This window comes from Agathobaculum massiliense (assembly GCF_900291975.1).
GTDB lineage: Bacteria > Bacillota > Clostridia > Oscillospirales > Butyricicoccaceae > Agathobaculum > Agathobaculum ammoniilyticum.
Map to the genome: position 1 here is coordinate 2,742,501 of NZ_OMPN01000001.1, position 56,320 is coordinate 2,798,820.

The 56,320-nt window shown below is 54.1% G+C and carries 57 protein-coding genes, 2 rRNA genes and 1 pseudogene (2 of these 60 only partly in view); 45 read left to right on the plus strand and 15 right to left on the minus strand.

Going from position 1 to position 56,320, the window contains the following annotated elements:
• The 7 genes and pseudogenes from DBQ51_RS13940 to nrdG form a co-directional block, all read left to right on the plus strand.
• Positions 1 to 2,062: ribosomal RNA gene (locus tag DBQ51_RS13940) — 23S ribosomal RNA — on the plus strand; it begins 781 nt to the left of the window's first position.
• Positions 2,063 to 2,138: 76 nt separating this feature from the next.
• Positions 2,139 to 2,255 (plus strand): 5S ribosomal RNA (gene rrf, locus DBQ51_RS13945).
• Positions 2,256 to 2,385: 130 nt separating this feature from the next.
• Complete coding sequence (locus DBQ51_RS13950) at positions 2,386 to 3,918, plus strand: DUF1538 domain-containing protein (protein ID WP_107631858.1); 1,533 nt, start codon at positions 2,386 to 2,388, stop codon at positions 3,916 to 3,918.
• Complete coding sequence (locus DBQ51_RS13955; RefSeq protein WP_107631859.1) at positions 3,911 to 4,609, plus strand: P-II family nitrogen regulator; 699 nt, start codon at positions 3,911 to 3,913, stop codon at positions 4,607 to 4,609. The genes DBQ51_RS13950 and DBQ51_RS13955 overlap by 8 nt, the downstream gene beginning before the upstream one ends.
• A 348-nt stretch (positions 4,610 to 4,957) precedes the next feature.
• The gene (locus tag DBQ51_RS13960; RefSeq protein ID WP_107631860.1) at positions 4,958 to 7,291 is read left to right on the plus strand and encodes an anaerobic ribonucleoside triphosphate reductase; all 2,334 of its coding nucleotides are present in this window, start codon (positions 4,958 to 4,960) and stop codon (positions 7,289 to 7,291) included.
• Between the two features lie 60 nt (positions 7,292 to 7,351).
• Positions 7,352 to 7,495: pseudogene (nrdD, locus tag DBQ51_RS13965) on the plus strand (anaerobic ribonucleoside-triphosphate reductase); the annotation flags it as partial.
• Positions 7,495 to 8,004 (plus strand): anaerobic ribonucleoside-triphosphate reductase activating protein, encoded by a 510-nt coding sequence (gene nrdG / locus DBQ51_RS13970; RefSeq protein ID WP_054327061.1) that lies wholly within the window; start codon positions 7,495 to 7,497, stop codon positions 8,002 to 8,004. The pseudogene nrdD and the gene nrdG, both read left to right, overlap by 1 nt.
• 41 nt (positions 8,005 to 8,045) lie before the next feature.
• Here the strand turns inward: nrdG and DBQ51_RS13975 are convergent, their stop codons facing one another.
• The 4 genes from DBQ51_RS13975 to tsaE are packed head-to-tail and all read right to left on the minus strand — an operon-like array spanning position 8,046 to position 10,454.
• Positions 8,046 to 8,618: a GNAT family N-acetyltransferase gene (locus DBQ51_RS13975; protein ID WP_159068196.1), complete on the minus strand. Its 573-nt coding sequence runs from the start codon at positions 8,616 to 8,618 to the stop codon at positions 8,046 to 8,048.
• 56 nt (positions 8,619 to 8,674) lie between these two features.
• Positions 8,675 to 9,304, minus strand: coding sequence for a uracil phosphoribosyltransferase (gene upp, locus DBQ51_RS13980; protein ID WP_107631862.1), 630 nt, complete (start codon positions 9,302 to 9,304; stop codon positions 8,675 to 8,677).
• A 26-nt stretch (positions 9,305 to 9,330) separates the two neighbouring features.
• A complete protein-coding gene (gene tsaB / locus DBQ51_RS13985; protein ID WP_107631863.1) occupies positions 9,331 to 10,032 on the minus strand; it encodes a tRNA (adenosine(37)-N6)-threonylcarbamoyltransferase complex dimerization subunit type 1 TsaB in 702 nt (233 codons plus the stop codon).
• Positions 10,029 to 10,454 carry a tRNA (adenosine(37)-N6)-threonylcarbamoyltransferase complex ATPase subunit type 1 TsaE gene (tsaE, locus tag DBQ51_RS13990; RefSeq protein ID WP_107631864.1) on the minus strand — a complete coding sequence of 142 codons (426 nt, stop codon included), beginning with the start codon at positions 10,452 to 10,454 and terminating at the stop codon, positions 10,029 to 10,031. The genes tsaB and tsaE overlap by 4 nt, the downstream gene beginning before the upstream one ends.
• A 162-nt stretch (positions 10,455 to 10,616) precedes the next feature.
• On the opposite strand from tsaE, the gene DBQ51_RS13995 reads away from it, so the two are divergent.
• Positions 10,617 to 11,150: a zinc ribbon domain-containing protein gene (locus DBQ51_RS13995; protein ID WP_107631865.1), complete on the plus strand. Its 534-nt coding sequence runs from the start codon at positions 10,617 to 10,619 to the stop codon at positions 11,148 to 11,150.
• A gap of 4 nt (positions 11,151 to 11,154) precedes the next feature.
• Here the strand turns inward: DBQ51_RS13995 and abc-f are convergent, their stop codons facing one another.
• Entirely contained in the window at positions 11,155 to 12,630 is a 1,476-nt protein-coding gene (abc-f, locus tag DBQ51_RS14000; RefSeq protein WP_107631866.1) for a ribosomal protection-like ABC-F family protein, read from the minus strand.
• Between the two features lie 277 nt (positions 12,631 to 12,907).
• Positions 12,908 to 13,750, minus strand: coding sequence for an aldo/keto reductase (locus DBQ51_RS14005; RefSeq protein WP_307718894.1), 843 nt, complete (start codon positions 13,748 to 13,750; stop codon positions 12,908 to 12,910).
• Positions 13,751 to 13,919: 169 nt separating this feature from the next.
• Between DBQ51_RS14005 and DBQ51_RS14010 the strand changes: the two genes are divergently transcribed.
• On the plus strand, positions 13,920 to 14,438 hold the full coding sequence (locus DBQ51_RS14010) for a sigma-70 family RNA polymerase sigma factor (protein ID WP_242977945.1): 519 nt from the start codon (positions 13,920 to 13,922) through the stop codon (positions 14,436 to 14,438).
• Positions 14,422 to 15,402: a hypothetical protein gene (locus tag DBQ51_RS14015; RefSeq protein WP_107631868.1), complete on the plus strand. Its 981-nt coding sequence runs from the start codon at positions 14,422 to 14,424 to the stop codon at positions 15,400 to 15,402. Before DBQ51_RS14010 ends, DBQ51_RS14015 begins: the two co-directional genes overlap by 17 nt.
• Positions 15,403 to 15,445: 43 nt before the next feature.
• On the opposite strand, the gene DBQ51_RS14020 is transcribed toward DBQ51_RS14015, so the two are convergent.
• Together DBQ51_RS14020 and DBQ51_RS14025 are read right to left on the minus strand one after the other, a co-directional pair.
• Entirely contained in the window at positions 15,446 to 16,378 is a 933-nt protein-coding gene (locus tag DBQ51_RS14020; RefSeq protein WP_054327074.1) for an AEC family transporter, read from the minus strand.
• Positions 16,379 to 16,450: 72 nt separating this feature from the next.
• On the minus strand, positions 16,451 to 18,121 hold the full coding sequence (locus DBQ51_RS14025) for a formate--tetrahydrofolate ligase (protein WP_054327075.1): 1,671 nt from the start codon (positions 18,119 to 18,121) through the stop codon (positions 16,451 to 16,453).
• A 168-nt stretch (positions 18,122 to 18,289) separates the two neighbouring features.
• Between DBQ51_RS14025 and DBQ51_RS14030 the strand changes: the two genes are divergently transcribed.
• Complete coding sequence (locus tag DBQ51_RS14030) at positions 18,290 to 19,420, plus strand: FtsW/RodA/SpoVE family cell cycle protein (RefSeq protein WP_054327076.1); 1,131 nt, start codon at positions 18,290 to 18,292, stop codon at positions 19,418 to 19,420.
• Positions 19,421 to 19,473: 53 nt separating this feature from the next.
• A complete protein-coding gene (locus DBQ51_RS14035; protein ID WP_107631869.1) occupies positions 19,474 to 20,049 on the plus strand; it encodes an HDIG domain-containing metalloprotein in 576 nt (191 codons plus the stop codon).
• 145 nt (positions 20,050 to 20,194) lie between these two features.
• On the opposite strand, the gene DBQ51_RS14040 is transcribed toward DBQ51_RS14035, so the two are convergent.
• A complete protein-coding gene (locus DBQ51_RS14040; RefSeq protein WP_107631870.1) occupies positions 20,195 to 21,157 on the minus strand; it encodes a hypothetical protein in 963 nt (320 codons plus the stop codon).
• 258 nt (positions 21,158 to 21,415) lie between these two features.
• Between DBQ51_RS14040 and DBQ51_RS14045 the strand changes: the two genes are divergently transcribed.
• The 32 genes from DBQ51_RS14045 to DBQ51_RS14200 all read left to right on the plus strand — a co-directional run bounded on the left by DBQ51_RS14045 (position 21,416) and on the right by DBQ51_RS14200 (position 49,975).
• On the plus strand, positions 21,416 to 23,674 hold the full coding sequence (locus DBQ51_RS14045) for an S-layer homology domain-containing protein (protein WP_107631871.1): 2,259 nt from the start codon (positions 21,416 to 21,418) through the stop codon (positions 23,672 to 23,674).
• Positions 23,675 to 24,293: 619 nt separating this feature from the next.
• Entirely contained in the window at positions 24,294 to 24,674 is a 381-nt protein-coding gene (flgB, locus tag DBQ51_RS14050; RefSeq protein ID WP_054327080.1) for a flagellar basal body rod protein FlgB, read from the plus strand.
• Between the two features lie 15 nt (positions 24,675 to 24,689).
• Positions 24,690 to 25,157: a flagellar basal body rod protein FlgC gene (flgC, locus tag DBQ51_RS14055; RefSeq protein WP_054327081.1), complete on the plus strand. Its 468-nt coding sequence runs from the start codon at positions 24,690 to 24,692 to the stop codon at positions 25,155 to 25,157.
• Between the two features lie 18 nt (positions 25,158 to 25,175).
• Complete coding sequence (locus DBQ51_RS14060; RefSeq protein WP_082397025.1) at positions 25,176 to 25,487, plus strand: flagellar hook-basal body complex protein FliE; 312 nt, start codon at positions 25,176 to 25,178, stop codon at positions 25,485 to 25,487.
• Positions 25,488 to 25,541: 54 nt separating this feature from the next.
• Positions 25,542 to 27,152, plus strand: coding sequence for a flagellar basal-body MS-ring/collar protein FliF (gene fliF / locus DBQ51_RS14065; RefSeq protein WP_054327082.1), 1,611 nt, complete (start codon positions 25,542 to 25,544; stop codon positions 27,150 to 27,152).
• Positions 27,145 to 28,152, plus strand: coding sequence for a flagellar motor switch protein FliG (fliG, locus tag DBQ51_RS14070; protein WP_054327083.1), 1,008 nt, complete (start codon positions 27,145 to 27,147; stop codon positions 28,150 to 28,152). The genes fliF and fliG overlap by 8 nt, the downstream gene beginning before the upstream one ends.
• Positions 28,136 to 28,996 (plus strand): FliH/SctL family protein, encoded by an 861-nt coding sequence (locus DBQ51_RS14075; RefSeq protein WP_082397026.1) that lies wholly within the window; start codon positions 28,136 to 28,138, stop codon positions 28,994 to 28,996. The genes fliG and DBQ51_RS14075 overlap by 17 nt, the downstream gene beginning before the upstream one ends.
• Before the next feature lie 31 nt (positions 28,997 to 29,027).
• Positions 29,028 to 30,329: a flagellar protein export ATPase FliI gene (gene fliI, locus DBQ51_RS14080; RefSeq protein ID WP_107631872.1), complete on the plus strand. Its 1,302-nt coding sequence runs from the start codon at positions 29,028 to 29,030 to the stop codon at positions 30,327 to 30,329.
• A gap of 25 nt (positions 30,330 to 30,354) precedes the next feature.
• The gene (gene fliJ, locus DBQ51_RS14085; protein WP_054327085.1) at positions 30,355 to 30,807 is read left to right on the plus strand and encodes a flagellar export protein FliJ; all 453 of its coding nucleotides are present in this window, start codon (positions 30,355 to 30,357) and stop codon (positions 30,805 to 30,807) included.
• A gap of 30 nt (positions 30,808 to 30,837) precedes the next feature.
• Entirely contained in the window at positions 30,838 to 31,953 is a 1,116-nt protein-coding gene (locus DBQ51_RS14090; protein WP_107631873.1) for a flagellar hook-length control protein FliK, read from the plus strand.
• A 20-nt stretch (positions 31,954 to 31,973) separates the two neighbouring features.
• Positions 31,974 to 32,552, plus strand: a complete 579-nt coding sequence (locus tag DBQ51_RS14095; RefSeq protein WP_107631874.1) for a flagellar hook capping FlgD N-terminal domain-containing protein — start codon at positions 31,974 to 31,976, stop codon at positions 32,550 to 32,552.
• Positions 32,549 to 32,932: a TIGR02530 family flagellar biosynthesis protein gene (locus DBQ51_RS14100; protein ID WP_054327088.1), complete on the plus strand. Its 384-nt coding sequence runs from the start codon at positions 32,549 to 32,551 to the stop codon at positions 32,930 to 32,932. The genes DBQ51_RS14095 and DBQ51_RS14100 overlap by 4 nt, the downstream gene beginning before the upstream one ends.
• A gap of 100 nt (positions 32,933 to 33,032) precedes the next feature.
• Positions 33,033 to 34,190 (plus strand): flagellar hook-basal body complex protein, encoded by a 1,158-nt coding sequence (locus DBQ51_RS14105; protein ID WP_082397028.1) that lies wholly within the window; start codon positions 33,033 to 33,035, stop codon positions 34,188 to 34,190.
• Positions 34,191 to 34,275: 85 nt separating this feature from the next.
• Positions 34,276 to 34,506, plus strand: a complete 231-nt coding sequence (locus DBQ51_RS14110) for a flagellar FlbD family protein (RefSeq protein ID WP_054327090.1) — start codon at positions 34,276 to 34,278, stop codon at positions 34,504 to 34,506.
• A 57-nt stretch (positions 34,507 to 34,563) separates the two neighbouring features.
• The gene (locus tag DBQ51_RS14115) at positions 34,564 to 35,403 is read left to right on the plus strand and encodes a motility protein A (protein WP_107631875.1); all 840 of its coding nucleotides are present in this window, start codon (positions 34,564 to 34,566) and stop codon (positions 35,401 to 35,403) included.
• 34 nt (positions 35,404 to 35,437) lie between these two features.
• Entirely contained in the window at positions 35,438 to 36,187 is a 750-nt protein-coding gene (locus tag DBQ51_RS14120; RefSeq protein ID WP_107631876.1) for an OmpA/MotB family protein, read from the plus strand.
• A 33-nt stretch (positions 36,188 to 36,220) separates the two neighbouring features.
• A complete protein-coding gene (locus tag DBQ51_RS14125; RefSeq protein WP_054327093.1) occupies positions 36,221 to 37,252 on the plus strand; it encodes a flagellar motor switch protein FliM in 1,032 nt (343 codons plus the stop codon).
• Positions 37,253 to 37,254: 2 nt separating this feature from the next.
• A complete protein-coding gene (fliY, locus tag DBQ51_RS14130) occupies positions 37,255 to 38,496 on the plus strand; it encodes a flagellar motor switch phosphatase FliY (RefSeq protein ID WP_107631877.1) in 1,242 nt (413 codons plus the stop codon).
• Between the two features lie 24 nt (positions 38,497 to 38,520).
• Positions 38,521 to 38,886 (plus strand): response regulator, encoded by a 366-nt coding sequence (locus DBQ51_RS14135; protein WP_054327095.1) that lies wholly within the window; start codon positions 38,521 to 38,523, stop codon positions 38,884 to 38,886.
• A 1-nt stretch (position 38,887) separates the two neighbouring features.
• A complete protein-coding gene (gene fliO / locus DBQ51_RS14140; RefSeq protein ID WP_054327096.1) occupies positions 38,888 to 39,262 on the plus strand; it encodes a flagellar biosynthetic protein FliO in 375 nt (124 codons plus the stop codon).
• A gap of 5 nt (positions 39,263 to 39,267) precedes the next feature.
• A complete protein-coding gene (fliP, locus tag DBQ51_RS14145) occupies positions 39,268 to 39,933 on the plus strand; it encodes a flagellar type III secretion system pore protein FliP (RefSeq protein WP_107631878.1) in 666 nt (221 codons plus the stop codon).
• Between the two features lie 24 nt (positions 39,934 to 39,957).
• Positions 39,958 to 40,218 (plus strand): flagellar biosynthesis protein FliQ, encoded by a 261-nt coding sequence (fliQ, locus tag DBQ51_RS14150; protein WP_054327098.1) that lies wholly within the window; start codon positions 39,958 to 39,960, stop codon positions 40,216 to 40,218.
• A 19-nt stretch (positions 40,219 to 40,237) separates the two neighbouring features.
• Positions 40,238 to 41,008: a flagellar biosynthetic protein FliR gene (locus DBQ51_RS14155; RefSeq protein WP_107631879.1), complete on the plus strand. Its 771-nt coding sequence runs from the start codon at positions 40,238 to 40,240 to the stop codon at positions 41,006 to 41,008.
• Positions 41,009 to 41,036: 28 nt separating this feature from the next.
• On the plus strand, positions 41,037 to 42,107 hold the full coding sequence (gene flhB, locus DBQ51_RS14160) for a flagellar biosynthesis protein FlhB (protein WP_107631880.1): 1,071 nt from the start codon (positions 41,037 to 41,039) through the stop codon (positions 42,105 to 42,107).
• A gap of 26 nt (positions 42,108 to 42,133) precedes the next feature.
• On the plus strand, positions 42,134 to 44,206 hold the full coding sequence (gene flhA, locus DBQ51_RS14165; RefSeq protein WP_054327099.1) for a flagellar biosynthesis protein FlhA: 2,073 nt from the start codon (positions 42,134 to 42,136) through the stop codon (positions 44,204 to 44,206).
• 43 nt (positions 44,207 to 44,249) lie between these two features.
• Positions 44,250 to 45,032 (plus strand): sigma-70 family RNA polymerase sigma factor, encoded by a 783-nt coding sequence (locus DBQ51_RS14170; protein ID WP_054327100.1) that lies wholly within the window; start codon positions 44,250 to 44,252, stop codon positions 45,030 to 45,032.
• A 17-nt stretch (positions 45,033 to 45,049) separates the two neighbouring features.
• Complete coding sequence (locus tag DBQ51_RS14175; RefSeq protein ID WP_107631881.1) at positions 45,050 to 45,805, plus strand: flagellar hook-basal body protein; 756 nt, start codon at positions 45,050 to 45,052, stop codon at positions 45,803 to 45,805.
• A 24-nt stretch (positions 45,806 to 45,829) separates the two neighbouring features.
• Positions 45,830 to 46,546 (plus strand): flagellar hook-basal body complex protein, encoded by a 717-nt coding sequence (locus tag DBQ51_RS14180; protein WP_107631882.1) that lies wholly within the window; start codon positions 45,830 to 45,832, stop codon positions 46,544 to 46,546.
• Positions 46,547 to 46,561: 15 nt separating this feature from the next.
• Positions 46,562 to 47,185 carry a chemotaxis protein CheC gene (locus DBQ51_RS14185; RefSeq protein WP_174887850.1) on the plus strand — a complete coding sequence of 208 codons (624 nt, stop codon included), beginning with the start codon at positions 46,562 to 46,564 and terminating at the stop codon, positions 47,183 to 47,185.
• Positions 47,182 to 47,661, plus strand: a complete 480-nt coding sequence (locus tag DBQ51_RS14190) for a chemotaxis protein CheD (RefSeq protein WP_054327103.1) — start codon at positions 47,182 to 47,184, stop codon at positions 47,659 to 47,661. The genes DBQ51_RS14185 and DBQ51_RS14190 overlap by 4 nt, the downstream gene beginning before the upstream one ends.
• A gap of 28 nt (positions 47,662 to 47,689) precedes the next feature.
• A complete protein-coding gene (locus tag DBQ51_RS14195) occupies positions 47,690 to 48,622 on the plus strand; it encodes a chemotaxis protein (RefSeq protein WP_107631883.1) in 933 nt (310 codons plus the stop codon).
• A 24-nt stretch (positions 48,623 to 48,646) separates the two neighbouring features.
• Entirely contained in the window at positions 48,647 to 49,975 is a 1,329-nt protein-coding gene (locus DBQ51_RS14200) for an EAL and HDOD domain-containing protein (protein ID WP_082397030.1), read from the plus strand.
• 71 nt (positions 49,976 to 50,046) lie between these two features.
• On the opposite strand, the gene DBQ51_RS14205 is transcribed toward DBQ51_RS14200, so the two are convergent.
• From DBQ51_RS14205 to DBQ51_RS14225, 5 genes are all read right to left on the minus strand, one after another.
• Positions 50,047 to 50,229, minus strand: a complete 183-nt coding sequence (locus tag DBQ51_RS14205; RefSeq protein WP_054327104.1) for a YjfB family protein — start codon at positions 50,227 to 50,229, stop codon at positions 50,047 to 50,049.
• Between the two features lie 107 nt (positions 50,230 to 50,336).
• Positions 50,337 to 51,809 (minus strand): flagellin N-terminal helical domain-containing protein, encoded by a 1,473-nt coding sequence (locus DBQ51_RS14210; RefSeq protein ID WP_107631884.1) that lies wholly within the window; start codon positions 51,807 to 51,809, stop codon positions 50,337 to 50,339.
• A 459-nt stretch (positions 51,810 to 52,268) separates the two neighbouring features.
• On the minus strand, positions 52,269 to 52,760 hold the full coding sequence (locus DBQ51_RS14215; RefSeq protein ID WP_082397038.1) for a bacteriohemerythrin: 492 nt from the start codon (positions 52,758 to 52,760) through the stop codon (positions 52,269 to 52,271).
• A complete protein-coding gene (locus DBQ51_RS14220) occupies positions 52,669 to 54,471 on the minus strand; it encodes a methyl-accepting chemotaxis protein (protein WP_107631885.1) in 1,803 nt (600 codons plus the stop codon). The genes DBQ51_RS14215 and DBQ51_RS14220 overlap by 92 nt, the downstream gene beginning before the upstream one ends.
• A 51-nt stretch (positions 54,472 to 54,522) precedes the next feature.
• On the minus strand, positions 54,523 to 55,224 hold the full coding sequence (locus tag DBQ51_RS14225; RefSeq protein WP_107631886.1) for a cell division ATP-binding protein FtsE: 702 nt from the start codon (positions 55,222 to 55,224) through the stop codon (positions 54,523 to 54,525).
• A gap of 104 nt (positions 55,225 to 55,328) precedes the next feature.
• On the opposite strand from DBQ51_RS14225, the gene DBQ51_RS14230 reads away from it, so the two are divergent.
• Entirely contained in the window at positions 55,329 to 56,213 is an 885-nt protein-coding gene (locus tag DBQ51_RS14230; protein ID WP_054327109.1) for a C39 family peptidase, read from the plus strand.
• Here the strand turns inward: DBQ51_RS14230 and DBQ51_RS14235 are convergent.
• Positions 56,210 to 56,320 carry the 3' end of a hypothetical protein gene (locus tag DBQ51_RS14235; protein ID WP_107631887.1) on the minus strand. 261 nt of this gene lie beyond the right edge of the window, so the window shows 111 of its 372 coding nt (coding positions 262–372); its start codon lies off the right edge, out of view — the gene reads right to left on this strand; its stop codon occupies positions 56,210 to 56,212. The two genes, DBQ51_RS14230 and DBQ51_RS14235, sit on opposite strands and share 4 nt — an antisense overlap.

The following is a 56,320-nucleotide window of genomic DNA, read 5'->3' on the forward strand; positions in this document are numbered from 1 at the left end:
CTGTTGAAAAAGCCGGGGATGACTTGTGGATAGCGGAGAAATTCCAATCGAACTCGGAGATAGCTGGTTCTCCCCGAAATAGCTTTAGGGCTAGCGTTATTTTAGATTACCGGAGGTAAAGCACTGAATGGGCTAGGGGCCGCGAGGTTACCGAACCCTATCAAACTCTGAATGCCGGCTAATTGATGAATAGCAGTCAGACTACGTGAGATAAGTCTCGTGGTCAAAAGGGAAACAGCCCAGATCTACAGCTAAGGTCCCAAATGAACGCTAAGTGGAAAATGATGTGAAACTGCGAAGACAACCAGGATGTTGGCTTAGAAGCAGCCACTCATTCAAAGAGTGCGTAATAGCTCACTGGTCGAGTGGTTTTGCGCAGAAAATGTAACGGGGCTAAGCGTTCAACCGAAGCTTAGGCATTGCAGTAATGCATTGGGTAGGGGAGCGTCGTATAAGAGGCGAAGTCAGAGCGGAAGCACTGGTGGATTTTATACGAGTGAGAATGCCGGAATAAGTAGCGAGAATTATGTGAGAATCATAATGGCCGAAAATCTAAGGTTTCTTGGGGAAGGTTCGTCCGCCCAAGGTTAGTCGGGAGCTAAGGCGAGGCCGAAAGGCGTAGTCGATGCACATACGGTAGAAATTCCGTAACCACCGAACTTTAAGCATAAGGGACGCTTTCATTAAGGTTAACCCGGGCGATGGTTGCCCCGGGCGTAAGGGACCGAAATTTAGTAGGGAAGTAACTGGCGTGAGAGACGAGAAAAGCTTATGTGTATACTAAGGTGCCCGTACCGCAAACCGACACAGGTAGATGGGATGAGTATTCTAAGGCCAACGGGAGAAGGGTTGTTAAGGAACTCGGCAAATTGGCCCCGTAACTTCGGGATAAGGGGCGCCTGCGAGAGCAGGCCGCAGTGAAAAGGCCCAAGCGACTGTTTAGCAAAAACACAGCTCTCTGCTAAATCGAAAGATGACGTATAGGGGGTGACGCCTGCCCGGTGCTGGAAGGTTAAGGGGAGTGCTTAGCGCAAGCGAAGGTGCGAACTTAAGCCCCAGTAAACGGCGGCCGTAACTATAACGGTCCTAAGGTAGCGAAATTCCTTGTCAGGTAAGTTCTGACCCGCACGAATGGCGTAACGATTTGGGCACTGTCTCAACAGCCCGCCCGGCGAAATTGTAGTACCGGTGAAGATGCCGGTTTCCCGCAACTAGACGGAAAGACCCCATGGAGCTTCACTGTAGCTTGATATTGGATCTCGGTATTCCATGTACAGGATAGGTGGGAGCCTGGGAAGCAAGTGCGCCAGCATTTGTGGAGGCAACCTTGGGATACCACTCTTGGGATATTGGGATTCTAACCTGCGGCCATGAATCTGGTCGGGGGACACTGTCAGGTGGGCAGTTTGACTGGGGCGGTCGCCTCCTAAAGAGTAACGGAGGCGCTCAAAGGTTCGTTCAGCACGGACGGAAATCGTGCACTGAGTGTAAACGCATAAACGAGCCTAACTGCGAGAATGACGGTTCGAGCAGTAACGAAAGTTGGAGTTAGTGATCCGGCGGTATGTGAATGGAAATGCCGTCGCTCAACGGATAAAAGCTACCCTGGGGATAACAGGCTGATCTCCCCCAAGAGTCCACATCGACGGGGAGGTTTGGCACCTCGATGTCGGCTCATCGCATCCTGGGGCTGAATTCGGTCCCAAGGGTTTGGCTGTTCGCCAATTAAAGCGGTACGCGAGCTGGGTTCAGAACGTCGTGAGACAGTTCGGTCCCTATCTGTTGCGGGCGCAGGAATATTGAGAGGAGCTGTCCTTAGTACGAGAGGACCGGGATGGACGTACCGCTGGTGCACCAGTTGTTCCGCCAGGGGCATAGCTGGGTAGCTAAGTACGGACGAGATAAACGCTGAAGGCATCTAAGCGTGAAACTCCCCTCGAGATAAGTGTTCCCATCCTTTATGGAGTAAGGCCCCTTGTAGACTACAAGGTTGATAGGTCAGGAGTGGAAGTGCAGTAATGTATGCAGCGGACTGATACTAATAGGCCGAGGGCTTGACCTCATATTAGAGGCAATCTCAGATTTTACTCTTTGTTTGCCATAGTTATTGTTCAGTTTTCAAGGTGTAATCCTGAACAGTGCGTGTTAATGGTGACGAGGGTACACCTGTTCCCATTCCGAACACAGTAGTTAAGCTCGTTTACGGTGACAATACTTGGCTGGCGACGGCCCGGGAAGATAACTCAACGCGCACATAAAAAACGCCAATCCGTTAAGGGTTGGCGTTTTGTTTTTGTTAAGATTGGCTCTGACCGCTGGTACAGAACGCATTTTTCTGGTATGATAATATTAAGATTGTATTAAGATGGTGCTGGAGGAATGTGAATGAACAAAATCCTGAAAGAAAAATTGATGGAGTCGCTGTCTTCGGTACTCCCAATTACAGTGATCGTTTTACTGCTTAGCGTTACAGTGGCGCCTATGCCTGTCGGAACGTTGACTCTCTTTTTGACAGGTGCGGTGCTTTTGATTATTGGAATGGCCTTTTTTTCGCTCGGTACGGATGTCTCTATGACGCCTATGGGCGAAGGTATCGGCGCGCAGCTGCCGAAAACGAAAAATCTGGCGATTGTTATCGGTATTACGCTGCTGATTGGTATTTTGATCACGATTGCAGAGCCGGACCTGCAGGTTTTGGCGGAGCAGGTACCATCCATCCCTAATGCCATGCTGATCTGGACAGTAGCGGCTGGCGTCGGCCTGTTCTTCGTGATTGCCATGCTGCGTACCCTGTTCAAGATCCGACTGGCGAATCTGTTGATTATGTTTTACATCGGCGTTTTCGTGCTTTCTATTTTTGTCCCCAACGAATTCGTTTCGGTGGCGTTCGATTCGGGCGGCGTGACGACCGGCCCGATTACGGTTCCGTTCATCATGGCGCTCGGCATCGGCCTGGCCTCCATCCGTGGTGACCGTGACGCGCAGGACGACAGCTTCGGTTTGGTTGCGCTGTGCAGCATTGGGCCGATTCTGGCCGTGCTACTACTGGGGATTTTCTATCGCGGCGGCGATCCCAGCTATACGCCGGTCACAGTGCCGGAGGTGCAGGACACGCAGCAGGTAGCGCTGGTATTCCTGCACGATCTGCCGGAGTATATTAAAGAGGTATGCTCCGCGCTTTTCCCGATTATCATTTTCTGCGCGATATTCCAGCTTGTTTTCCGGCGTTTCCGCCGGCTGCAGCTACAGAAAATCGGCGTCGGCTTTATTTATACTTTTGTTGGGCTGGCACTGTTTCTGACTGGTGTAAACGTCGGTTTTATGCCGGCCGGCCATTTCCTGGGACAACAGCTCGCCGGCGGGGGACATAGCTGGCTGCTGGTGCCGCTTGGCATGCTGATCGGCTATTTTCTAGTCACGGCCGAACCCGCAGTACATGTTCTGAACAAACAGGTAGAGATGATTACAAACGGCGCGGTATCCCAGCGCGCTATGATGCTGAGCCTTTCCATCGGCGTAGCCTGCTCGGTAGGCATGTCCATGCTGCGTGTGCTGACAGGGCTGTCGATTTACTGGATTTTGGTGCCGGGTTATACGGTCGCACTGGGGCTGACCTTTCTGGTACCCAAAATATTCACCGGTATCGCGTTCGACTCCGGCGGCGTGGCCTCCGGACCGATGACGACGACCTTTCTGCTGCCGTTTGCAATGGGCGCCTGTGAGGCGATGGGTGGCAATGTATTGACCGATGCGTTTGGAATTGTGGCGATGGTTGCAATGACCCCCTTGCTTACGATACAAATTCTTGGTATTCTATATAGGAAGAAGCAACGCCTTACCGAAGCGGAGGAGGAACTGCCCGCCGCAGAGGATGAGGATGAAATCATCGTATTACAGGAGGACACGCCGCATGAGTGAGTATCAGCCTCAGATGACGGTACACAGCGCAGTCGAGCTTGTTGTAGCGGTGGTCGATACGGCGCAGGCTGAGAGCGTGCTGCGTGTTTATCGGGAAAATCGCGCGCTGGTCAGCTTTGAGTGCATGGCGCGGGGGACTGCGCGCACGGAAGTGCTTGACCTGCTCGGCCTGGGCGAAACATCGAAAGCGATCGTGATGTGTCTTGCTGGGCATCAACTGGCGCAGCATCTGCTGGAACGGCTCGGCTATGAGCTGAAAATGCGTTACCCAGGCCGCGGCATCGCCTTTTCGGTGCCGGTCACAGGAATCGGTGTGCGTTGGCACAAGCTGCTGACACAGGCAGAACAAACGGAGGTGTTGGATATGGACAGAGCGGAAAAGAAGGACGGCTTTGACGTGGTCGCGGTCGTCATGGAGCAGGGGTATACCAATCTGGTCATGGATGTCGCGCGGAAAGCGGGCGCCCGCGGCGGTACGGTGATCTCCGCCCGCGGCATCGCGGAGGATGAGGTTAAGCAGTTTTTCGGCATCGAGATACAGGCGGAAAAGGAGATTGTTTTCCTCGTGGTCAAGAGCGAGGAGAAGCAGGAGATCATGACCGCTATTATGAAAGCGGTCGGCATGAAAACCAAAAGCCACGGCATTGTCCTGTCGCTTCCGGTATCCAACGCGATCGGTTTGGCGGATTAAACCGAACAGAGCGCCTGCACTATATATTGTGTGATATATGGTGCGGGCGTTTTTGCGTCTTCCGGTAGCTTTCCACACTGCGGACACAGCTTTATCCACAGGAGGCAGGCTGTCCACAGGGGATTATTCACATGGTCCACAGGGGGAAAAAGAAAAGATTAGAAAATGCAACAAGAAAAAATGCGGATTTCTTGTGATTCTGCCAAAAAGCCGAAATGGGCTTGACATTGTATAGGGATAGGGGTAAAATATCAAATACAGGCACAATATATGGTGCAGAAAAATGAAAAACACTACGAAATTTAGTGAGCGCCGCAAACGGCGGCGAAAAGGAAAGGGACAGCGAATATGATCCAGCAGATCATCAAAAGGGACGGCCGCCGTGCGCCCTTTGAAATTGATAAGATTGCAAGCGCGATCTTCGGCGCGGCGCAGGCGTCGGGCGGCCAGGACTATGAAATGGCGCGCGATCTGGCCGGACAGGTGGAAAAAGCGCTGGAAGCCGCTGCTGGAGACGAGATCCCTACCGTTGAGCAGATACAAGATACGGTAGAGAAGGTGCTGATTAAAAACGGACATGCCCGCACGGCAAAAAAGTATATCCTCTACCGGAATGAGCGCACACGCGTGCGCGAGATGAACACCAAACTGATGAAAGTGTACGAGGATCTGACTTTCCAGTCCTCGCTCGAAAACGATGTCAAGCGCGAAAACGCCAACATCGACGGCGATACCGCGATGGGTACTATGCTCAAGTATGGTTCAGAGGGCGCCAAACAGTTCTATGAGATGTTTATTCTCGACCCTGCGCACGCCAAGGCGCACCGCGAAGGCGATATCCATATTCACGACCTGGATTTTCTGACGCTGACAACAACCTGTTGCCAGATCGACCTATTGCAGTTGTTCTCCGGCGGTTTTTCGACGGGGCATGGATTCTTGCGCGAGCCGAACGATATCCGTTCATATTCCGCGCTGGCCTGTATCGCCATTCAGTCCAACCAGAATGACCAGCATGGCGGACAGTCCGTTCCCAACTTCGACTACTCGATGGCGCCGGGGGTGAAGAAGACCTTCCGCAAGCTGTTCCGCGACAATCTGGCGAAAGCGCTGGAAGTATATGGCGCAGATGAGAACAATGAGGTGGATGCCGCGGCGCTGACCGAACGGCTCGAACGCCAGACCGGCAAATGGGCCTGTCTGGCGGGGAGGAACGGCTATGACGAGGCCCTGAACGCCGCGCTGGGGGAGAACCTTGGCACGGAGGCGGCGGCCAAATGCGTGCGCTTCGCTCGCAAATACGCAGATAAGGAAACCCGTAAGGCCACCTATCAGGCCATGGAGGCGTTGGTACATAACCTCAATACCATGCATTCCCGCGCGGGCGCGCAGATCCCGTTTTCCTCGCTCAATTACGGCACGGATACCTCGCCCGAGGGGCGTCTGGCGACAGAGCAGCTTCTGCTGGCGACCGAGGCGGGACTGGGCAACGGCGAAACGCCGATCTTCCCGATCCATATCTTCAAGGTCAAGGAAGGGATCAATTACAACGAAACCGACCCAAACTACGACCTGTTCAAGTTGGCCTGCCGCGTGTCGGCCAAGCGAATGTTCCCGAACTTCTCGTTCCTGGACGCACCGTTCAACCGCAAATATTACAAGCCCGGCCATCCGGAAACCGAATGCGCTTACATGGGCTGCCGTACCCGCGTGATCGCCAACCGGTATGATCCCACGCGCGAGATTGTCACCGGCCGCGGCAACCTGTCGTTCACGTCGATCAACCTGCCGCGTATCGCGATCCGCAGCCACGGCGATATCGACTGGTTCTTTGAGGATCTCGACCGGAAGATCGATCTGGTATTCGATCAGCTGCTGGCCCGCTTCCGGATACAGGCGGCGAAAAAGGTGCGCAATTATCCGTTCCTCATGGGCGAGGGCGTATGGATCGACTCAGATAAGCTCGGACCGGACGATACGGTGGGCGAGGTGCTCAAGCACGGTACCCTGACGCTTGGCTTCATCGGCTTGGCGGAAACGCTCAAGGCACTGATCGGCAAGCATCACGGGGAAAGCGACGAAGCGCAGAACCTGGGTCTGGAGATCGTCAGCCACATGCGCGAGCGGGTGGATAAGGCGGGCGAAAAATACGGCCTGAACTTCTCCCTGATTGCGACGCCGGCAGAGGGGCTGTCCGGCCGCTTCGTCAAGATCGACCGCCAGAAGTACGGAAAGATCGAGGGCGTGACCGATCGGGATTACTATACGAATTCGTTCCATGTACCGGTATATTATCCGATCTCGGCGTTTGAAAAGATTGTGCGAGAGGCGCCCTACCACGAACTGACCAATGGCGGCCACATCAGCTATATCGAGCTGGACGGCGACCCGACGCAGAATTTGGAGGCGTTTGAGGCGGTAGTCCGCGCGATGAAAGAGGCGGGTATCGGCTATGGCGCCATCAACCATCCGATCGACCGCGACCCTGTGTGCGGCTATACCGGCATCATCGGTGAAACCTGCCCGCGTTGCGGCCGGCATGAGGGCGAGGGCGTGCCGCTTTCCAAGCTGCAGAAGCTCGGCCTTTACAAGAATTTGAACAGTATGACGCTCGGCTACCACGGCGATCCTGCGGAGGAAGCCGACCGTCAGCCCAATACATTGAAAATCGTCAAGGATTGAGAAAGGAAGCGTACGATTATGGAAGAAAAGGTAATGCAGGAGCAGTTGATCGGCGAGGGTGTCGGCTTTGAGCGTATCCGCCGTATCACGGGCTATCTGGTCGGCACGCTCGATCGGTTCAATAACGCCAAGCGCGCGGAGGAGCATGACCGCGTAAAGCACACAGTAGCGTGCTGCTCGCTGGAAGAGGAGCATACGGCGTAATGGAAGGGTCCATACGCATTGCGGGTACGGTCGGGGAGTCGATTGTCGACGGCCCCGGCTTCCGCTATACTCTGTTCACGCAGGGTTGCCCACATCACTGCCCGGGCTGCCACAATCCGCAGACGCACGATTTTGCGGGCGGCAGGGATATGGAGCTAGAAGCCCTGCTGCGCGATATGTGCAAAAACCCGCTGGTAAAGGGCGTGACCTTTTCCGGAGGCGAACCGTTTTGTCAGCCCGAGCCACTGTACCGGCTGGCGGTTGAGCTGAAGAAGAAGGGGAAGCACCTGATGGCGTATTCCGGCTATACGTTCGAAGAGCTTCTGGGGCTGCCCGATCCCTCTGTGAAAAAGCTGCTTTCCCAGCTTGACCTGCTGGTAGACGGGCGGTTTATCGAGGCTGAACGCAATATCGAGCTGCGGTTCCGCGGCAGCGAAAACCAGCGCGTGCTGGATGTCCCCCGGTCGCTTGCAGAGCAAGCGCCGGTCTGGGCGGAGCAATACCGTTAATGAAGAAAACCCGCCTGAAAAGGCGGGTTTTGGTTTGACTTTCAGGCATCGGCGCTGTCCTCAGCCGTTGCTTGTCCCTGCGTCAGCGGCTGGTCGAGCGCACAGACGATATGCGGCATGTCCTTGCCGCGGTAATGCTTGCTGATCTGCCCGACGGCCTGCATCCCGCATTGGGCGGCGACACGCAGAGAGGGCAGGTTGTTGGGGCGGATGGTCGCGACCACACGCACCGCGCCGAGCACGCCGAACGCATAGCGGATGCAGGCACGGGCGCATTCCACGCCGTAGCCCTGCCCCCACAGCTCGCGCCGGACGATATAGCCGATCCCGATCTCAGCCCGCTCTTGGAGCTGCTCGACCAGAGGGCCAGCAAGCGCGACAAGCGCGCCGGTCTGCCGGCTTAGCGCAGCAAAATAACCGCAGCCGTCCTCTCGGTAACGGTGCAGCATGTCGGCGATCCAGTCGCAGACCTCCTCATAGGAAAACGCATGCTCCCAAGCATACATGGTCTGTACATCCTGCAGGATCGGGGCGACAAGGCCAAAATCATCCGCGCGCAGCCGCCGGAAGCGCAGGCGGTCGGACTCGATCTCATAATGCTGAATTTCTTCCATTTGAAAAGCTCCCATGAAAATGGTGCGGCGTTAGCCGCACCATCTTTTTGTTTTTTTTACTTGGTGCCGAAGATCCGGTCGCCCGCGTCCCCCAGGCCGGGTACGATATAGCCGTGGTCGTTGAGCTTGTCGTCGATGGCGGCAACAAAGATCTCGACGTCCGGATGCGCCTTCTGAACAGTTTCGACGCCTTCCGGCGCGGCGATCAGGTTCATCAGCTTGATGTGCTTAACGCCGCGGCGCTTGAGCCCGTCGATCGCGGCGACCGCGGAGCCGCCAGTGGCGAGCATGGGGTCGAGCAGGAGTACGTCGCGCTCCTCGATATCGTTCGGGAGCTTGCAGTAGTACTCGATCGGCTGCAGCGTCTCCGGATTACGGTACAGGCCGATGTGTCCGACCTTGGCAGCCGGAATCATCTCCAGCATACCCTCCACCATGCCGAGGCCGGCACGCAGGATGGGGACCAGCGCGATCTTCTTGCCGGAGATCACCTGTACGCGCGCCTCGGAAACCGGCGTTTCGATTGTGATTTCCTTGAGCGGCAGGTCGCGGGTGGCCTCATAGCACATCAGCATCGCGATCTCACGGGCCGCCTCGCGGAACTCCTTAACGCCGGTGGTCTTGTCCCGCATCAGGCTGAGCTTATGCTTGATCAGCGGATGATTCATTTCGTGAACGGTTGCCATAATCGTTGTCTCCTTTATTCTGAAATTCATTGTTGCCCGGAAAGCCGTTTGAGACGCTCCCGTTCGGCCTGCGGGCGGCGCAGGTAAAAGACATCAAGCGCCTGCGGCGGGCAGGTCTGGCCTGCTTTCAAAAGGGGCAGGGCGGCGGCCGCCACGCCGAAGCCTGTGGGGTACCGCAATTCGGGCGGCGCAAGACGCAGGCAGGGACATCGTTCCTTAAGGGTATTATAACATAGATCGGCCCCGTCTCCAACCAGAAAATACGGCGCTCCGCCGATTTCTTCGCCCAGATCGGCCAGCCGCAGCGCACGGTCGCTGCACAGACGGCGCGGCGCGCCGTTTTCGACCGTGAACAGGGCGTTGTATACCTGTCCGGCGCGGGCGTCCATCACGCAGCAGAGCGGGCCACCCAGCACCCGCGCGCCCCAGGCCATCGCTTCCAGCGTGGATACGCCGACGCAGGGCTTGCCCGCGCCGAGCGCAAGCCCTTTGACCGTCGCCACGCCAATGCGTACGCCGGTGAACGAGCCGGGGCCGTGTGCAACCGCGATGGCGTCGATCTTGTCCAAGGATACACCGCAGTTGGCGAGCAGATCCTCCGCCATGGGCAGCAGCGTGCGCGAGTGCGTCAGGCCGCAATTTTGGAAAGACTGTGCGACCAGCCGCTCATCCTCAATGAGCGCGACGGACGCGCTGACCGCTGAGGATTCGAATGCAAGTATCTTCAAGCGGATACCTCCCCAATCGTGACCGCTCGGTCGTTTTCAGCATTTCCGTACGAAATATGCACGGTTTTATAGGAATCCGGCAAAATATCGGCCGCGTTTTCGCTCCATTCGATCAGCACAATGCGATCCCCGCCCAAATATTCGTCAAAGCCGATCTCGAACAGCGCCTCGCTGTCCAGGATGCGGTACAGGTCGAAATGCGCCACACGCCCGGCGGGCGTGTCATATTCGTTGGCGATCGCAAAGGTCGGGCTGGTCACACGGCCCTTGTATCCCAGACCGCGCAGCACGCCGCGCGTGAACGCGGTCTTTCCCGCGCCCAGGTCGCCGGAAAACGCGACCACGTCGCCTAGGCGCAGCGACCGCGCATATTCCGCGCCGAGGGCTTCGGTCTCCTCGGGGGAGTGGGTGATATATTCCATCAAAACACCTTTTCTATACATTCTCTAACTATCATACCACGGCGGGACGCAAATGGCAAGGCGCAGGCCGGCGCGGCGCTTTGCCGGAATTTTATGCGCACCGCACTGCGGATTTAACACAGGGGTGCTATACTGGAAGCGAAAACAGGGGAGGGGAACGGCATGAGCTTCAAAAAGGCAGAAATCGCAGGAGTTAGCCTGCTCGCGGCGGCGTTGGCGGTGCTTCTGTATACCGCGGTTCGGCACGACTGGCCCGCATGGGAAACGCCGTGGACGATCGGGGGCGCCCTTCTGCTGGCGGTCGCGGGTACGGCGGTGCTGCTCGCCGGCTACCGCTGCCCGTATTGCGGCAAGGGGCTGAAGTTCGGCGCGCGATACTGCACGCATTGCGGCTCCTCGCTCGAGGACTGCGGCCGCATCCGGCGGGACCATGCGCCGCCCGCATCGGCAAAGCTGCCACGCGGCCATGTGTGGGCGGCACGCCTGCGCTGGGCGCTTTCCGTGCCGGTGTTTCTCGCGCTGGCGTGCAGCCCTTATGCCGCCTGGGAGCGGCTGGCGCTGGCCGTGCTGATCGGCAGCTACCTGCTGGCCGAAGTCGGCATCGCGTGCCTATGGATGAGATGCCCGCACTGCGGGAAGCCCCTGAACGGCGGGGAGGAACACTGCCCCCGCTGCGGGGTGCGGCTGGAGAGGTAAACGGTCACAGCCGCACGGTTTCGGTGGCGATCTTTTCGCAGAATGCGCGGTCGTGCTCGACGAACAGCAGTGTGGGCTGGTACGCGAGCAGGAGCTGCTCGATCTGCATGCGGGAAAATACGTCGATATAGTTGAGCGGCTCGTCCCACAGATACAGGTGCGCCTGCTCGCAGAGACTGCGGGCAAGCAGCACCTTTTTCTTTTGCCCGGCGCTGTAATCCGCCATATCCTTTTCAAACTGCACGCGGGCAAAGTCCAGCTTGCGCAGGATGGAGAGGAACAACGTGCGGTCCACGCTGCAGGCATCGGCATAGCCAGTCAGGCTGCCGGAGAGGAAGGACGCGTCCTGCGGCACATAGGACACGGTCAGCCCGCTGCCCAGCCGCACTGTGCCGGTGTGCGGGATATCCTGACCGGCGATCAGCTTGAGCAGGCTGGATTTGCCGCTGCCGTTTCGTCCGGTGAGTGCGATGCGCGCGCCGCGCGTCACCGCAAGGCGCACGTCCGCGACGACCGGCGCGCCGCCGTACTGCACGGCCACGTCGGTCAGTTCGGCAAGCGCCTGCGCGCGGTAGGAGAGCGGGTGGAGCTTTAAATCGTCCACGCGCTCGACGTTGTGCAGCAGCCCCGCCTTTTGCTCCACCGCATCCAGCCGCCGCGCTTCCAGCGACTTGGCGCGTTGCATCATCTTGGCCGCCTTGTGGCCGATATAGCCCCGATCGGGACGCAGGCCGCTGTTGCGCGCGTGCTTTTCGGACTCGGTCCGATCCGACCAGCGGGCGGCGCGCTTGGCCGCTTCATCCAGCCGCCGGATATCCGCGCGTAAGCGCTCGTTTTCAGCCAGCTCAAAAGCGTCCATCTGTTCTTTATTGGAGAACCAGGACGAAAAATTGCCTTTTTGCAGCGAAATATCCGATTTATTGATCGAAAGGATGTGATCGACACAGCCATCCAAAAACGCGCGGTCATGCGAGACGAGCAGGAAGCCGCGCTTGCTTTTCAGGTAATCCGCCACCAGCGCGCGGGCTTCCGTGTCCAGATGGTTGGTCGGCTCGTCGATCAGCAGGAAGCGGTTTTCGCGCGCAAACAGCAACGCGAGCAACAACCGCATCTGCTCGCCGCCGGACAGCGAGCGGAACGGCCGGTACAGGATCTCGTCCGAAAGCGCCAGCCGGTGCAGCTCGCGCGCGAGCCGCCAGTATTCGTAGTCCGGCTGCACGTCCTCGACCACACCGATTGCGTCCTTGCACGGGTCGGGGATGGGAAAAGGGAAATAGTCGCACGGCACGGTGGAGCGGACCGCGCCGCCGCAGGGCAGCGCGCCTTGGAGCAGCCGCAGCAGCGTCGTTTTGCCGCGCCCGTTGCGGCCGACCAGACCGAGCCGCCAGTCGGTGTCCAGCCGGAGGGAAACGTTCTCAAAGATAGCGTCATAGCTGCCCTCATAGGCAAAGGTCAGATTGGAAATTTCGATGACAGACATAAAAATGCACCTCCTACGCATGAAAAACGGTGCAGGACGACGCAGACCGCTTCCCACGCGCAAAAAGGCGCAGAAAAAGGCGGCAAAGACAAAATAAGCGCTCCTGCAAGCGGGTGCGGCAAACCAAAGCGGTCTGCCAGCCCAATGAATCCTGCAAGAAGAGCTTATTTCATCCTTCCACCTCAAATCATTTATTAACGGGGTCAGTATACCGCATTCCGCGCGGCTTGTCAAGCAAAAATGCCAGCCGGCCGCTTGCGCGGCCGGCTGCGCCCGTTCAGGGCTGCTGCTTGGGAAAGTCCGGATGCAGGCCGGACCAGCCGAACTGCGGCAGGGTGAGGATGCGATCCATATCCGCGTCCGATATCGTAAAATCGAAAATGTCGAGATTGGCCGCCATACGTTCCGGCGCGGAGGACTTGGGCAGCGGCAGCACGCCGCGCTGTAGGGCAAAGCGGAGGCAGAGCTGCGCGACGGACTTCCCGTATCCGGCCGCCAGCTCGCGTAGGAACGGATCGTCCAGCACGCGCGTGCGGCCGAGCGGACTCCACGCCTCCGGCAGAATGCCGTGCGCCTTGCAGAATTCGACGTTCCAGGTCTGCGGGTAGCCCGGATGGAATTCGATCTGATTGACCATGGGCGCGACCTCCGCGGTTTCCATCAGGCTGCGCAGATGGTGGGGCAGGAAGTTGCTCACGCCGATCGCGCGAACGCGGCCCGCATGGTATAACTCCTCCAGGGCGCGCCAAGTGCCGCGGTCAAGCTCGGCCCACTCCGCGGAGAGGTCGTCCGGACGCGGCCAGTGGATCAGGTATAGGTCGAGGTAGTCTGTGCCGAGCTTTTCCAGAGAACGCTCGAATGCGTCGAGCGCCTGCCGGTAGCCCAGCTCGGTCTTCCACAGCTTGGAGGTTAGAAAAAGCATGCCGCGCGCCGCGCCGCATTGTTGGAGGGCGCGCCCCAGCTCGGCCTCGTTGCCATAAAAAGAAGCGGTGTCAAAATGGCGGTAGCCCGCGCGCAGAGCATTTTCGACGACTGCGGCGCTGTCGCAGTCCGCAAGATAAGTGCCATATCCAACGGCGGGAATAGACACACCGTTGGATAACGTAAAGTTTTCCATCATTTACACATCCTTGTCAGCAGAGGGTGGGTATGCTACATTGTAACAGGTTCAGTATATCATATCCTGTGGCGGAAAAAAAGATTTTTACACTTTGGAAAGAAGCAGGAGAAAATGCATGCAATATTTTTTTCACTGCAGGGGTCTAATAGGCAGAAAGGAGGAGGGAACGATGAGGGAAATCACAGCCCCGCCCTCTATGAGGGAGGCATTCGACCTTGACCATGCTATGGTGGCTTATGGCACCGACCTGTTGCGCCTGTGTACCCTGTACCTTGGCGACCGCACGCTGGCTGAGGATGCAGTGCAGGACACTTTTTTCCGCGCGTGGCGGTCAGGCGGCTTTCGCGGCGAGAGCGGTGAAAAAACGTGGCTGACGCGCATTGCGATCAATGTGTGCAAAAGCTATCTCCTGTCGCCATGGCACAAGCGCCGCGCGGACGGCGAAGCGCTTGCCGCCCTGCTGGCCGATGCGTCTGACGGGGCGGATGACACGCTGATTCGTGCGGTGCTGTCGCTCGCACCCAAATACCGAGCAGTCGTCCTGCTGCACTATTATGAGGGCTACAAGGCGCGTGAGATCGCACAGCTTCTGCATGTGCGGACGAACACCGTAGTTAGCCGGCTCAAACGGGCCAGGGAACAGCTTAAACCCATGCTGAAGGAGTGGTATTATGAGGAAAATATTTAGAGAAGAATGCAATGCCGCCTTGCAAAACGTAACATTTGACAACCGTCAACAGAAGGCGGTGCGCATGCGCGTAGAACGGTGCCATAAGCCGCGGCGCAGAATGAGAGGGATGGTAGCGGTTGCAGTTGCGGCGGCGCTGACGTTTTCCGGGGCATTTGCAGTACAGGCTGTGCGGGATAACATCCGGAATACCATGGCAAGTTGGGAGGATACGCATACGGGAACCGCGCTGGGGCTCAGTCAGTCGGACGCAGGCCTTACAGTTACGCTGGATGAAATATACGGGGACACATGGTATGTCTACCTTAAGGGGACGGTAGCCAGTGAAACAGAAAAGACGATGCGGGTGGATAACTGGACGAACCGTTCGGGAACGCAGTATGCCAATGCGGGTTTTTGTGACTGGGAGTTTACCATACCCGACCAGAAAACGCAGCTATCACATGGCAGCAATATAAGTTTCCTTAGCGTTAACGGGCAGGAGGATGCTCCGTTGGAGTTCCTGATTCGGCTGAGTGCAACGGATTTTGCGCTGACAGGCGAGGCGTCTGCTTTGTTTAACGGCTTTTGGTATGAGGCGGATGGCGAACTGCAAGAGTTGGACGGATGCTGGGAGTTTACTTTCCCAGTGGATCGTAACGATGATGGGGAGACATTGCTGGTCGGTAAATCCATTCAGACGGATGCTGGTACGGTGACCTTGGACTGCCTGCAATTTTCCGCGCTTGATATATCGGCTGAGTGGAGCGGCGCAAATGAAGCGCTGTTCGGCTGGGATCAGAGCAATACATATCTGCTGCTGAAATCAGGGGAACGAATCGGATGCCAATCGGCAGGTATTGAGGATGAGAATGGAGAAAAGACCCGAATGGAATTTGCACCATTTAATAATGGCCTCGGTCACATCTCTGCTGACGATGTGCAGGCAGTGGTGTTCGCCGGGCAGGAAATACCGGTTACATAACATAAAAGCCGCCCCATTCGGGCGGCTTTTTCCTGCCATATCCTCATATCAGCGCGTCGTATACTCCAATCATCACCGGCATAGTCACGATGGAAAGCAGCGTTGTCAGTACATACAGTGCGCTGGAATACGCGGCGTTGCGGTCGTAGAGCTGCGCGAGCGAGGTCACGGTCGCACAGGCGGGGGTGATACAGGCGAGATAGACGATCATCAGAATATTCTTTCCGTCCGCAATCCAGCCGGCCGCGCCGGCAGCCCGCAGCAGCAGCACGGTCACAAGCGGGAAGGCCAGCAGGCGGAGCAGCACGGGCAGATAATTGCGCGGCGTGGTGAACAGGCGCCGCAGCGGTGTGTCCGCGATGACCATGCCGGCCAGCAGCATGCCCAGCGGCCCGAACATATCGCCCAGCGTACCCAACGTGTCGTTGATAAGGGCGGGCAGCGGCACGCGCAGCAGGAACAACGCACAGCCAGCCACAATCGCGATAATATTGACGTTCAGGAAAAGCTTGCGCCATTCCATGCCGCGCGTGCCGCAGAGCAGGCTGCGGCAGTGCGTCCAGATCAGCACCTGCTGCACCACGATGAACGCGCAGGAATAAATGACGTATTCCGGACCGAGCAGCGCGTTCACAAGCGGGATGACCAGGATACCCGCGTTGGTGTAGATAACGGCGGTGCGTTCGATCACATCCAGATGCAGCGGACCGGCAAGCAGGCGGGTGAGCAACAGAAACAGGATGTGCGCCGCGATCGAAATGGCGAAGGAGAAGATAAGCCCGGCCATGACCTGCGGCGTGTATTCGACCTGGAAAGCGTTGATGATGACGCAGGGCGTGAGCAAGTATACCATGACGACCGATAGGCTGCGGCTGTCCTCCGGACGGAGCAGCTTTGCCCTTACGATGATGTAGCCCATCAGCAGGATGATGAACAGCTGGACGATCTCCCGCATCAGGATCAGGCTGATTTGCATGGGCGTTTTCCCTCCTTGTTGGGTTGAGGCAAGGCAAAGGCCGCCCCCAGGCGACCTTTGCGTCAGGAAGCGTTAGAACAGGCCGGTGATCCTGCCTTCCCGATCCACGTCGATATTTTCCGCAGCCGGTACCCTGGGCAGGCCGGGCATGGTCATGATCGCGCCGGTCTCGACGACGACAAAGCCCGCGCCTGCGGCCAGGCGCGCCGTGCGCACGTTGACCACAAATTCGGTTGGCCGGCCGAGCAGGGCCGGATCGTCGGACAGCGAATACTGCGTTTTCGCCACGCACACCGGCAGATGGCCGTAGCCCATTTCGGTGATGTTCGCCAGCTCCTTGTGCGCCGCCGGGGCGATGGTCACGCCCAGCGCGCCGTAGATCTCCTTGGCGATTCTGCGGATCTTATCCTCGAGCGGGAGGCTGTCCTCGTAGAGCATATGGAAGTCCGCTTTGCCCTCGTCCAGCACGGCGAGCACCTCGTTTGCAAGCGCCTTGCCGCCCTCGCCGCCCTTGGCGAACACCTCGGAGAGAGCCACGCGCACGCCGCGCTTTGCACAGTGCGCGCGGATGAAAGCGACCTCCTCCTCGGTATCGGTCGGGAACGAATTAATGGCCACAACCACCGGCACGCCGAACTTCTGCATGTTGTCCAGGTGCGCGTCCAGATTGCAGACGCCGCGTTCGAGCGCGGCCAGGTCGGGCGCGTTCAGCTCGGCCTTGGATACGCCGCCGTTGTATTTAAGCGCGCGCACGGTCGCTACGAGGACGATGCAGTCGGGCGAGAGGCCAGCCTTGCGGCACTTGATGTCCATGAATTTTTCCGCGCCAAGGTCCGCGCCGAAGCCGGCCTCGGTGATGGCGATGTCCGCGAGCTTTAAGGCGAGCTTGGTCGCCTGCACGCTGTTGCAGCCGTGCGCGATATTGGCGAACGGACCGCCGTGCATCAGGCAGGGGGTGCCTTCGAGCGTCTGCACCAGGTTGGGCTTGATCGCGTCCTTCATCAGCGCGGTCATCGCGCCTTCCGCATGCAGGTCACGCGCGAAGATTGGCTTGCCTGCGTAGGAATAGGCGACCAGAATGTCACCGAAGCGCTTTTTCAGGTCGTCCAAGTCGGAGGCTAGGCACAGGATCGCCATGATCTCGGAGGCGACCGTGATCATAAAATGGTCTTCGCGCGGCACGCCGTTCATTTTACCGCCCAGGCCGATCGTAATATTGCGTAGGCTGCGGTCGTTCATGTCCATCACGCGGGTGAAGATCACGCGACGCGGGTCGATGCCGAGCGCGTTGCCCTGCTGCATGTGGTTGTCCAGCATGGCGCAGAGAAGGTTGTTCGCGGCGGTGATAGCGTGCATATCGCCAGTAAAATGCAGGTTGATGTCCTCCATCGGCACAACCTGCGCATAGCCGCCGCCGGCCGCGCCGCCCTTGATGCCGAATACAGGACCGAGGGATGGCTCGCGTAGCGCGATCACCGCATTCTTGCCAAGCTTGGCCATCGCTTGACCGAGGCCGACGGTCGTGGTGGTCTTACCCTCGCCCGCGGGGGTGGGGTTGATGGCGGTGACGAGCACCAGCTTGCCGTTTTCATGGCCCTCCAGCTTGGTCCACACGTCTGTGGACAGCTTGGCCTTGTACTTGCCGTACAGCTCCAGGTCGTCCGCATCCAGCCCGGCAGCCGCGGCGACTTCCGCGATCGGGCGCATCTGGCAGCTCTGCGCGATTTCGATATCGGATAACATAACATTTCCTCCCGTATAATTTACACAGTGTCAATATTATAACAATGTTCTGCACAGTTTTCCAGCGGTAGACGCGAAAAATTTGCTGAATTTGCGACTCGCAAACGGCGCTGCATTGTGGTATGATATAAAACAGGCGCAAATCCCATATAGAAAAGGAGGGGCGGCGTGGACGTTTTCAAAACCGTCAGACATTACCTGAAAAATACCGACCTTTATCTGCTTGTCCTCGCGCTTCTGTGCTCGGCGTATGGCATGGTGCTGATTTATTCGGCAACGCTCAATCCCGTGAGCGGGCTGGATGGCAGCACGCGCAACCTGTTCGTGCAGGCGGCGGCGATTATCATCGGCCTGGGCGCGTTTGTCGTGATGAGCCTGATTGACCTGGAAACCATGAGCGGCTGGTGGAAGATATTCGTGCTGCTCAATATTGGCCTGCAGATGCTGCTGTTCACCCCACTTGGGCAGGAGGTCAACGGCCAGCGCGCGTGGCTCAACCTGGGCGTGACCAGCCTGCAGCCGGGCGAGCTGGGCAAGCTGATTTTTATTTTTACGCTTGCCGCGCACATTTCCGAAATACGCGAGCACATCAGCGAATGGCGCGGCCTGTTCGTGATCGGCCTGCACACGCTCATCATGATGGGCGCGGTGGTCGTTGCCTCGGGCGATACTGGCATGGCGATCCAGTATTTTATGATCGCGCTGATTATGCTGTTTGCCGCGGGTCTGTCGATGAAGTGGATCGCCGTGGGCGCGGGGCTCGGGCTGGTCAGCATACCGTTCCTGTGGAATTTTGTCCTGGTGGGCTACCAGATCACGCGCATCCTGGTGCTGTTCGACCCGTCGATCGATCCGGATATCTCGCGCCAGGCGACCTACGGCAAGATCGCGATCGGCTCGGGGCAGCTCAGCGGGCAGGGCCTGACCAACGGCACGATGACGCAGATGCAGATTGTATCGGAAAACCAGACCGACTATATTTTTTCTGTCGCGGGCGAGGAGCTGGGCTTTATCGGCTGCATGCTCATCATCGGCCTGCTGACGCTGCTGATCCTGCGGCTGTTTTATGTTTCGTACCGCGCGTCAACGACGTTTTCGTCGCTGCTCGCCGTGGGGGTGTCGGGCATGTTCCTGTTCCAGACGTTTATGAATATCTTCATGAACGTCGGCCTGCTGCCTGTCATGGGATTGACGCTGCCGTTCTTCTCTTACGGCGGTACGTCGATCGTCACCATGTACGCAGCGCTGGGCATTGCCGCGGGCGTGCGTATGAGGGAAAAGCCGTCGTGGCTGCAGTAGCGCGCGGCCGGACGGAAAACGAAAACAGAAAAACGCGGAAAGGATGTTAGGCAATGGAAAGACAACAGGCATGGGAGCTTTTGTGCAGATATAACAGGGAACCGTTCCATCTGCGCCACGCGCTGACGGTCGAGGCCGTTATGCGGTATTTCGCGGAGCAGCGGGGCGAGGACGCGGATTTTTGGGGCGTAGCCGGTCTGCTGCATGATATTGATTTTGAACAATGGCCGGAGCAGCACTGCGTCAAGGCGCCCGAGCTGCTGCGCGAGGGCGGGGCGGACGAGGCGACCGTCCATGCGGTGTGCAGCCACGGCTGGGGGCTTTGCTCGGATGTGGAGCCGACGCACGAAATGGAAAAGCTGCTGTTTGCCTCGGATGAGCTGACCGGACTGATCGGCGCGGCCGCGCTCATGCGGCCCTCCAAAAGCGTGCAGGACATGGAGCTGAAAAGCCTGAAGAAAAAATATAAGGATAAAAAATTCGCTGCCGGCTGTTCGCGCGAGGTGATCGCGCGGGGGGCAGAGCTGTGCGGGCTTACACTGGACGAGCTGCTGCAGCTGACGCTGGACGCGATGCGGGTAAGCGAGGATGCGGTTAACGCACAAATGGAAAGCTTGCATCATAAATAACTTAAGGGCAACCGTTAGACAGGCTTTTATAACACAGGATATTATTGCCAAAAGGCGCTATCCAAGCTGGATAGCGCCTTTTGGCATATGGGAGGGGAGCGGTAGGGAGCGAATGCCCAAAAACGCCCTTCAATGAGTATGTGGCTTATTCAGTGGGGTCCCTATCCGAAGAGGCGGCCTGGGAAGTATGCCCTCCGGACAGCGTGATTTTCTCCACCTGATTCGGTTCGGTGCCGGTTTGACGGTACAGAGTAGATCCGTCGGAGGAGATAAAGTAGGTTTCGACAAGGGAATTCGTACCTGCCGCGTTTTTTTGATATACATAAATTGTCAGGCATGCAGTATGATCCACCTCTACAAAGCCGGGACCGGGCTTCAGGCTGTATTCGGACATGGAAGAACCTGGCAGGCCGATTTCTTCGGGGGAGACGGTGTTCAGCAGGTCTTTCGCGGTGGAAAAGGAGAGGGCAGAGCCGGCTGTGAGCAGGGAGTTGCCGAAGTCCTGCCCGGCTACATGGTCGAGCGTAACCAGACAACTGGTCGGCGTCCAGTCAATGCGGACGCGGAATAGCAGTTCAGGGTCATGCGGGAGCGATGCATAGGACGTTGCTTCGCCGTCGCCAGTATTTTCCCCTTCGCTGTTTGCAGACGTAGCGCCGTCCATGACCGCCTGACGGGTGAGCAGAATGGAGCCGACAGGCTGGGTATAGACACTGTCGTCCGGCTTTTCCTCAGGCTGTAGGGCGATGGCCTCGCCAGTCAGAAGATCGACATAGGAGCGCACGACAGGACCGGTCTGATATTCAGTGAATTGCTGATAGTCGTAAGCGATGTAGGGGGAGGTCGCGTCGGCCTCGTTGCCCGCACTGTCTGTACGCTCTGCGTTGCCGTCGTCAGTACCTGCGTCATCACCCGCTGTGCTTTCGGGAGAAAGCACAGCGGTCAGGCGCCCGCCGGACTGTTCCGTCATCACCTGCTCCAGCGCGGGAATCGTATCCTCGCCGAAGCTGTAAGTGGATATGGTTTCGGAAGCAGGGCTGTCGCCGCTGCAAGCGGACAGCAGGCAAAATAGACAAACGGAAAAAGATATGAAAAAGCGTTTCATCATCCTGAGATCCCTTCTTTCATCAAAAATATCTGTATATATGATACCGTTCTGCCTGTGACAAAGGCAACGGAAATTGCGCACAAAACAAAGCGGGAACAGAGATTAAAATGAGCGAAAACGATGAAAAGCAAAAAGGCGTGAAATCATGGTTATTTTTCTGATGGATATGTCCGATAAATAATAAAAAGGTATTTACACGGCAGCGAAGACGCCAGCGAAAGCGGTGCCCGGCCGTGCGCAGGAAAGGACGCGGTGCGTATGAATGGGAAATGGACACAGGGATTGGCCGGTCTGTTGGCGGCAGTACTGCTTATGCCAACGCCCACTGCTCTTGCGGCGGAGATCGGGGGGATTGGAGACTCTCCAACAAGATCTGCATCTAATGCTGCAACGGTAGATATTGCAAACGGAAGCGGCAGCAAGGTCCAATTTGAGCCGAATGGTGAAGTGGAGCTGACTGACGGAAAAAGCGCCTCCTTTACCCTCGTAACGGAGGAGGGGTACCGGCTGGAAAATATAACCATAGAAATTAAACCAGAGGCAGGATCAACGGTTTCGCTTACATTGGAGCAGGATATGCTGAGCGGAGCGGATGTGAATAGTGGGATATCGGCGCAGGTGGATCAGTGGCCGAGCTTTTCCAATACATGCAGGCTGACGGTTACAGCGGGGCAGCTGACAGCGGACGCGGATATCAGCATATCTGCCTACGCGCCCGTCACAGAGTATGATGCGGAAATTGACGAACCAGAAGATGGGAAAACAGGCGGGAGCGGTACATATGGAAACGGCGAAAGGACGACACTTTCTGTTACGCCGGATCAGGGGTATCAGCTGAAAAGCCTGTACCTGTCCTATACCGTAAATGGAAAAACGGAGACGAACACGGTGTCCTCTTCAGGTGATTGGAATGGGTTGAAAATTGCTTGGAGTGCCGCCGATCAGACGACGGTCAGTGGCCCGCTGTATGGCGATCTGAGGATCACGCCATCCATAGAAAAAATACCGGTTACGCACAAGGTACGCATTTATATGGATGACGGGCTGGAGCTTGACCGCCCCGGCAGTGAAACGACCACTGTGGATGAGGGGGATTCCCTTTCAGTTCGGGTTTCAACGGAGGAAGGCTACCTGATCGACCAGATGCTGGTGCAGGTTGGGAAAACCTATGCAACATGGACGCCGGAGCAGTCTTACTTCATGGTGAATTACGACCGCATTTCCGTGCGTGAATCAGATGACAGCGTATCCTTTGTGCTTCCGGAAATCACAGATGATGTCACGATTGAATTTGCCTCCACATACGATGAAAACAATATTCCCATCAAGCTGGAGGAGGGTTCCCGCATCAATATTGATTCAGATGTGGGGGATACGGTAGCCCGTGGTGAGGACGCCGCTTTTACGATCAGCACCACGTCGGATAGGTATTCCGTAAAGAGAATTACCGTTCGGATTGGGGAAAGCAAGGCTTCCGCCGATCCGGATGATGAGACAATCCGTGTAGGCAACCGTAATTATGAGATTCAGGACAACGGCAACGGGGAATATACGCTTTATATCGATAATATCAGGGAGCCTGTCACGGTAGGGGCGACCTCGAATAGCTCAAGCACGGTGTCCCGCCCCTCGCTTACGATCAACAGCTCCAGCAATATGAAGATTACCAAAAGCGTTTCCGGTAGCCGGATCGATGCGGGAGACAGCGTACGGTTTTACTTTACGCCCAATAAGAATTACCAGATCGATGAGATTACAGTGAAAATCGGGGGCAGTAGCCGCACTGTGGGGGCGGATAAGGCATACATCCGCGTCGGCGGGGAGAGCTATCAGATGAGCCGCAATGCGGACGGCGTAGTGACGCTGTATCTGGATGACATAGAAGAAAATGTTACGGTTTCTGGACGGGCTTATTATTCAAGGGATTCGGTAAAGCCAACGGGAACGGTAAAGCTCAATACTTCAAGCAGGATCGCGTTCCTCAACGGCTATGCCGACGGCACCTTTCGGCCGGAAGCCAATATGACACGGGCAGAGGCTGTCGTCATGCTGTACCGATTGTCCGATGTTGAGAACGTTTCCAACACAGGGGATATATTTATCGATGTACCCTACAACATGTGGTGCGCAGGTGAAATCAATGCCTTTGCAAATGCGGGTATTATTGATGTAACAAGCTACTTCCATCCGAACCAGTATATTACGCGGGCAGAGTTTGTAGAGATGCTTTACCGGCTGATGGGATCGCCGAGTTATTCGCGCGGTACGCTGCGGTTCAGCGATGTGACAGGTGCTACGAACGAGGATGCGATCTATTATGCGGTGTCCCGCGGGTGGGTCAATGGGTATGCGGATGGGACGTTCCGTCCGTTTAGCTATATCGCGCGAAGCGAAGTAGCGGCGCTGATGACGCGCCTGCTGAACAGGACCTCCGGCGGCAGTGGAGTGTCTTACAAAGATGTGCCATATACCTATTGGGCATACCGCTATATTCAATTAGCATCTTCTTATATATAAATTTTTGTTAAATTACATATGAGCATAGGACGCTGGAGAGCAGATGTCCGCAGGCTTGGGGATAGTGGGCGCGGCTTTAGGCCGCGCCCACTAAAGCTTAGAGGCAGCGGCGTCTCTGTGAGGACAGCCGCGACAAGGAAACGGGAGGAGAGCCTTTATCAGGAAAGTGATGTTCATATAAATAAACGAATTTTATATTATGTATTGATAGAGCGGCGCTGCAATAAAAACGATTATGTAATGTCATTCCATAAAAATAACGCATGATTGCGAGCACGTATATAGGGGAGGTTGAAATTATAGGAATTCAGATAAAAGTATTATAAAAAATTGACTATTTAAACAAAAAAAGAAATAAGTGTGGAAAATAAGGCTGTAATGGTGAATTATTAGTACAAATAAGTGGTTTTTTTTTTTTTTTTCGGTGATAAAAGGGGTGGAGAGCATCTGAGTGATACGGATTTGTTGAAAATGTCTATAGATGTTGAAAACAAATATCGATTATTGTCGAAAAAACGTTGACCCTAATCAGGAGAAGATGTAAAATATAACAGAATGATTATTTCGTATATAATTCGGAAGAACTTGTAGGGTTCGACAGTTTGGAGATGAGGGAAAAATGGATGCGCTTACCAGTAATTCACTGTTGATGATGGAACGTTCCATGGATTTTCTGTGGACAAAGCAAACCGCGATCTTAGATAATTTGGCGAATGTTGAAACACCGAATTACAAAACCAAATATGTGACCTTTGAAGAAACGCTGCGTAGCCGTCTGCAAGCCGCTGTACCGTCGGGCGGCGGCTTGCGCGAGGCTATAGAGGGTGCAAGACCGGTTATTCATGTCGCGGAAAATGAAACGGCGCGCATGGATGGAAACGGTGTGGATGCAACGGAGCAGGGGATTGAGCTGGCGCGCAACGCGCTGCAGTTGCAGCATGTGATGAGCGCGGTTTCTGATGATCTCTCTTTGCTGCGCACTGCAATCCGCGGACAATAACAGGAGGGTAGCGGAATGGCTTTTCTCAGTTCAATGAACATTACGGGTTCGTCGTTGACCGCCCAGCAGCTGCGTTTGGATGTTATTTCGGAAAATGTAGCCAATATCAACACCACAAGAGTCGAAGGTGGAAACGGACCATACCGCAGAAAGCTGGTGGTCATGGAAGCGGAAAACGGAAGGGACTCTTTCCGCAATGTTTTGGCACAGGCCGCAGGAGGTGTACCGGCGGCTGCCGGCGGGCTGTCCCAGCAGGGGGGCGTGCGGGTGACGCAGATTATTGAAGACACAAGCCCGTTTAAGCTGTCGTATGATCCCACGCATCCGGATGCGAACGCGCAGGGATATGTTGAGCTGCCCAATATTGATCTGGTCAAGGAGATCAGCGATGCGATGGCAGCGACACAGGCATTTTCGGCAAATGTTACGGCATTTAATACGCTGAAAACAGTTGCGTCGCGCGCGCTGGAAATCGGTAAGTAAACAGGAGGGAGCGTAAGGATGGCAGTGATTTCCAATATACATCCCTTATGGGATGCCTTGCCCATTTCCGTGGGGAAAGAAGAGCGGGAGTACTCCGAACGGACGGCGCTTCCGGTTTTTGAGCAGATTTTCCAGGAAGCAATCGATAATGTAAGGCAGACCGATCAGGAAAAGAACAAAGCGGAGTATCTGATGGCGACAGGGCAACTGGATAACCCCGCTATTCGGACGATCGCAAGCACAAAGGCACAAATGTCGGTGGAACTGCTGGTACAGCTTCGCAACAAAGCGCTCGATGCGTACAGTGAACTGTCCCGCATGAGCATATAACAGCTGTGGATACACAGCCGGAAGTATCGGTAGTTGGGGAACAGGGCGGAAGTAATGGTAAAAGAAAAACTGCAAAACAACCTCAACAAAGTGAAAAGCTTTTTTGAAGGAGAAAATAAAAAGAAAAGGATCGTTACTGCGGCAATTATTATTGTGGCGGTAATCATCGTATCTGTTATCGCTGCCGTGGTGCTGAACAATCGCCCTTACGAAACACTGTTTACAGGACTGACAACCGATGAGGCATCAGCTATTGTGGGAAAGCTGGAAGAGTACGGCGCTGCGGATTATAAGATCGAGGGAGATACGATTAAAGTGCCCGCAGCCCAGGAGCCGGACCTGAAAGCAAAGCTGCTGCTGGACGGCTATCCAAAATCAGGCTTCGGTTATGACACCTATTTCAACAATATCAGTATGATGGCAAGCGACTCGGATAGGGACACGGTGCGCAACTATGAACTGCAGGACCGGATGGCAGCGGTTATCCGCTGCTTTGAAGGCGTTAAGGACGCGGTGGTCAATATCTCCGAGGGCTCGGATCAGCGCTATGTTCTTGACAGTGAAAACGCGACGCCTGCGACCGCTGCTGTTTTTGTAACGATGCAGGATGGCGGCGCATTGCCGGAAAACTATGTTGATGCAATCGGAAACCTTGTTGCGCGCAGCGTAAAGGGGCTGGAGTTCGGCAGTATTACGGTTACGGATTCGGTCGGCAACAGCTATATGCCGGGCGCAGAAAACAGCACGACCTCCTCGGCGTCCGACCTGAAGCTGCGGCTGGAAAATCAGGTAAATAACCGTGTGCGCGGGGAAGTAATGCAGGCGCTGACGCCGATTTACGGGCCGGACAACGTGCGGGTCAGCGTGACCAGCACGGTGGATGTCAGCCGGCGTGTACAGGAGAATACGGTTTATTCCTCTCCGGAGGGGGCGCCTGAAGGCGAGGGGATCATTGGACAGCGGGAATATGACCAGGAGCTGACGCGGGGAAATGAAAATACCGCGGGCGGTGTAGTCGGTACGCAGTCCAATGCGGACATTGAAACTTACATGGAATCGCAGGACGCGGTCAATGGAGATGAAACCTGGATCAAAAACGCAGGAACCGAGGATTACAAGGTGAACTCCTCTACCGAGCAGAGCGAGCAGAATTCAGGGGTTGTTACCGATGTGATGATTGCGGTAACCATCAATCAGAATGCGGCGGGTAATGTTGCGGCGGCACAATTGACCAGCCATATCGCCCGCGCGGCAGGCATTGCACCTGAGGTACAGGCAGATAAGATTAATGTGCTGATCGCGCCGTTCTACACGGATACGCCGACTAATACAGATAGCTTGCCGATTGGCGGGCTGCAGCTGCCCAAATGGGCAATATATGCGATCGCGGGCGCGGTGGGGCTTCTGCTCATGCTGGTGATACTGTTGCTTATCATACAGCGCCGCCGCAAAAAGGCAAAAGCGGCTCTGGAAGAGCTGGAGCAGCAGGCGGCGCTTGCTGCTGCGGAACGCGCAGAGCGTGAGAAACGGGAAAACCTGCTGGATATCCAAAACGAAAAGAGCATGGAGCTGAAGCAGGATATCCGAAAGTTTACAGAGGAAAATCCAGAGATCGCAGCGCAGATGATACGGGTTTGGTTAAAAGGGGACGGTGTAAATGGCTGATCAGGAATTGACTCCGCAGCAAAGGGCCGCCACAGTGATCGTTGCGCTGGGGACAGATAAGGCATCGCGTATTTATCAATATATGGGACCGGATGAACTGGAGCAGTTGACGCTCGAGGTCGCCAAGCTGGGGCATGTCCCGACAGAACGCACGGAGCAGGTGCTGGAAGAATTTTACCAGATGTGCCTGACCAATAAGGCGGTTACAGAGGGCGGGATGGAGTATGCACGGTCGGTGCTGCAAAAAGCCTTTGGCGATCAGGCGGCCGATCAGCTGCTCAGTAAGGTGACGAAGGCGTTGACTAACCGTGCGTTCTCTTTCCTGGATAAAACAGATGCGAAAACGCTTCTTTCCACGCTACAGCATGAACGTGCGCAGACGATTGCGCTGGTGCTGTCCTATGTGGATCCGGATAAGGCTGCAGCAGTCATTGAGGAACTGCCGGCAAACAAAAAGCTGCGTGTTGTGGAGAATATCGCCCGCATGGAGAGCGCTTCGCCTGGCGCGGTAAAAATGCTGGAAGAAGAGTTGAAGAAGAAGTTTGCCAATATTATCGTTGCGGAAAAGGTACAGGTCGGCGGACTCGACCAGATTGCCGCTATTATGAACAATTTGGAGCGTTCCAGCGAAAAAGCAGTTTTCGATGGATTGGAAAAGCGGAACGGCAAACTGGCGGAAGAGATCCGCAAACGCATGTTCGTTTTCGAGGATATCGTCAAGATGGACGATCGTTCGGTGCAGCGTTTTGTGCGCGATTGCGATACACGGGATATCGTGCTGGCGCTCAAGGGGGCAAACAGGGAGGTGGCAGAAAAGCTGTTTGCCAACATGTCGTCGCGTATGCGGCAGAATATCGAGGAGGATCTCGAAATCACAACCAATGTGCGTATCCGCGACGTGGAAGAAGCGCAGCAGCGTATTGTTGGCATTATTCGTGATTTGGAGGAACGGAATGAAATCATTATCCTGAAGGGTGGAAAGGATGAGATCATTGCCTAATATCCTCAAATATTTTATGAAGCCTCATGCGGAGGACTATCAGCTTCCAGATACCGAACAGATGGCAGATACGCTGGAGGAAATGGTCCGGCTGAAGGAAAGCGTCCCCTATGAGGGGGAGCCCCCGTCGCAGTCCGCCGAGCAGGACGAGGCGACGCAGCGCAGCGACATGGAACCGGAGGAAGTGCAGGAAAGCGTGCCACCGGTGCGCTCCCTGTCCTTTGCCCGTGCGGAAGCAGATGCATTGCTGCGGGACGCGCATACGCAGGCCGATGAGATTATCGCGGCGGCAAAGCAGGCAGCCGAGACTGAGGTGGCAAAGATACATCAGCAGGCGGCCGAAAAAGGATACAGCCAAGGCTATGCGGATGGTGCGGAAAAGGGACGGAAAGAGGCCGCCGCAGCAACAGAGGCCGCAGCGCAGCAGTCTGTCCAGGAAATGCAGCGCTTTTTGCAGCAGGCGGCTCAGATTCGGGATGATTCTATCGACCGGCTGCAGGAGGAGCTGTTGCAGGTTGCGATTACGGTCGCGGAAAAAGTAATCCATGTCAGTCTGCAAAGCAGCGAGGAAATTATCCGGAGGATGATTGTAGCGGCGACTGATAAGCTGAAACGGCGCGAGTGGGTGCAGATCTATGTGGCGGACTGTGATGTAAAAGGAGCCGCGCAGGCGGATCCGGCGCTGGCGTCTGCGCTGTCCGGTCTTTCAGGACATGTGAAGATCGTGCCGATGCACGATGCGGAGCCAGGGACCTGTATTGTCGAAATGCCGGATGAAATCATCGATGCGAGCGCATCAACACAACTGGATAATATCCGCGCAATCGTGCGGGAGAACGCATAGCCGGTATCGGCGGGAATAAGGAAGAAAAGCAATGCTTGAACGGGTCATCCAACAGATCAGAGACAGCGATACGCTGAGCCGTACTGGGAAAATAGAAAATATTATTGGCATGTCCATTGAGGCTTCCGGTGGGCGGGGGGCGATGGGAGACATATGCCGTATCTATTCTGCGGAGTCCAACAGCCAGGTGCTGGCTGAGGTGGTAGGCTTTAAAAACGAGCATATGCTGCTGATGCCTTACCAGAATATGAGTGGACTCGCCCCCGGAAGCTTTGTGCGCAATACAGGGCGGCGGCTTCGTCTGCGGGTGGGGGATTTCCTGCGCGGACGTATCATTAATGCCATGGGGCAGCCGATAGACGGAGGGACGGCTTTCCCAGAGGGGGAAAGCTACTATGTTGACAGTCCCTATATTAACCCGTTGACAAGACCGCCGATCCGCGAGCGGATCGAGTTTGGTATCCGTGCGATCGATGCGACGCTGACGATTGGGAAGGGACAGCGCATCGGTATTTTTGCAGGCTCCGGTGTGGGAAAATCAACGCTGATGGGTATGATTGCAAAAAATGTGAAAGCGGATATTAACGTGATTGCTCTGGTGGGCGAGCGCGGGCGAGAGGTGCTGGAATTTGTTCAGAAAGATCTGGGGGAAGAGGGGATGCGGCGCTCGATCCTTGTTGTTGCAACCTCGGACCAGCCGGCGATGCTCCGCATGAAATGCCCTTCTGTGGCAACTGCAATCGCGGAATATTTCCGTGACAAAGGGCTGGATGTCCTCCTGATGATGGATTCCCTGACGCGCTTTGCAATGGCGCAGCGCGAAATCGGACTGGCCGTGGGAGAACCACCGGTAGCGCGTGGTTACACGCCGTCCATTTATGCGGAGTTACCCAAGCTGTTGGAGCGGAGCGGAAATTTTGAAAAAGGTTCGATCACCGGTGTGTATACGGTGCTTGTGGAAGGCGACGATACGAACGAGCCGATCGCAGATACAGTGCGCGGTATTTTGGATGGGCATATCGTCCTCTCGCGCAAGCTGGCAAACGCGAACCATTATCCGGCAATCGACGTATCGGCCAGTATTTCCCGCTTGATGGTTGAAATCGCACCGCAGGAGCATATCAGACTGGCGAGTGAACTGAGAAATATATTGAGCATTTATGAAAAAAATGAGGATTTGCTTGCAATTGGTGCTTACAAAGCAGGAACGAATCCCAAGCTTGACAATGCCATCGCTAAAATAAGCAAGATAAACGCATTCCTGATGCAGGGGATCAACGAATCCTTTACCTATGAGCAAAGCCTGCAGCAAATGCGGAAAATTCTCCAGTAAAGCGATAAAAAGACGGGGAGCTGCGATGAAAAAGTTTCATTTTTCAATGGAAATGGTGCTGCGTTATCAGGAGCAGCGGCTGGATGCGCTGCGTGCCGAGCATGCGGCTGCTATCGCAAGGACCAGAGAGCAGGAGACGGTTGTGGACCGCCTTACCCAAAGCTTCCGTTCTGTAAACGAGGAATATCGTGTCCGCAAGGCGCATGGAATGACTGTTGCGGATGCGATGGGCTATGACCTTATGCTACGGACACAGGAAAAGGAAATACAGGCTGCGGCAAAGGCTCTGGAAGAACTGCGCAGGGTAGAAGATCAGAAGCGGGAAGCGGTGATTGCAGCCAAAAGAGATAAGGCGACGATTGAAAAGCTGAAAGAAAAAAAGCTGGACGCCTATCATAAGCAGGAGCAGAAAAACGAGGAGCAGATGATTGATGAATTTGTGTCGGCCGCACGCGTTGTTTCCAGAATGGCGCATTGACAGCGGTGCGGTGAAAGGAGGTGAGGAAGAATGAATACGGAACAGATCGCGTTGCTCAAATCACTGTTGCAGTATTCTGCAAAGGGCAACGTAAGCACGGACGATCCGCCTAAAAACGATTTTCAGGATCTGCTTGCACGGAAAAAGAACGACGCCGCAGCCCCGCAGGAAATTGATGGGGAGATAGAGGTGCCGCAGGGCAGCGGAGAGCCACCAGAAAAATTGCAGGAGGCGAATGGGACCGAAGAAGCCGCGGCGGCGCAGCAGTTGATGGCGGCGCTGGCGGTGCAGCAGTTTATTGTGCCAGCGGCAATTGAAGAGCAGCCGGCTGGCGGCGGTGTTCCTGTGGTAGCAAACCTGCCGCAGCCAACAGTCGATCCAATGGTGACGGCAAAGGGGACGGGTGTGCAACAAGCGGCATCGGAAGTGCAGAACATGCTGCAGCAGCCGGTAGAGGAAATCGCATCAGAGATACCCAGACAGGTACGGCAGCCAGAAGAAAGAGGGCAGACCGTCCAAACAGGTCAGTCGGTCATAAAGCAGAGCGAGCCTACGGTGTATCTTTCGACGGCTGTAAAGACAGATGGAGAAAATACGCCCGGGCAGAGTACTACTGAAGACGCACAAAAGCCGGTACAGGTTACCGTCGCACAGGCGGAACAGCCTGTGTTCCAGAATGTGGAAAATGTGCCGGTGAAGGTAGCGGACGCTGCACAAGCCGTGGATACGGCGTCGGCTGATATGGATGCCCGTATAGCGGATACCGTGCGTGCGGAACTGAAAAACACAGGCGATAAGGTGGAAATACAGCTCAAACCAGAGCACCTTGGAAAGATTACGATTGAGTTGACGCAGACCGCAGGAGGCATTGGTTTGTTGATCCATGCGGACAATGCAAAGACTGCATCCCTGCTTGCACAGCATGCGGGCAACCTGGGAGCACTGTTGGAGGACCGAACTGGACAGCATGTTCAGATACAGGTGCCACAGCAGGAGTACCAGCAGCCGCAGTATGATGGGCATAACCGGCAGCAGCAGGAACGGCACCAGAACCATCGGGCGCAGGAGCCGGCAATCAGCCAGGAAGAGCAGGACAGCTTTTTAGGCCAGCTCCGTCTGGGACTGTACCAGATGGAAACCGTATGACAAAAAGGAAGTGATACAGAATGAGCGATTTATTTGCCCCCACCGTGGCGCGGGCCTATGTGCCGGATACGCAGAGCTCCGGCTCAAAAAAGACGAAAGCAGCAAGCGATAATTCCGGTTATCTGGATAACGGAAGTTCAGATAATCTCGCCCTGACAATGGAAGACTTTCTGCAGCTGATGATCGTACAGTTTCAGAATCAGGATATTGAAAACCCTGCTTCAACAAGCGATATGATGAACCAGCTGATGCAGATGTCCACAATTCAGGCAATGGCCACTGTTACGGATGCGGCCACAATGTCCTATTCAGCCTCGCTGGTTGGAAAGACTGTGACTGTGGGCGAATATGTGAATGGCAAGCTGAACGAGGTCGTTGGAACCGTGACGGGAAGCGCACGCGAAAACGGCGAGCAGGTGATTTTCGTGGATGGCAAGAAGTATAAGCTGAACTCGATCATGGCAGTCGGGGAACTGCCGCCGGTAGATGAAGAGCCACCGGTGGAGGAAAAACCGGGCGACGGAACCGAGGAAAAACCGCCGGTGGAAGAAAAGCCTGAGACCGATCCGGACAGTGGTGCGGATGAAAAACGCCTATGATTGAACGTCTGAATGGTACGTTCCCAGCAGCGGGAACGGAGCGGCGTCAGACAGCACCAGAGACCGGTACGTTCGGTGACCTGCTGCGGCATCGCCTGGAAAGCATTGGCGTCGAAGCACAGGAGGGCGGTGTGGCGCTGTCCAAGCATGCACAGCAGCGTGCAGAGGAGCGCGGCATTGAAATAACGGGTGACCTGATGGCGCGGCTGAACGATTCGGTTGGACGCGCACAGGCGAAGGGCGCAAAAAATATCCTGGTGTTTGATGCGACACGGGCGTTTATCGTGAATGTACCGCAAAGCCGTGTGATCACAGCGATCTCACAGGAAGAAATGAAAGACAATGTATTTACCAATATTGACGGCGCTGTTCTTTTGTAAAGGATAAAGAAAGCAGGACCCCACAGGGGGAGGCTTTGGAAGCTCGTCCGTTTGACGGCTTCCGGCAGCGCGATGCTTGGAAGGAGCAATATCGTATCTTATGACAGGTTCTATGTATGCTGCGATTGCGGGCCTGCAGACCCACATGCAGAAGATGAATGTAATCGGAAACAACATTGCCAACGCCAATACATATGGCTTTAAGCCGGGCGTGACCTCTTTTACGGAATCCATGTACACTTCGAGCAAGGCAAGTACAGCGGGCGGCGCGCAGTACGGCGGCACCAACGCCGCGCAGATTGGCTATGGCTCCAAAATTGGCTCGATCGATCTGAACTTTGCACAGGGTACCTATGCGGCGACCGGTACAAACTCCCACCTGTATCTGGATGGCAACGGATTCTTTCTGGTAGGGCCAAAGCCGTCGAATATACAGGGAATCAATGACGACGGTACTACGGAAGAGATCACAGGCTATTACGAACCCGATCCCGATAACCTGACCCTGACCCGCGTGGGCAATTTCTGGCTGGACGGCGACGGGTATCTGGTGACTCCGGATGGCAACTGTGTATACGGCTTCATGCCGCAGGGTACAGATCAGATTACCGAAGGGGCGGGCAGCAATATCATGACGGATGCAGAGGGCAATGTCGTGTGGAACACCTGCCTGCAGCCGATCCGCCTGCCGCTCGCAGCACCCAAAGGAGACGGTACGGGTATTAAGGAGAACGGCGCGATGTATCCGGTCCTGGATGACCAGGGAGCAACAAACCAACTGGAATATCCCCAGAATGGTGGTGAGGATGTCAATATTAATAAGACGGTACCAGCGAGTGCGGTTAACCTGAGTGTTGGTCAAAACGGCGTAATCACTGCCGTTATTGACGGCGGCGATCCGATTACAGTCGGCGTCATCGCGGTAGGGAGTGTTATCAACCCGAACGGCCTGACCAAGCTCAGCAACGGCTATTACCAGGGTGGTAATAACGCGGGTGATATGACGGTCGGCACTTGCACCGGTGTTTTAGGCGATGCCTATCTGAACAATATGCCTGCCGATACGGCGACGTCGGATCTGGCGATCGGCAAGGGCGGCACGACCAAGATTATTGCAGGCGGCCTGGAATCGTCCAAGACCGACATTGCAGTTGAATTTGCCGACCTGATCACTGCACAGCGCGGTTTTCAGGCGAACACAAAAATCATTACTGTGACCGATGAAATGCTTTCCGATCTGGTAAGCATGAAGCGGTAAGGCAGGACGATAAGCAAAGGCTGGCAGGGCGGGCGCGTAAATTGCGCGCCCCGCACCCTGCATTGTATGGGAAAGGGGTAGTACAATGATCCGCTTGACAAAGCTGAACAGGGAACCATTCCTGTTGAACCATATGCAGATTGAAACCATTGAACTTATTCCGGAAACCAAAATCATTATGATGAACCATGACTATTACATCGTGCGGGAAACACCGGAGCGTGTCGTTGCCCTGATTGAGGAGTATACGGCCAAGGTGCGGGATATTTATCGGGAAATCACGATCTCTGATAAGCAAAACAGGGACTGGAAATAGATTGAAAGAAATATAGAAAAAATATAGAAAAACCCGGACAGGGGGATTGGCAGCAAAATGAATCTGACATTTATCATAGGCATTGTGTTTGGCTTCTTCATGATCATCTATGGCATTATCATGGGCGACACCCTGACTATGATCGATATAAATCAGCTGGAACAATTTGTAGATATTCCCAGTATTTTAATTGTAGTTGGCGGCACGCTGGCAACGGTTATCGCGGGCAATCCCATGAAGACTCTGGTAAAGTTCCCCAAGCATTTGAGCATCATACTGAACCAGAAAAAGTTCAATCCGGCAGGCATTATTGATGAAGTGGTTGAATTTGCTCAGATCGCACGAAAAAATGGATTGCTGGCATTGGAAGAGCCGGCGAGTCAGCTGGAAGACCCGTTCTTTAAGAAAAGCATCATGCTGATTGTGGACGGTAACGACTCGGAAAAAGTGCGTGAGATGCTGACAAGTGACATCGACCAACTGAGTGCGCGGCATGACGACGTTGCTTCCATGTATGAAAAAGGATCCGCTGCGGCGCCGGCATTCGGTATGATCGGCACCCTGATTGGTCTGGTCAAGATGCTGGCTGGTATGGGGGAATCAAGCACGGGAGCAAGCGATATTGGACCGGCTATGGCCACGGCGTTGATTACTACGTTTTACGGCTGTATTTTGGCGCATCTGGTGTTCAACCCGATCGCGAACAACCTTCGTACACGAGATGAAGAGGAATGCCTGTGCCGCCAGCTGGTCGTAGAAGGCGTTATGGCGATCCAGTCTGGCGAAAACCCGAAATTTATCAGGGAAAAGCTGGAAGGTTACCTGGAGCAGCAAGCGACTGGCGGAGAAGCTGGGGAATCAGGGAAAAAGAAGAAGGGCTCCAGAAAAGAAAAATAATGATCTGCCTGCGGTATAGGAGGGGCGATACGGCATGAAACGAAAAAAGGGCGGTGGCGGTGGCGCAAACTGGATGGATACCTATGGCGATATGGTAACCCTGCTGCTTTGCTTTTTCATTATGCTGTACAGCATGTCGACAATTAATGAAGAGAAATGGCAGCAGTTTGTGCAGAGCTTCCAGCGGCAGCCTTCTTCGGAGGCTGTGGGAATGGGAGGACAGGATAAGGTAGAAACGACTGAACAGGATGTGCAGGAGGCTCTCACACAGATTGCGGCGGCACTGAATGAATACAGCGCAGAGAATAACCTGCAGCAGCAGATGACCGTCACCCAGGGGGCAGATTATGTGTTCATTACCTTCCAGAATGCGGTTTTCTTTGCGGGCGACAGTTGGGAGCTGCTTGACAGCGGAAAAAGGATGCTGGACGAGGTTGCCAAGGCAATACAACCGCAGAGCAAACTGATTGACGAACTGCGTGTGATGGGACATACCTCACAGGGTTCCCCTGATAAGGCAAACGACCCGACGGTGGACCGTTTCCTGGCCTCGAACCGTGCGGCGACAGTAACCGTATATCTGCAAAACAAAAACGTAGTTGATGCGGATAAGCTGGTGAGTGTGGGCTATGGGCAGTGGCGGCCGATCGATGGCTTTGACACCGAGGAAGAGCGGGCGCACAACCGGCGTGTGGAACTGATGGTCACGGGACTGGATCCCGGCAGCGCCGAAAACAGTGTGGAGAAATATTTCACCATGCGCGAGGGCGCGTTGGAGGAGTAATAACAGTACGCAGGTAAAAGGATTTGTTATAACATGTCTGAAGTTTTATCACAAAGCCAAATAGATATGCTCCTCAACGCGGCGAGAAACGGCAATATTGACGCGGGAGTGGGGAATACCGCACAGTCTGAAGAAAAGCGGTATCCGAAATATGACTTCTACAGCCCTAAGAAGTTTACACGCGACAGGCTCAAGATGGTGAGTAGTGTTTTTGAAAGCTATGTCAGGGTGTTGTCCTCCCGATTGAACGCAATGCTGCATCTGGCATGCGACCTTGAGGTCGAGTCCGTTGAGGAACAGCGGTACTACGAGTTTTCCAATGCCTTGAGCGAACGGGATGTGCTGGTGCTGGTGCAGGATACGCTGGAGGATACGGGGGAAAAGGAGCCGATCCTGCTCCATATCACGACAGGCATCATGGTGAGTATGATTGACCGCCTGCTGGGGGGAAGCGGCGACGTAGAGGGCGAGATCGGATCGGATTATGAGTATACGGATATAGAGCTGAGGCTGTACACAGACCTTATGCGGAGCATGGTGGACTGTTTGGACAGCGCTTGGAAAAATTATATTGATATCGGATTCCGGTTTAACCGCGTCGAGGTCAATCCGACGCTGGTTCAGTTGATCGGGCTGGATGAGGCCGTTGTTATCATTGGTATAACAGTAAAGACGGCTGTCAGCAGCGGACGCTTCAGTATATGCCTGCCAGGCACCATGCTGAGCGACGTGTTCAGCCAAATGAATCGGGAAACCAGCAGCATGCGCCAGCCCAATAAGCATGACAGCGATGAAATTATGGATTACCTGCGCGCCTCGGAGCTTCCCATTATTGCGGAACTGCAGCACACAACGCTGAGATTGTCAGATATTTACCATCTGCATGTTGGCGATGTGATAGATTTGGGACAGCCGAAGGATTCAAAGGTATTCCTGAATATAGGGGATAAGCGTTGGTTCGACGGCACCATGGGAGTGTTTCAGAAAAATAAAGCGGTTCGGATCGATAAGACCTATGTGCTGTCTGAAATGGGGCGCTTAGAAGATGAAGGAGAGAGGCAGTAAGAATGGCATCGAGTTTGTTTAGCCCAATGGCGATGGATGCAATTGGAGAGATTTTCAACATCAGTTTGGGCTCTTCTGCAACGGCTGTTTCCAATATGCTGGCGCGGCGTGTGGACATCACAACGCCCAAGGTATCGCTTGTATCCGCCGAAAATTTCACGCTTGGCGACCTACAGCCCGCAATCGGTGTAAAGATCGATTACATAGCCGGACTGACCGGAAGCAACATCATGCTGCTCAAACGGAGCGATGTGCGGGCGATCGCGGATATCCTGCTGGGAACGGAAACCAAAGACGAGGACTTCCAGATCAATGAGCTGAACATGAGTGCGATTTGTGAGGTCATGAATCAGATGATGGGGGCTGCATCCACCGCAATGTCTGATTTTCTCAATCGCATGGTGAATATCTCAACGCCGCAGGCGTTTGAGATACAGAGCTTGGATGAATTTGTGCGGGAATATTTCCCGTCAGGTGGAACGATGGTTGTCGTCCGCTTCCAGCTTAGCATTGAAAATGCAGTCGAAAGTGAATTTATGAGCGCGCTTAGCATGGATCTGGCGTGTGAACTGCTGGAGGGCTTTAACATTTCCGGTGCCGATGTCGGCCTGCCGGAGGAGCCGTCGCCACAGGCGGCGGCATCCCCAGCTCCATCGCCTGTGGCAGAGCAGGCAAGCGTCGGCGCGGCGTTGAGCCAGGATGAGATTGAAAAGCTGCTGGCACAGAATATGCCTTCCGCGGAAGTGTCGGCAGAGACACCGCAGCAGGCAGCCGTACAGTCGCCACAGGAAGCGGCACCTGCTCGTGCAGCTGAGATGCCGCAGCCTCAGATGCAGATGCCATATCCCCCGTATGGGATGCAGATGCCATACCCGCCCATGTATTACATGCCTCAGCCGCCGGCGGAGCCGAAAACAATCAAAACAAGCAGCCCTGTCATGCCGGAGCTGGACAGCAGGACGGCGCAGCTAACGCAAGAGCAGGAGGGCAATCTGGATTTGCTGATGTCCGTACCGGTGGACGTGTCAGTCGAAATCGGAAGGACGCGCCGGCGGGTAAAGGATATTTTGAATTATACAAAGGGCTCTCTTGTGGTGCTGGACCGATTGGCAGGGGATCGGGCGGATCTGTATGTCAATGGAAAATGCATTGCCAAAGGTGATATTGTGGTAGTTGACGATAACTTTGGCATCCGTATTGCCGAGATTATTGAACCGTTGGAACTGGAAGACCTAAGCAAGTAATTATAAAAAAGGATGGTTTTTACAATGGCGAAGATTTTACTGGTGGATGATGCGGCTTTTATGCGCATGATGGTCAAAAATACGCTGAATGAGAACGGCTATACCGACCTGTATGAGGCAAGTGACGGCGCGGAAGCAGTTACGAAATATGCAGAGCTGAAGCCCGATCTGGTGATTATGGATATTACCATGCCGAACATGGACGGTTTGGAAGCCCTGAAAGCGATTCGTAAAGCGGATCCAAACGCCTCGGTAGTGATGTGTTCTGCAATGGGGCAGGAGGCAATGGTAATCGAGGCGATCAAGTCAGGCGCCAAGGATTTCATCGTAAAGCCCTTTAAGCCGGACCGTATTATTAAAACCGTAAGCTCGATCGTGGGCCAGGCCTGATATGCCGCCCTTGCTTTCACTGGCAGGGATGCTGCTGTGTACAGCGGTTATATTGTTCCTAGCCTACTGGGTAACGCGGAAAATTGGGCTGAGCAGCGGCGTGGGGAATGCGGGCGTGGGCAGCCGGATGCGTGTTTTGGACAGGCTGCCAATAGGGACCGGCCAGTCCCTGCTGGTTGTTCAGCTTGGTGAGCAGTGCTTTGTTCTGGGAGTATCCAAGGAGCACATCAGCCTGATTGCCGAGTTGACGGAGGAGCAGGCGCAGTTATGGAAGAAATCGGCTGCGGTGCATAAGGCTGACACCGCTCCGGCGGCTTTTTTTGAGACGCTTTCCCGCAGGCTGCATGGAAGAGACGATCAGGATAAGGGGGGATAAGGGGCATGCCCGAAGGACTGATCAATGTAAATGGAGATAACGTCCAGACGCTGGAGGTATTGTTCCTTACCACAGTCATCGCGTTGCTTCCGTCCATCCTGGTTATGATGACCTCCTTTACCCGGATCATCATTTCTCTGTCTTTCCTGCGCAGTGCGATAGGGACACAGCAGAACCCGCCCAATATGGTGCTGATTGGGATTGCGCTGTTTTTAACACTGTTCATCATGAATCCGGTTTTAACGGAGATACAGCAAAACGCATATGAACCATATCGGCAACAGGCAATCACGCAGGAGCAGGCGCTTGAACGCGCGGAGGTCCCGCTGAAGCGGTTCATGCTGCGGCAGACCGAGCAGTCCTCGCTGAATATGTTTTGTGATCTGGCACAGGTGGATGCGCCTGCGTCCGAGGAGGAGGCGATGGCGCTGTCCATGCGGGTGGTCGTTCCCTCCTATATGACGAGCGAGCTCAAGCGAGCGTTTGAGATCGGCTTCTTTCTGTATATCCCCTTTATGCTGATCGATATTGTGGTTTCTTCCACATTGATGAGCATGGGTATGATTATGCTCCCGCCGGCGATGATCTCCATGCCGTTCAAGCTGCTGTTGTTTGTCACGGTGGATGGATGGCAGCTGTTGTTTTCCACGCTGGCGCAGGGCTTCCGATAGCGGTTGAGAAAGGCGGGTGCCATAGTGGATCAAAATCAGGTGATGGATATTCTGCGGCAGGGGATGTGGGTTGCAGTCAAGATCGGCGGGCCAATGCTGATTGCAAGTATGGCGGTCGGCATACTGGTTGCTATTTTTCAGGCGGCGACACAGATCCATGAGCAGACGCTCTCGTTTGTACCAAAGCTGCTCCTGATCGCAGTATTCTGTATGGTGGGCGGTGGATGGATGCTGAATACCATGCAGGACTTTACAAGAATGATTTTTACACAAATGCTGGGATAGGCGCACAGGGAGCAAAAAGATGATAGATGAAGCGGGGCTGACATTGTTCCTGTATATCCTGATGCGGATGACAGGCTTTGTTGTTTTTAATCCGCTCTGGGGACGGATGAATGTGCCGGCTATGGTCAAGGCCGGAGTGAGCCTTGTTATGGCGGTCTTTGTCGGTGCGTTTGCCGTACAGAATGCTGTGGCTGTGCCGGCAACGGCAATAGAGCTTGCGCTGCGGCTTTTATTGGAGCTTGCACTGGGTTATCTGGTTGCAGTGGTCATGCATTGCTTCTTTTATGTGCCGCTTCTGGCGGGACATATGATTGATGCGCAAATGGGGATGAATATGTCCGAAAACTACGATCCTGCTATGGGGACCAATGTATCCCTTACCTCTACCTTGCTGAATATCATGCTTGTCCTGCTTTTTTTCTCTGCGGGAGGGCATATCACACTACTGCGCATTTTACTCGATTCAGGCCGTATTATTCCATTTGGATCGGCTGTATTAGGGGAGCAGGCGGTTTCCAGCCTTCTGGAGCTGTTCGCTTCCTGTACAGTGCTGGCACTTAAGCTCAGCCTGCCTGTTTTGGCTGCAGAGCTTATCGGGCAGCTGGGAATGGGTATTCTGATGAAGGTAATACCGCAGATCAATGTATTTGCTATCAACTTTGAATTAAAGATCCTGCTGGGGTTGCTGTTGGTGACATTGCTCATGCCGCTGATGGGGGAATTCCTTTTGGGTATGGAAAAGCAAATGCTGGTGGCAATCGAGCAGATGATAAAAACGACAATATTATAGTATTGCAGCCGGAAAGGGGGGAGCGGGCATGGCGGCTGGAGAAAAGACCGAAAAAGCGACACCAAAACGGCGCCGTGACGAACGAAAAAAGGGTAATGTTTTGATGAGCCGCGACGTGGTCGCAGTGGCAACCCTGTTTGCCAGTTATGTGACGCTTCGCATTGGCTTGCCTTTGATGGCAGAGGCTATGGCCGCGCTGGTACGCTTTTGCATCGGGCTGGTGGGAAGCCTGCCGACCGGCGGCGCGAGCGCCATAGGGACTGAACTGAAGGCACAGTCTATGATGGCGTTGGCGCGGTCCGTCGCGCTCCCTCTTCTTATCACTATATTGGCAGCGGTTGCCGCAACATTTGCACAGACAAGGCTTCTGGTGTCATTTGAGGCGCTCCGGCCCAAGTTCAGCAGACTGAATCCTTTGCAGGGGATCAAACGGCTTTTTTCACTGAAAAGCATTATAGAGGCATTCAAAGGCGTGCTGAAAATAGCGATACTGCTGTTTTTGATCTACCGGTTTGTGGAGGGAGCGCTTTTAAAGTTTGCCCAGTATATGAATATGGATCTGGCAAGATCGATTCAGTCTATGCTGGAATTGGGGCTTGGCCTGTTGCTGGAGGTGGCGGCAGCGTTTCTGGTGATTTCCTTTTTTGATTACCTGTACCAATGGTGGGAATTTGAGCGACAGCTCAAAATGTCCAAACAGGAGATTAAAGAGGAATACAAGCAGATGGAAGGCGACCCGCAGATTAAAGGGAAAATTAAAGAGCTGCAGCGAAGAATGGCGCGTTCGCGCATGATGCAGGCTGTGCCGGGCGCGGATGTGGTCATACGAAATCCGACGCACTTTGCGGTCGCATTGCGTTATCGCACCGGACAGGATGCAGCTCCGGTTGTGGTCGCCAAGGGGCAGGATGCGTTGGCCCTGCGTATTGTAGCCGTAGCGGAGCAAAGCGGCGTTGCGGTGGTCGAAAACAAGCCGTTGGCGCGGGCGCTGTATGCGTCGGCCGAGGTTGGGCAGATGATACCGGCAGAGCAATATGGTCCGGTGGCAGATGTGCTGGTTTATATCTACAAGCTGAATCATAAAAAACCGGTTGGTTAAAGATATAGGGAAGTAACGGTGAAACGATGAAACGAATTTTTGACAATGTCATATCTGTGTTCGTGGTGGTCATCGTGCTTTTTCTTCTGATTCCGCTGCCGCCATTCCTGCTGGACGTATTTTTTATTCTGAATATTTCATTGTCGCTGATCATCCTGCTGATCACGATGAATATTAAGGAGCCGCTGGAATTTTCAATTTTTCCGTCGCTTCTGCTGATCACGACGCTGTTCCGTCTGGGACTGAATGTTTCCTCAACGCGCCTGATCCTGTCTGAGCAGGGGGAAGCAGGGCAGGTAATCAAGGTCTTTGGCGAATTCGTTATTCAGGGCAACGTGGTTATCGGCGTCATCATATTTCTGATCATTGTATTGATGCAGTTTATCGTAATCACAAAGGGCGCGGAGCGCGTGGCAGAAGTCGCAGCGCGTTTTACGCTGGACGCCATGCCTGGAAAGCAGATGGCGATTGATGCAGATTTGTCCTCCGGTATCATAAACGAACAGGATGCCAGACGCCAGAGAGCGAAAATCCAGCGGGAAGCAGACTTCTATGGTGCAATGGACGGCGCGACCAAAATCGTAAAAGGTGATGCGATCATGTCGATCATCATCACCTCGATCAACTTTATCGCGGGCTCAATCATTGGCATTGTACAGTCTGGCATGGAACTGAGCGATGTTCTCAGCATTTACTCGATTGCAACGATTGGCGACGGCTTGGTATCGCAGCTGCCGGCGCTGATGATTTCCACAGCTACCGGCATGATCGTAACACGTTCGGTTGCAGATGGAAGCCTGAACAACGATGTAATCCGTCAGTTTCTGGCGCAGCCGCGCGCGCTTTCGATTGCGGGGCTGATACTTGCCATATTTGCGGTCCTTCCCGGTACGCCGCATGTTCAGCTCATATTGATCTCGGCTGCTCTGTTTCTGGTCAGCCGGCGGGTAACCAGCCAGATGGAGGCGCTGGAACGGCAGCAGCAGGAATTGCCGGCGGCACAGGAAGCTGCAAAACGCGAGGCGGAAGCACAGCAATCCGAGATGGATTATTATAAAGATATTAATAATGTGTACTCGCTGATCAATATCGAGCCGATCGAAATGGAATTTGGATATAGTCTGATCCCGCTGGTTGATGAATCGAGCGGGGGCAAGCTGATCAGCCGTATCGTTATTTTTCGGCGCCAGTATGCACAGGATATGGGCTTTGTCGTGCCGTCTATCCGCTTGCGTGATGTGGCGATGCTGGGGACCAACCAGTATGTCATCAAGATTAAAGGGGAGGAAGTGGCGCGCGGAGAGATCCTGACAGATTATTATCTTGCGTTGGAGCCGCCGAATCCCGCAGGGGAAATCGACGGGATTGAAACCATAGAACCCTCCTATGGGATTCCCTCTCGCTGGATTCTGCCCGAAAATAAAGAAATGGCGGAGATCTATGGCTATACAGTGATCGACCCGCTTTCGGTTATGCTGACACATTTGTCGGAAACGATTAAAAAGCATACCTATGAAATCCTGAACCGTGCGGAAACCATACAGCTTGTGGATAACATGAAGAGAATCGCCCCCCAGTTGGTGGAAGAGGCGTTCCCCAACGTTATCTCCTATGCAATGCTGGAGAAGATTCTGAAAAACCTGTTAAAAGAAGGGATACCGATTAAGGATATGGTGACCATCGTCGAAACGGTTGTTGACGCGGTAGCGATTACCAGGGATACGGATTTGATTACCGAAAGCGTGCGTGCCCAGTTGAAGCGGACGATTACCCACCGGTTCTGCGAGGATGGAAAGCTGAACGTAATTACACTGGATGCAGAAGTGGAGAAGAAGATCGTGGCAAGCCTGACGAAAAACGAACAGGGCGTTTATCTTGCCATCGGCCCCGAACTGATGCAAAAGCTTTTGTCACAGCTGGGGGAATATGTAAAAAAGTTTGCCGAGCTTTCGCAGAAGCCGATTCTGCTGACCAGCCATATCATCCGGATATATTTGAGCAGGCTGCTGGAACAGTTTTATCCGGATATAACAGTGCTTTCCTTTAATGAGATTATTACAAACGTGCAGATTCAGTCGCTGGGAAACGTTACGCTTTGATCTGGCATAGCCCGGAAGATGAGAGAGGACGGGAAGAGGCGTTTTGGAAGAACAGAAGCAGTGGGCAGAGCTGTCGAACGAGGCGCTGCTCGAAGAGTATAAGCAGTCCGGTGATAAGGAACTGAAAAAGGTTCTGGTGATGCGGTATGCCTGTCTTGTAAAAAATGTGGCACTAAAGCTGCGTGGGGTTTATGCCAGCTTCGCACAGGTCGATGATATTATTAACGAGGGGATCATCCTTTTAATGAATGCTCTGGATAAATTTGATCTGAGCCAAAATGTAAAGTTTGAAACCTTTATATGCAAACGCCTGCGCGGCATGATTATTGATGTTGCGCGGAAGCAGGACTGGATCCCCCGGTCCGTGCGCCGACATATGCGGGAGATCGATGAGGCCAATGGGCAACTATATACTCGACTGGGCAGGGCGCCAACAGATCAGGAGGTGGCAGGGCATCTTGGTATCAGCGTGGAGCGCTACCAAGCAGAGCTTGCCAAGACTGCTTTGTGCAATGTGCTTTCCCTGGACATGATGCTGGATGAAAACGATTCCGACACATTGGTGAAAAAGCTGCCGCAGAGTGACGCGGACGCCCAGCCGGAGGAGCGTTATCAGAAGAAGGAGATGCAGAAAGTTTTGCGTGACAGTATTGCAGGGCTGCGGGAAAATGAGCAGGTTGTTCTGTCACTGTATTATCAGAAGATGTTGCAGATGAAAGAGATAGCAAAGGTGCTTGGCGTAAGCGAGCCACGTGTTTCTCAGATCCATTCCAATGCGATCCGGAAGCTCCGAGCCGCAATGACAGCCTATATATATGATACATAACGAGGGAGGAATACGCAGTGTATAAAGGATTTTACGATCTGACCTCGGCCATGCTCACGCAGACGAGGAACCTGGATGTGATCGGCAATAACATGAGCAATACTGCCACCACAGGCTATAAAGCAGATCGCTATGCGGACACGACCTTTGATGAGGTTATGCGCAGCCGGGTGGGGAACAAGCAGAAAGCCCCGCAGGCATTGGGTACAACGACGAGTTATATCACAGCGCTCGATGAGGTATATACCGATCACTCCCAAGGTGGGCTGGAGCAGACGGGGCTTCCGTTCGATTTTGCCATAGAAGGGGAAGGATATTTTGCCGTTCAAAGTGCGTCGGGGCGGGTATATACGAGAAACGGATCGTTTATGCTGGACGATCAAGGTTATCTCTACCTTGCTGGACAAGGGCGCGTACTGGGACAGAACGGACAGCCTATCTATCTGGGGACGGATCATATCACTGCCTTAACTGATGGTACGATCATGGGGCCAGACGGACGTGTGCTGGGAGCCTTGGGTGTATTTGCATTTGCCGATCCAGCGCAGACGCTGGAAAAGACGGGGGAGGGGATGTTCACTGCCAATACCCAGCCGCAGGCAGCAGGCAACCGGATAATCCACCATAAAATGATTGAGCGCTCCAATATTGACCTGGTACAGCAGATGACCGAGATGATGACCTGCCAACGTGCCTTGCAGAGTTCATCGCAGTTAAGCAAAATGTATGATCAGCTTATGACGAAGACTTCGACCGAACTTGGGCGAGTTTAAAAAATCGAAAGGGAGCCTTAAAGCATGAATCAGTCCTTTTATGCCGCTTCTGTTGCAGTATCGCAGCAACAGAAACGACTGAACGTAACAGCCAATAATCTGGCAAACGTCAATAATGCCGGCTTTAAAGCGGAAAAAGCGCAGTTTTCCGACCTGCTTTACCGGAACTGGACGGGACCCGATAATGCAGCCCTGCCGCGTGGGTCGGGCAGCCGCATGATCCAGACGGCGACGGATTTTTCTCAGGGCGCCATGATGACGCGGGAGTCCGGCCAAAACTATGGCATAGAGGGACGCGGCTTTTTTGCCCTGCTGAATCCACAGAGCAATGAAATATGCTATACGCGCTCTGGCGCTTTCCACTGGGGAAGTGTCCAGCGCGGAGAGCAGGCGGTGTTCTACCTGTGCGACAGCGACGGGTATTATGTGCTTGATCAAAACAGGCAGCCGATTGAGTTGACCAATGGTACGGAAGCGGCGTATCCCGTTGGTGTATTTGATTTTGCCAATACGGATGGGATGCAGCATTTGGGCTCTAACAAGTTGCTTCCAGTTGCAAAGAACGGCGCGCCGCTGCCAGCAACAGGCAAGGCGATGAAAGGCGTATTGGAAGCATCTAATACAGACATTGCAACGGAGTTCGGTAAGGTGATCGAGGCGCAACGGTCTTTTTCCTATGCGCTGAAGATGCTGCAGACACAGGATGAAGTGGAGTCAACAATCAACGGCTTAAGGACCTGATAGGAGAGCAAGTACGTGAATTTACGAAAATATGAGGAAATGAATTCACAGCAGATCGATGCACTGCGTGAAGTAGGCAGTATAGGGACGGGAAATGCTGCGACAGCTTTATCCGCATTGTTGGGCTGCGAGGTGCGCATCCCTCTGCCAGAGGTTCAGGTGCTGGAGTTCAACGACGCTGTAGAAAAGCTGGGTGGCTTTGAAACCGTTTCTGCAGGCATCATCTCCAGCCTGAGTGGAGAAATCAATGGGTTGATGCTGGCGCTGGTGCAGCTGGATGCAATCAACCTGATCCTGAAGCACATTATGGGAAAGCAGATCGTCAGTTATGACGACCTGACAGAGCTGGAGGATTCAGCGGTTATCGAGGTCGGGAACATACTGATCTCCTCTTTTGTCAATGCGCTGTCCGGACTGTCCGGCGTCAAGATCGTGCCATCGGTACCCCAGCTGACGATCGATATGCAGGGAGCGATCATTACCGTACCAATGGCGGCTTACGGCAACCAGTCGGATTACATTATGCTGATCGGGGGCAGCTTTCTGGTAGAGGGGAAGGAGCTTCCCTGCCGGCTGCTCCTTGCGCCGGATGTACGTTCGCTGAATTATCTTCTGCACAGGTTGGGAATTGACGGATGAATAAGCTGACAGTCGGCATTGCCGATATGAAAATGGCACGCGATGAGGGCGTTTTAATTACCTATGCATTAGGCTCCTGCATAGGCATTTGTCTCTATGACCCATTTATCAGGCTGGGGGCGCTGGTGCATGTCATGTTGCCGCTCAATATGGAAGCGAACCGTACCTCGCCGTTGAAGTATGCGGATACTGGGATACGCCTGACGATCAGTAAGATGGAACAAAGAGGCGCGCGGCGCTCGCGCCTGGTAGCAAAGATCGCGGGCGGGGCGAAAATGTTTGACGTAGCAGGGAACGGGAGCCTGGGCAGCATCGGGCAGAGGAACATCGACAGCGTGCATCAGGTGCTGCAGCAGGAGCGGGTTCGGCTGTTGCGAGAGGATGTCGGCGGACGAAGTGCGCGCACGTTGTTATTTGATGTTGCTACCGGAGAGGGCTGCATCAAGGTCGTCGGTAAGGCGGAGAAAATACTTTGACATAACAGCGATCGAAGGAGTGGGAATTATGCAGGAAAACAAGCGCGGCAATATCTTACTGGAATCGGGAACCAACGAAATTGAAATCATGCAGTTTACGGTCGATGATAACCTGTATGGCATTAATGTCGCAAAGGTGCGTGAGATTATGATGAGCGTGCCGGTAAAAGCAATGCCGCATGCCCATCCCGCGGTGGAGGGAATATTCAAGCCGCGCGATGTTGTGCTGACCGTGGTGGATCTTCCATTCTATCTCACAGGGCAGCATTCCAAGCCAAACCCCAAGGATTTGTTTATCGTTACCAATTTCAATAAAATGTATATTGCATTCCGCGTGCATACAGTGGTGGGGATCAGCCGCATTTCGTGGACAGATATTCAGAAGCCGGACAAAACGGTTTCCGGCGGCGAGGAAGGCGTGGCCACAGGCATTGCCCAGTGCGAAGGGCAACTGGTGACTGTGCTTGATTTTGAACGAATCGTTGCGGAAATAGCGCCAGAAACCACAATACAGATATCTGAAATCGAAAAAAAGGGGGCGCGTGCGCAGCGTAGCTGTCCGGTGCTGGTGGCGGAGGACTCGATCCTGCTGTCGCGTATGATACAGGATTCACTCGAAAAGGCAGGATATACAAACCTGCACATGTTCGCAAATGGGCAGGAGCTGTGGGATTATATCGAACCGCTGGCAGAGGAGCCAGCGAACTTGGAAAGGCATGCTGCACTGGTTATCACCGATATTGAAATGCCCAGTATGGATGGACACAGGCTGACCAAGCTGATCAAATCTGACCCGGTGCTGCGCGAGATACCGGTTATTATTTTCTCATCGCTGGTGACTGAGGAAATGCGTGTGAAGGGAAAGGAACTTGGTGCGGACGAGCAGCTATCCAAGCCTGAGATTGGACACCTGGTGGATGTGATGGACGGCTTGCTGGATAAAAAGAAGCAGGCAAGGTAAAAGCGGCCAAAGGGGGCAGATTTCATGGTAAAAAATAAATATATTGTCCGGCAGGCAATCAAGGACGCGGACAGCCATGTGCTGGGATATGAGATTATGTATTCCAACGGAAATGAGGCATACGGAGGGGATACGGGAGAGGATGCGGCGGCTGCGGAAGCAATTTACGACTTCCTGATGCAGAACTCTGAAAAAGCCCTTAAGGATTCCTGTACATTTATGACCTTCACCAGTTCCTTGCTGGCGCGCCGCACACCGCATCTGTTTAAGAACGACTCGCTCATCATTCAAATCGATGACAGTGTAATCATCCATCCTTTTGCCATGCATTTGGTACAGCAGTATGCAAAAGAGGGATACCAGATTGCAGTCAACGATTTTCAGTTTATGCCGCGCTATCTGGGCATGTTGGAATATATCTCCTATATCAAACTCAATATGCAGACAACAGGAGGCAACTCGGCGGAAAATGTCATGCGTGTGGCGCACAGTATGAATAAGCGTGTGATCGCCACGGGCGTGGATGACCAGCAGAAGTTTGACCAGGCCAGAGAACTGGGCGTTTATGGCATGCAGGGAGCATTTGTGGCAGATAAGTTGGCGAATAAGGTGCATCAAAGCGGCTACCTGCGCAGCAATTTCTTTCGTCTGGTTGTTGCGGTTACACGTGAGGAGCCCGATGTACAGGAAATTGAGCAGATCATTTCCATGGATGTTACACTGACTTACAGCCTGCTCAAAATTGCCAACTCGGCTTATTTTGCGCGCCGTACACAGACGACCTCCGTCCAGCAGGCGATTATGACACTTGGATTAAACCAGATTAAGCGCTGGGTATACCTGCTCAGCGCGGGCGACCAGAGCGCGCAGGAGCTGGAGGATTCCGAGGAGTTTATCAAACGGTCGTTTATGCGAGCAAGCTTTGCAGGCGAGCTGCACCGCTATATGAAGCAGAAGCCCTTGACCCGTTCAGAGGCATACCTGCTTGGTATGTTCTCTACGCTGGGCTACCTGATCGATGCGCCGATGGAGGATATCCTTTCGGATATCCCGATGGTGGACGAACTACGGAATGCATTGCTCAGACATGAAGGGACTGCGGGCAAGCTGCTTGAACTGATCATAAGCTATGAGAAGGCAGATTGGAAGCAGATTACGGAAAACGCGGAAGCGCTGGGAATACCGGCAAACCTGCTCACGACCATTTATTTCGACTGTATGGAGGAAGTGAACCGGATGTGGGAGCAGATGCTCCACCCGGCTATGAGCGAAGAGGAGGCCGCCGATGCGCAAGCGGCGCTCACGGCGCAGCCTGACAATGAAAAAGAGTCTCTGCCAAGAGAGGAGAACTAAAAAAGGAGCCATATGGCTCCTTTTTTATGAAAATATCAGGGGAGGTACGGCGCCGTACCTCCCCATTGGCATTATGCACAGGTATTGATATGCTCTCCCACGCCCGGCTGGGCGGGAAGCATCTGCAGAAGCTCCTGCGCGGCAAGCTCCGCGGAGTCCATCGACTTTTTGGCAATCGAGATCGATACGCTCTGCTGTAGCTGTGCCGCATGCATGGAAACCGAAAGACCAGCGATATCGCTCATCATACTCATTTGCGGTTACCTCCTCTTTGCGGGTCCATAAATGCAGGAAAGCACGCGGAAATGCGTGCCTTCCTGTGATGTGTAGGGATAATAAATATTGCAGTACAACAAAAACCTTACTGCAGGAGCTGCAGAACGCCCTGCGGCACCTGGTTGGCCTGCGCGAGCATTGCCTGCGCGGACTGCACCAGAATGTTGTTCTTGGTGTAAGCCATCATCTCGTCGGCCACGTCGGTGTCGCGGATGGTGGACTCGGCGTCCTGGATGTTCTCCGTCATGACGGACAGGTTATTCTGGGTGTGCTCCAGACGGTTCTGGGTCGCGCCCAACTCACCGCGAATAGAGGATACCTTATTGATCGCGTCCTTGATAGACTTGACCGCAGCCTGCGCGGCATCCTGAGAAGCAACACTGATGCTGCTCAGACCAAGAGCCTGTACATGTACATCGCCGATTTTAACCTTCATTTGGTTATAATCATCCGAAGTATCGCCAATCTGTAGGGTCAGACCAGTGCCGTTTTGATCAGCGGTAAACTCCAAGGTGTTAGCATTATTTTTTACACTGATACCCGTACCCTTCAATGCAGCATTAATCGCCGCAGCGTTGGCATCTGCATCTGTACCCAGCACGATAGCGGTTGCACCCTCCGTTTTTGTTTCATCACCAGCTTTAGCTACAAACTCATAAGTCTTGCCGTTAAGCGTAAAGCTATCGCCAGCTTGCAGTGTATCGCCACCGGCCAGCGTTGTTTTTGCGTTGGCACCCGCAGTAACAGTTGCGTTCGTACCAGTAATAACACCGGTATCATTGCTGCTCATGGTGATAACCTTAGCGCCATTTTCACCGGCAACCTTAGAGGTCAGTTCAACCTTAGCGCCTGTTCCGCCGACATCAAAAACTGCAGACAGCTCTGCATTTTTGGAAATTGCATCCCGAATTGCAGTGGCTTGATCATTTGCATCGTTTGTATCACCAGCATAAGTAATTTCAACCTTTTTCAGTTGACCATCCGCAGTTGCATACTCTACGGTAAGCTTGTGATCGCCTGCCGTCCCCATCGCGGCAACCGTGATTTCAGATTTCGCGCCAGTAGCTGCAACATTGGTAATCGTGCCTGTCGCACCAGCAACTGTAGCAGCCGTCATATCAATTTCTGTCTCTGCCAAGGAACCGTCCAACAGCTTGATGCCGTTGAAGTTAGAGCTGTCCGCGATGCGGTCGATTTCTTCCTTGAGTTTGTCTACTTCCAACTGAAGATTGCTGCGGTCAACCTCGTTGTCATAGGTGCCGTTCGCAGACTGGGTGGCCAGCTCGACCATACGGTTGAGCATGTCTTGCACTTCCTGCATCGCACCCTCACCGGTCTTTACCAGCGAGATACCGTCCTTTACGTTCTTCTGCGCAGTTTCCAGACCAGTGATCTGTGCGCGCATCTTCTCGGAAATCGCAAGGCCGGCCGCGTCGTCGCCCGCGCGGTTGATCTTGTAGCCCGAGGACAGCTTTTCAAGGTTCTTGGATAGTGCCGAGGTATTGTTGTTGTAGTTGCGGTAGGCGTTCATCGCCATGATGTTATGCTGAATACGCATAATGTTTGTTCCTCCTTGAGCATTACAGGGAAAATCCATTTTCCCCAACAAATTTAATTTTCCTGCCGCGTCCCGTGAGCTCGAACAGGACAGGGCAGAAGTAGTGCTGCGGCGGGCGGCGCCGCCCGTAAGCCGGACCAGGGGATTTATGTACCCCCTCAATGGCTGCCGCTATTGGCTTACATATAAATTATCGGCGGTGTATCACATAAAATAAGGGAAAAATAAAAAAATATGGGGTGCTTATATAAAAAAGAGCTTGCAAATAAAAAAAGTTGAACAACACCTTTTTTTAGATAAAAATCAGCCGATATAATAAACGAACCCATTGAGAGAGAGTCTATGGCCAAGGTCCGCGCCTTTGGTTGTGGACTCTTTCTTGCTTCGGAATACCCCCGGATGAAAGCGAATGAAAAACACCCGCCCTTATGGCGGGTGTTTTTTCAAGAACAGGTGATCTTATGTGTTTTCACGGATAAACGAAGCGAGCCGCTTATCCTCCCTGCGAATATGGTTAATCAAAACATTGACCAGCTGGTTCAGGCGCTGAAGATTTTCCATGGTACCGCCCGCACGTTTGATGGCATCCGCAGCATCGCGGATCTGCTTTTTATAATTTACATGGAAGGTACGGTGTGCATCGTAGTGCGGATAATGGTATTGCTTCTGTAGCTGTTCCTCATCCCCGAAGTGCTTTGCGACATAATCGGAAAGAAACTCTGCGGTGTCCCGAAGCGAGTCTCGGCCCCGTCCGGAGGCACAGGCATCCAGAAGGGCATTGATGGCTTCAAACAGCTGTGTATGCTCAGAGTCGATCAGTTCATTGCCGGTAACCAATTCTGGTGTAAGGGAATAGCGCTTAGTACTTATCGAGGTCCTCGGTAAAGGATTTTCCTGCTGCGGAGGAGCGACGAAAGGTATCCCCCTGATCGGGGGACAGTCCTCCTGCATAAGGGCTGCCGCCGAATTTTGCAGAGGAGGAACTGTTGACATGGAACGCGGAGAAAATCTGACGCATGATATTGGCCTGGGAGGAAAGCTCCTCGCTTGCCGCTGCGGATTCTTCGCTCGTTGCGGAATTGGTCTGTACAACCGTGGAAATCTGATCGATGCCCTGCATGATCTGGTCGATGGATTCCGATTCATGCTCTGCGGCATCGGCGATCCGGCTGATCTGCTCAACAGACTGCGTGGTCAGTTCTGCGCTCTGCGTAATGGAATCCGCCGCAGTGCGGGCGATTTCGGAGCCGTTTTCCACAGCCTTGATCGAGGATTCGATCAGAGCGGTCGTATTGCTGGCAGCTTCCGCGCTCTTGGTGGCGAGATTACGCACCTCGTCGGCGACGACCGCGAAACCCTTGCCCGCAGAACCGGCGCGCGCGGCTTCGACTGCGGCATTGAGCGCCAGGATATTGGTCTGGAAAGAGATATCCTCGATCGTTTTGATGATCTTGCTGATCTCCTGTGAGGTAGCTGTAATCTCGTTCATGGCCTCGATCATCTTGGCCATTTGCTCCTGGCTCGCGATATTCTGCTGTCCGGCCTTGTCCGCGTTTTCCTTCGCTACACGCGCCGATTCGGCGTTTTCACGGGCAGCATCAGCAATATCGTTAATGGTGGAGGAAAGCTCCTCTACCGCGCTTGCCTGCTCAGTAGCGCCCTGTGCGAGCGCCTGCGCACCATTGGAAACCTGCTCGGCACCGGCAGATACCTGGTCGGCCGAGGACATGGCGTTGGAGATCATATTGCCCAAAGTAGAAAGAAGGGTGGAAAGATTGTTGGATACGGTTTGAAGTGCGCCGGGGAAATTTCCGTTTACAGAAATCGTAAAATCGCCGTTGGCCATACTGGTAGAGACGCGTGCGATTTCGCTGATGGATTCCTTCAGGACCGTTTGGCTGGTCTTGAGCGCGGAGGAGATTTCACCTACCTCATCACGGGACTCATAAGTAACGGGACGATCGAGATCGCCGTCGCTCATAGCAACGATAGCGTCGCGCGCTTCGGACAGCGGCACCCGAATGGAGTGGATGATCTTAACAGCGAAGATAAGTGTGAGAGCCAGAAAGATCAGTGTCATGCTAACAAAGATAATAGCGATCCGTATGACATTGCTGGTTTCATTGTCGATAAGGACCTTTATGTCACTTTGTAATCCGCGAATAAAAGTGCGGGCAGCATCAGCTTGGGCAGTCAAAGCCGGCGTACACTCTTGCTGCAGGATTTCAGTAGCAGCATCAAAATCATTTTTATCCAGAGCGGCAGTGATTTCGGGAACAATATTCAACCATTTTTGCGAAGCGGCAATAACCTCATCTGCTGCATTGGCTGCCATATACTTTCCGGTATTTTCCTGTAAGTAAGAAATTTTCTCCTCCAAGCTGCTGATGGCTTCATTCAGTTTTTCCTGATTGGAGGCATAATCGGACTTGTTCGTATCGAGTACCATATCGCGTGCATAGCGAGCGGCGGTGTTGATATTGACCTGAGATTCCAACGCCTGTGTTTCAAGCTGTAGTTCGCCATTAATTAGATCGGTGTAACGGTTGTTAACAGAAATCGTATTGATCAGTGCAAATATGACGAGTATGAGTGACAGAATGATTGGTATGGCAAAACCTACGGCAAGTCGTGCGCTAATACGCATGTTTTTCAGCTTCATGTTGTGAAATTCCTCCTGAGTTTTGAAAATGAATTTATAAAAAACGGCAGCTTAACGCAACTCGCCGTATTTTCCTTTTTCGACGTCCCCTGCAATCCGGCCGGAAACCAGCGTAACAACGCGCCGGCACATGATATTGACAAAGTTTTTAGCATGGGTCGCCATAATGATGGTTGTACCGCGGCGGTTGATCTCGTTTAAAATGTTCATGATATCCCAGCCGGTATCGTCATCCAGATTTGCGGTGATCTCATCCAGGAGCAGGATATGAGGATTGCAGATGATGGCTCGCGCAAGCTCGACCAGCTTTATCTGCCCGCCGGACAGCATGTATGGATAGGAGTCCGCCATAGTGCGCATACCAACAATGGAGAGGGCTTTGAGTGTGTTTTGTGGGATAACCCGATTGGAAACCCCCATGGCCCGCTGGACGATTTCAAGGTTTTCCCCGATCGTTTTTTTACGAATGAGGGCTGGTTCCTGCCACACCTGCCCAATCCGGCGGCGGTACAATGGACGCCGCCACTGTGGTATACGGTTGATCTGCTGCCCTTCCACCCATATGGCGCCCTCCTCCGGAGTGATGTGGTTTGCAAGCAGGCGGAGAAGCGTTGTTTTTCCCGCACCGCTGCTGCCAATCAGAAAAACAAAGTCTCCTGCTTCGATCGAAAGCGAAAGTTCGTCGATTGCAGCAAAACGGCGCTTTTCATTCATAAAATATTTGCTTACATGGTCAAATTCGATCTGGGGCACGCGTTGTTCCTCCGGAAAAATACAAAATGGTGGTCAAGAATGGACAAAAACGGGTTTATCTGCTATGATATCAAAAACAGGCTGACGATAAGGAGGTGAGCGGCGTGAAAAAAGTAAAAAAGCACAAGATCAGAAATACGGTTACCGTACTCCTCCTCATGGTATGCTGCATTGGTGGTGCGGAGCTTGCAGTCGCCTACTGGCTGGATCGGCCGGTTTTTGACAAGCTCACAAAGCCGGTGATACAGAAAGCGGAACAACTTTGGCAGCGCGGCGGTGAGGTGATTGCCGCCGGCCGGTTTTGGCTGACTGATAAATTCGCACAGCCTGCCCTTATGGAGCAGGAAACGGTAGACCCGCAGAAAGCCAGCGAGCCCATGCTGTCAGACGGCGGGGAGGCGATCACAGATCCATCTGTCACAGAGCTGACAATAAAGGATGGGCAGGAACTTCTGACCGGCGGTTCCATTTCCGTTGCGTACTTTGCACAAAGCGATTCGGCGTGGAAGGATAAAAGCTATGGAAACGATCCGATCGGCAGCTATGGATGCGGCCCCACGGTTATGGCAATGGCTGTGCAAAGCATGACCGGAACGAAAACTGATCCGGAAAAAATGGCGGCGTGGTGCGCTGTACATGGTTATTGGGCACCCCAAAGCGGTTCTTACCATTCTATCGTGCAGGGGGTAGCAGATGCCTTCGGATTGGAATGTGATCCGGCAGGGACGCTTAGTGCGGACGAGCTTCGCCTTCAGCTTTCCGGTGGCCGCATTGCGGTGGCGCTGATGAAAGCCGGACATTTTACAAGCGGTGGACATTTTATCCTGCTGCGCGGTACAACAGTGGAGGGGAAGATCCTTGTAGCTGACCCCAACAGCCGCGCGCGCAGTCTGGCTGCGTGGGATGCCCAGACCATCATAGACGAACTGAGCGACAGCCGCAGCGCAGGAGCGCCGCTGTGGTTCCTGTCAAAATCAGTGCAGGATTAGCCGCGTGTGGAGAGACCCTGTTCGAGCCGCTGGTTGAGTGGAAGGAGCCGATCCAGCAACTGGCGGTTTTGCGCCATCTGCCGCGCGAGCAGTTGACCCTCTTCATC

What these genes read in the sequence shown, in the direction of transcription:
- DBQ51_RS13950 (WP_107631858.1), top strand. Translation starts at nt 2,386, where the DNA reads ATGAACAAAATCCTGAAAGAAAAATTGATGGAGTCGCTGTCTTCGGTA.
- DBQ51_RS13955 (WP_107631859.1), top strand. Translation starts at nt 3,911, where the DNA reads ATGAGTGAGTATCAGCCTCAGATGACGGTACACAGCGCAGTCGAGCTT.
- DBQ51_RS13960 (WP_107631860.1), top strand. Translation starts at nt 4,958, where the DNA reads ATGATCCAGCAGATCATCAAAAGGGACGGCCGCCGTGCGCCCTTTGAA.
- nrdG (WP_054327061.1), top strand. Translation starts at nt 7,495, where the DNA reads ATGGAAGGGTCCATACGCATTGCGGGTACGGTCGGGGAGTCGATTGTC.
- DBQ51_RS13975 (WP_159068196.1), bottom strand. Translation starts at nt 8,618, where the DNA reads ATGGAAGAAATTCAGCATTATGAGATCGAGTCCGACCGCCTGCGCTTC.
- upp (WP_107631862.1), bottom strand. Translation starts at nt 9,304, where the DNA reads ATGGCAACCGTTCACGAAATGAATCATCCGCTGATCAAGCATAAGCTC.
- tsaE (WP_107631864.1), bottom strand. Translation starts at nt 10,454, where the DNA reads ATGGAATATATCACCCACTCCCCCGAGGAGACCGAAGCCCTCGGCGCG.
- DBQ51_RS13995 (WP_107631865.1), top strand. Translation starts at nt 10,617, where the DNA reads ATGAGCTTCAAAAAGGCAGAAATCGCAGGAGTTAGCCTGCTCGCGGCG.
- abc-f (WP_107631866.1), bottom strand. Translation starts at nt 12,630, where the DNA reads ATGTCTGTCATCGAAATTTCCAATCTGACCTTTGCCTATGAGGGCAGC.
- DBQ51_RS14005 (WP_307718894.1), bottom strand. Translation starts at nt 13,750, where the DNA reads ATGATGGAAAACTTTACGTTATCCAACGGTGTGTCTATTCCCGCCGTT.
- DBQ51_RS14010 (WP_242977945.1), top strand. Translation starts at nt 13,920, where the DNA reads ATGAGGGAAATCACAGCCCCGCCCTCTATGAGGGAGGCATTCGACCTT.
- DBQ51_RS14015 (WP_107631868.1), top strand. Translation starts at nt 14,422, where the DNA reads ATGAGGAAAATATTTAGAGAAGAATGCAATGCCGCCTTGCAAAACGTA.
- DBQ51_RS14020 (WP_054327074.1), bottom strand. Translation starts at nt 16,378, where the DNA reads ATGCAAATCAGCCTGATCCTGATGCGGGAGATCGTCCAGCTGTTCATC.
- DBQ51_RS14025 (WP_054327075.1), bottom strand. Translation starts at nt 18,121, where the DNA reads ATGTTATCCGATATCGAAATCGCGCAGAGCTGCCAGATGCGCCCGATC.
- DBQ51_RS14035 (WP_107631869.1), top strand. Translation starts at nt 19,474, where the DNA reads ATGGAAAGACAACAGGCATGGGAGCTTTTGTGCAGATATAACAGGGAA.
- DBQ51_RS14040 (WP_107631870.1), bottom strand. Translation starts at nt 21,157, where the DNA reads ATGATGAAACGCTTTTTCATATCTTTTTCCGTTTGTCTATTTTGCCTG.
- DBQ51_RS14045 (WP_107631871.1), top strand. Translation starts at nt 21,416, where the DNA reads ATGAATGGGAAATGGACACAGGGATTGGCCGGTCTGTTGGCGGCAGTA.
- flgB (WP_054327080.1), top strand. Translation starts at nt 24,294, where the DNA reads ATGGATGCGCTTACCAGTAATTCACTGTTGATGATGGAACGTTCCATG.
- flgC (WP_054327081.1), top strand. Translation starts at nt 24,690, where the DNA reads ATGGCTTTTCTCAGTTCAATGAACATTACGGGTTCGTCGTTGACCGCC.
- DBQ51_RS14060 (WP_082397025.1), top strand. Translation starts at nt 25,176, where the DNA reads ATGGCAGTGATTTCCAATATACATCCCTTATGGGATGCCTTGCCCATT.
- fliF (WP_054327082.1), top strand. Translation starts at nt 25,542, where the DNA reads ATGGTAAAAGAAAAACTGCAAAACAACCTCAACAAAGTGAAAAGCTTT.
- fliG (WP_054327083.1), top strand. Translation starts at nt 27,145, where the DNA reads ATGGCTGATCAGGAATTGACTCCGCAGCAAAGGGCCGCCACAGTGATC.
- DBQ51_RS14075 (WP_082397026.1), top strand. Translation starts at nt 28,136, where the DNA reads ATGAGATCATTGCCTAATATCCTCAAATATTTTATGAAGCCTCATGCG.
- fliI (WP_107631872.1), top strand. Translation starts at nt 29,028, where the DNA reads ATGCTTGAACGGGTCATCCAACAGATCAGAGACAGCGATACGCTGAGC.
- fliJ (WP_054327085.1), top strand. Translation starts at nt 30,355, where the DNA reads ATGAAAAAGTTTCATTTTTCAATGGAAATGGTGCTGCGTTATCAGGAG.
- DBQ51_RS14090 (WP_107631873.1), top strand. Translation starts at nt 30,838, where the DNA reads ATGAATACGGAACAGATCGCGTTGCTCAAATCACTGTTGCAGTATTCT.
- DBQ51_RS14095 (WP_107631874.1), top strand. Translation starts at nt 31,974, where the DNA reads ATGAGCGATTTATTTGCCCCCACCGTGGCGCGGGCCTATGTGCCGGAT.
- DBQ51_RS14100 (WP_054327088.1), top strand. Translation starts at nt 32,549, where the DNA reads ATGATTGAACGTCTGAATGGTACGTTCCCAGCAGCGGGAACGGAGCGG.
- DBQ51_RS14105 (WP_082397028.1), top strand. Translation starts at nt 33,033, where the DNA reads ATGACAGGTTCTATGTATGCTGCGATTGCGGGCCTGCAGACCCACATG.
- DBQ51_RS14110 (WP_054327090.1), top strand. Translation starts at nt 34,276, where the DNA reads ATGATCCGCTTGACAAAGCTGAACAGGGAACCATTCCTGTTGAACCAT.
- DBQ51_RS14115 (WP_107631875.1), top strand. Translation starts at nt 34,564, where the DNA reads ATGAATCTGACATTTATCATAGGCATTGTGTTTGGCTTCTTCATGATC.
- DBQ51_RS14120 (WP_107631876.1), top strand. Translation starts at nt 35,438, where the DNA reads ATGAAACGAAAAAAGGGCGGTGGCGGTGGCGCAAACTGGATGGATACC.
- DBQ51_RS14125 (WP_054327093.1), top strand. Translation starts at nt 36,221, where the DNA reads ATGTCTGAAGTTTTATCACAAAGCCAAATAGATATGCTCCTCAACGCG.
- fliY (WP_107631877.1), top strand. Translation starts at nt 37,255, where the DNA reads ATGGCATCGAGTTTGTTTAGCCCAATGGCGATGGATGCAATTGGAGAG.
- DBQ51_RS14135 (WP_054327095.1), top strand. Translation starts at nt 38,521, where the DNA reads ATGGCGAAGATTTTACTGGTGGATGATGCGGCTTTTATGCGCATGATG.
- fliO (WP_054327096.1), top strand. Translation starts at nt 38,888, where the DNA reads ATGCCGCCCTTGCTTTCACTGGCAGGGATGCTGCTGTGTACAGCGGTT.
- fliP (WP_107631878.1), top strand. Translation starts at nt 39,268, where the DNA reads ATGCCCGAAGGACTGATCAATGTAAATGGAGATAACGTCCAGACGCTG.
- DBQ51_RS14155 (WP_107631879.1), top strand. Translation starts at nt 40,238, where the DNA reads ATGATAGATGAAGCGGGGCTGACATTGTTCCTGTATATCCTGATGCGG.
- flhB (WP_107631880.1), top strand. Translation starts at nt 41,037, where the DNA reads ATGGCGGCTGGAGAAAAGACCGAAAAAGCGACACCAAAACGGCGCCGT.
- flhA (WP_054327099.1), top strand. Translation starts at nt 42,134, where the DNA reads ATGAAACGAATTTTTGACAATGTCATATCTGTGTTCGTGGTGGTCATC.
- DBQ51_RS14180 (WP_107631882.1), top strand. Translation starts at nt 45,830, where the DNA reads ATGAATCAGTCCTTTTATGCCGCTTCTGTTGCAGTATCGCAGCAACAG.
- DBQ51_RS14190 (WP_054327103.1), top strand. Translation starts at nt 47,182, where the DNA reads ATGAATAAGCTGACAGTCGGCATTGCCGATATGAAAATGGCACGCGAT.
- DBQ51_RS14195 (WP_107631883.1), top strand. Translation starts at nt 47,690, where the DNA reads ATGCAGGAAAACAAGCGCGGCAATATCTTACTGGAATCGGGAACCAAC.
- DBQ51_RS14200 (WP_082397030.1), top strand. Translation starts at nt 48,647, where the DNA reads ATGGTAAAAAATAAATATATTGTCCGGCAGGCAATCAAGGACGCGGAC.
- DBQ51_RS14205 (WP_054327104.1), bottom strand. Translation starts at nt 50,229, where the DNA reads ATGAGTATGATGAGCGATATCGCTGGTCTTTCGGTTTCCATGCATGCG.
- DBQ51_RS14210 (WP_107631884.1), bottom strand. Translation starts at nt 51,809, where the DNA reads ATGCGTATTCAGCATAACATCATGGCGATGAACGCCTACCGCAACTAC.
- DBQ51_RS14215 (WP_082397038.1), bottom strand. Translation starts at nt 52,760, where the DNA reads ATGCAGGAGGACTGTCCCCCGATCAGGGGGATACCTTTCGTCGCTCCT.
- DBQ51_RS14220 (WP_107631885.1), bottom strand. Translation starts at nt 54,471, where the DNA reads ATGAAGCTGAAAAACATGCGTATTAGCGCACGACTTGCCGTAGGTTTT.